Below are 56,971 nucleotides of genomic sequence, written 5' to 3' on the forward strand. Positions count from 1 at the left end.
GTGGCAGCGGCGTGGGAGACCGCCCCCTCCACCGCCGCCGCCCGCGCGGACGCCTTCTGACCGGAGCCTGTCATGATCTTTCGCCGCCTTTTGCCGGCCGTCCTCAGTCTCCCGCTGGTCGCCTTGCCCGTCCTGGCCCACGAGCCCGGCGCGGGGGCGAACGGCGGGGTGCGGGTGGATGCCGGCCATTACCACGCGGAGCTGGTGGCCGACGGCACGCCCAATGTCGCGCTTTATCTGAGCGACGGCGCCGACAAGCCGGTGGCGGCCGAGGGCTTCAAGGCCAACGCCATCCTCGTGGTGGACGGCAAGGCCCAGCGCTTTCCCCTCTCGCCCGCCGGCGGCAACCGGCTCGCCGGGACGGCGGCGGTTGCCATCCCAAAGGGCGTGAAGGGCGTGGTCCAGATCTCCGCGCCCGACGGCGCCTCCGCTCAGGCCAAATATTGAAGACCGCCCGAAACCCCTTCGCTTCGCCTCGTCTGCCCGGCGACGAGCCAAAGAGGCCGATCATGACCCGACCCGTGTTCCAATCCGCCCTCTCCCGCCGCGCCGTCCTGACCGGTGGCGCGGCGCTCGGCGCCCTCGCCTTCTCCAGCGGCTGGCAGCGCGCCCTTGCGGCTCCGCTTCTCACGGTGGAAAGCCTCACCCTCGACGTGAACGGCAAGGCGGCGAAGGTGTTCGCCGTTAAGGGCCCTTCCGGCGAGGGCCTCTTCGCCAAGGAGGGAGACCGGCTCACCGGCGCGGTGCTCAACGCCTCGCAGAGCCCTGCGGTGATGCACTGGCACGGCCAGATCTTCGCCCCGCCGGACCAGGACCTCGCCCGTCCCAATGGCGGCGAACTTGCCCCCGGGGGCATCGATCAGGTGGATTTCCGCCTTACCCCGGGCACCCACTGGATGCACTCCCACACCTTGAGCGAGCAGCAATTGCTCGCCGCGCCCCTCGTCACCCGGGAGGCGGACGCGGGCGATGTCCAGGACGTGGTGGTGATGCTGCACGACTTCTCCTTCCGCAGCCCGGAGGAGATCCTGGCCGAACTCGGCGGAGCGAACGCACACGGCGGCCACGGTGGTCACGGCATGGGCCAGCAGATGCAAGGCATGCCGGGAATGGCGATGCCGGGAATGGACCACTCCGGCCACGGCATGGGGGGAATGGGTGCCGGGCCGGGCGCTGGAATGGGCGCCGCGATGCAGGGGGGAGGTATGCAAGGCGGCGGCATGATGGTGCACGCCAACGATGTTGCCTACGACGCCTTCCTTGCCAACCGCCGCACCCTCGCCGATCCCGAGGTGGTGCAGGTGGAGAAGGGCGGTCGGGTGCGGCTCCGCATCATCAATGGCGGCACCGCCACCGCCTTCTTCATAACCGTGCCGGGCCTGAAGGCGACCTGCATCGCGGTCGATGGCACGCCTTGCGCCCCGCTGGTGGCGGATGCCTTTCCGCTCGCCCAGGGACAGCGCATCGACCTCCTCGTGGAGATCCCGGCAGGGGGCGGTGCCTTTCCGGTGCTGGCGCAGGTGGAGGCCTCGCCCCGTCGCACCGGCTTCGTGCTGGCGACGGCCGGTGCTGCCATCGCCCGCCTCGGGGAGACGGCCGACAGACCGCAGGGGCTTCTCGACCTCGCCTTCGAGGGGCGGCTTTCCGCCTTAAATCCTCTCCCGGCGCGGCGGGCGGACAAGGTCTTCCCCATCATGCTGGGCGAGGAGCCGGGCTATCGCTGGACCATCAACGGCCGCATCCACGGGGAGGACGTGCCCTTCAGCGTGCAGCAGGGCGAGCGGGTGGAGATGACCTTCCTGAACCCCACCGGCATGAGCCATCCCATGCACCTGCACGGCCACCATTTCCAGGTGGTGGGCATCGGCGGGCGCCGCTTTGCAGGCGCCCTGCGCGACACGGTGATGGTGCCGCCGCACACGCCCGTGACCATCGCCTTCGATGCCGGGCAGAGGGGCGAGTGGTTCCTGCACTGCCACCACCTCTATCACATGGCCACCGGGATGATGGCGGTGGTGAAGGTGGCTTGACGATCGAGGTGGACAGGAAGCAGCAGGAAGCCTGGCGGGAGGCTGCAGGTCCGCGCCCCGCCATCCCGAGGACCGTCTGGGCCCTCGGCTTCGTCAGCATGTTCATGGAAATCTCGTCCGAGATGATCCACGCGCTGCTGCCGCTCTTCCTCGCCGGCACCCTCGGTGCGAGCGTCGCCATGATGGGCATGATCGAGGGCGTGGGGGAATCCAGCGCGCAGATCGCGAAGGTCTTCTCGGGCTATTTGTCGGACCACTTCGGTCGGCGCAAGCCGCTGATCCTGCTCGGCTACGGGTTCGGCGCCGCATCCAAGCCGTTCTTTGCCCTGGCCGGCGCTCCGGCGATGGTGTTCGCCGCGCGCTTCGCCGACCGCGTCGGCAAGGGCATCCGGGGCGCGCCCTGCGATGCGCTTGCGGCCGACGTCACCCCGCCCGAGATCCGCGGACGCGCCTATGGCCTGCGCCAGGCCCTCGACACGGTGGGCGCCTTCGTCGGGCCGCTGCTTGCCGTCGCGCTGATGGCGCTGTTCGCCGACGACATGCGGGCCGTCTTCTGGGTCGCCCTCGTTCCCGGCGCTCTTGCCGTGCTCTGCGTCGTCCTCGGCGTCGAGGACAGGTCCGTGGGCACGGTTGGAACAGGCCGGCCTCCACCGGTGCGGATCGCGGATCTCAGGCGCCTCGAACGTCCCTTCCTTGTCGTCGTGGCCATCGGTGTCGTCTTCACGCTCGCGCGCTTCAGCGAGGCCTTCCTCGTCCTGAATGCCTACGACGAGGGACTGCCGCTGGCGCTCGCTCCGTTCGTGCTCGTCGCGATGAATGTCGTCTATTCCCTCGGCGCCTAACCCGCCGGCGCCTGGTCGGATCAGGCGCCGCCGGAGCGGCTTTTGCTCAGCGGCCTTGCCGTGCTGGTGGCGGCCGACCTCTCCCTCGCCTTCGTCCCGGGCCTGTGGGGGGCGTTCCTCGGCATCGGCTTGTGGGGCGCGCTCATGGCGCTCACCCAGGGCCTTCTCGCCAAGCTCGTGGCCCAGAACGCCCCGGCGGCGCTGCGCGGATCAGCCTTCGGCCTGTTCAACCTCGCCACTGGCCTCGCGACGCTGGCGGCGAGCCTTGCCGCCGGGCTGCTGTGGGACATCAGTGGCGCCCGGGCGACGTTCATCGTCGGCGCCGTCTTCGCCCTCCTCGCATCCGCGCTCGTGATCACCTTCGATCCCAGCCGGAAGTCCTGAGGCGGTCCCGCCGACCATCGTCGCGGGAGGCGCGCTGGTCCTGTCCGACAGGGGGCGGTGGACAGGCTTGGCCTGCCCACCCCTTTCGTCCCCGGGACGCACTCTCATCGGCCGAGATACTTGAGGAGCGCCGCGATCCCGAGGACGACCAGGACCAGGATCAGGAGGCCGAACAGCCACATCCCCCACATGCCGGAGCCCATCATTCCGTCGAAATTCAGCATGGTTCCCTCCCTGGAGCCGGATCCGTCTCTGCAGTCCAAGAACGAGGACGCCTTAGCCAAGCGGCGTGCGCCGCAGGCGCAGGGCATTGGCGATGACGCTGACCGATGACAGCGCCATGGCCGCGGCGGCGATGATGGGCGACAGCAGAAGCCCGAACAGGGGATAGAGCACGCCCGCCGCCACCGGTATGCCGGCCGCATTGTAGATGAAAGCGAAGAACAGGTTCTGGCGGATGTTGCTCATGGTGGCGTGGCTCAGCTGCCGGGCGCGGGCGATGCCCTGGAGATCGCCCTTCAGCAGCGTCACGCCGGCGCTCTCGATGGCGACGTCCGTCCCGGTACCCATGGCGACGCCGACGTCCGCCGCGGCGAGGGCGGGCGCATCGTTCACGCCGTCGCCGGCCATGGCGACGATCCGCCCTTCCTGGCGCAGCCGCGTCACCACCTGCGCCTTGTTCTCCGGCAGCACCTCTGCTTCCACCTCGTCGATGCCCAGGCGCCGGGCCACCGCCTCGGCGGTCGTCCGATTGTCGCCGGTGAGCATGACGACGCGGACCCCGGCGGCCCGGAGCGCCGCCAAGGCCACGGGGGTGGTCGCCTTGACCGGGTCGGCGATGGCGATGAGGCCGCCGATGCGCCCGTCCATTGCAACGAAGATCACGGTGGCACCATCGGCGCGTAGCGCCTCGGCCTCGGCCGACAGGGGGGAGAGGTCCACGCCTTCCTCGCCCATGATGCGGTGGCTGCCGATGACGAGCTTTTGGCCGTCCACCGTGCCAGTCACGCCCTTGCCCACCGGGCTGTCGAAATCCTGGGCCTCGCCGAGAGGCAGGGCGCGCTCCTCCGCCGCGGCGACGATGGCCGCCGCGAGCGGGTGCTCGCTCGCCCGCTCGAGCGTCGCCGCAAGCCGCAGGAGCGCGTCCTCTTCCAAGGCGCCGGCCGTCTTCAGCGCGACCACCTTCGGCTTGCCTTCCGTCAGGGTGCCGGTCTTGTCCACCACCAGCGTGTCCACCTTCTCGAACCGCTCCAGCGCCTCGGCATTCTTGATGAGCACGCCCATGGATGCGCCGCGACCGACGCCCACCATGATGGACATGGGCGTCGCCAGCCCGAGCGCACAGGGGCAGGCGATGATGAGCACCGCCACGGCGGCGATCAGCCCGTGGGCGAAGCGCGGCTCCGGCCCAAAGATGCCCCACGCCGCAAAGGCAAGGACCGCGATGGCGATCACCACCGGCACGAACCAGCCGGATACCTCGTCGGCGAGGCGCTGGATCGGCGCGCGCGAGCGTTGCGCCTCGGCCACCATGTGGACGATCTGCGCCAGCATGGTGTCCCGCCCCACCTTGCCGGCGCGCATGACGAAGCCGCCGCTCTGGTTGAGCGTGCCGCCGATGACCTTCGCGCCGACGTCCTTGGTGACTGGCATGGATTCGCCGGTGATCATGGATTCGTCCACCGAGGAGCGGCCCTCGACCAGCTTGCCATCCACCGGCACCTTCTCGCCTGGCCGCACGCGCAGGCGGTCGCCCACCACGACCGCCTCCAGCGCCACGTCCTCGTCGCTGCCGTCGTCACGCACGCGCCGGGCGCTCTTGGGGGCGAGGTCGAGCAAGGCGCGGATGGCGCCGCCGGTCTGCTCGCGGGCGCGCAGCTCCAGCACCTGGCCGAGCAGGACCAGCACTGTGATGACGGCAGCGGCCTCGAAATAGATGGCAACCGATCCGTCGGCGGCGCGGAAGGTCGCGGGGAAGATCTGCGGCGCGAAGGTCGCCACCACGCTGTAGGCCCACGCCACGCCCGTGCCCATGGCGATCAGCGTGAACATGTTGAGGCGGCGGGTGACCAGCGACTGCCAGGCGCGGGTGAAGAACGGCCATCCCGCCCACAGCACCACCGGTGTTGCCAACACGAGCTGGGTCCAGTTGGACGCTTGCGCGCCGAGCAGCATGTGGAGATTGGTGAGGTGCCCGCCCATCTCCAGGGCCAGCACCGGCAGCGCCAGCGCAAGGCCGATCCAGAAGCGGCGCGTCATGTCCACGAGCTCGGCGCTGGGACCGGTTTTGCCTGTCGCCACCTCGGGCTCCAGCGTCATGCCGCAGATGGGGCAGTTGCCCGGTCCCAGCTGACGGATCTGCGGGTGCATGGGGCAGGTGTAGATCACGCCTTGAGGCTGACCCTTCGCTGCGGGCGGCGTTTCCGCCGCACCGGCGGTATAGGCAGAAGGGTTTGCGTCGAATTTGTCGTGGCATTTTGCCGAGCAGAAGAAATAGCTCTTGCCGCCGTAGTCCGACCGGAACCCGGCGGTGGCCGGGTTCACCTCCATGCCGCAGACGGGATCCTTGACCATTTCCGTGGGCGCGATCCCGGCGCCTTCGGGCGGGTGAACTGCATGGTCGTGGTGGTGATGGTGGCCGGCGTGCGTGTCGTGCTCAGTCATGAGGGCGGTCTCCGGAGCGAGGGGCTGTCGCGGATGAAATTCCGATACGGGGAAAAAGGCGGGGACGCGGCTGGCATAATCATCCCACGTCGGCCCGAACTCAGTGCGGGCTGCGGCTTCTTCCTGCCGTGCGAGCCGCACATAGACCGAGACGAGAATGGGGAACATGGCGAGCGTGACCAGCGTCGGCCATTGCAGCAGGAAGCCGAACATGATGACGACGAAAGCGGCGTACTGGGGATGCCGCACGCGGGAATAGGGACCTTCGGTCGCGAGGCGGTGATCGCGCTGGGCCGCATAAAGCACGTTCCAGCTCGCGACGAGCAGCCAGAAGCCGCCGAAGATCAGAATATTGCTGAAGATGTGGAACGGCCCGAAATGGGGGTTCACGCGCCATCCGAACAGGGTCTCCAGCAGATGGCCGGCGTCGTGGGACCAGAAATCGACACCGGGAAACTGCCGGCCGAGCCATCCCGACAGGAGATAGATGGTCAGCGGAAAGCCGTACATCTCGGTGAACAGGGCAAGGATGAAGGCCGAGAACGCCCCGAGCGTGCGCCAGTCCCGCGGTGTCTGCAGCCGGGTGAAGCTTGCCGCAAACAGGATGAAGACCGCCGAGTTGATGATCACGAGGCCCCACAGGCCATAAGCGGAGGTCTCGGTCATCGGTTGCCCCCATCGGGACCCGGCGGCCGTTCGCCTGGCTGGTGTCCCGCATGATGGCCGTGGCCGTGATGCATGAACATGTGCATCAGCGGGCAGGCGAGCAGCAGGAGGAAGGGCAGATACCCCAGCGCATGGACGCGGTGCTCCGAGAACAAAAGAAAGGCCACCGCGAGAAGAAAGCCGATGGCGACGATGCCGCCGGGCGAGCGCCAGAAGCTTCGGTGCGGGGCGCGCGTGCCGGTGTCATTGCCGGGCCGCGGCATATGGCCGGTGTCGTCATGCAAGGACATTTGGTCCTCCTCCACCTGAGCGAAGCAGGCCGGCTGCGATCGCCGACCCGCCAGCGAGGTTCGACGCTCACATGGGGCCCATTCCACCCGGCATCATGAGCTGGTCCGCCGTGCGCTTCTGCGCTTCGTCGAACGACGCGTAGAGCGGCCCGAGCGCGGCCTTGAGGCGGCGCACCGCTTCGAGGCGGGCGACGAGCATGCGCTCGTGACCGTCGATCCGCTGCGGCAGGGTCGGCGCCGAGCCGCCCTGCGCGGCCATCATCATCTCCTGCATGTCACCCATCATGGCGCGATTGGCCTTGAGCGCTTCCGTGAATGCGCTCCACAGGGGCTGCTGCGCCTCAGTGATCTTCAGTTCGGCCTTCAGGAAGGCGATGCGCCCTGCGATGCGGTCGGGGTCCATCATCTGGCTCATCCCCATGCCGGCCCCTGCGTTTCCGCCGCCCATCATGCCCATGCCACCCTGGCCCATCATCCCCATCATGCCCGGCCCCATCATGCCTTGAGGGCCACCTGGCGTCGGCGTGGCCTGAGATGGCTGCGGTGCCGGCGCGGCAGCCTGGGGCGCAGCAGGCTGGGCCTCCGGCGGATGGTGCGCGTCCTCGGCGAAGCCCGGCGTCGAGAGCAGCAGCGCGCCGGCGAGCATCAGATTGCGAAACGTCGTCATAGTCAGTTCTCTCCTATCGCTGCGGTCCGGCTGATGCCGGCCGCCTGGAAATCCAAACCGCTCCGTGTATCCTGTGGCCCTGTGCCCTCACTCCTGTGCTGTGGGTCCGCACCGGCTGGGTGGGCACTGCCCACGCCGTCATAGAGACTGTCGAAGAGGCGCTCCCACAGGGCGTCCCGCAGGCGCCGGCCCTGCTCGATCCCCTCGGCGACGCGCGAGACGACGTGCTCCTCCTCGACCTTGAAGGGGTTGTCCGCTGCGGCCGGATGCCGGTCGGCGGCGACCTGCTCCGCGAGCCATCGGACATCGCGCATCCAGGGCATAAAGCCTTCCGACAACAGGTAGCGGCTGGTGCGCATTGGGTGCAGCGTCTCAAGCATCGCCGCCGACCAGGGCGTCGTCAGCGCCCGTACCCAGGGGCTGACGAACGTGCGGTAGAAGGCTTCGTTGCGCTCCGACAGGTCGCGCACGCGCTCGAAGGCAGGGTCCTGCCGGGCGAAGCGGATGTCGGACACCTCGCGCGCCTCGAAGCGGACCTGATAGGCGCCCTCACGGCAATCGGGATCGCCGGACGGATTGTCGATCTTCATCTCGTAGAGGCCGGGCGGGAGCGTCTCGATCCGCGGCAGGCTCTCGAGGATGGCCCGATGCTCCAGCCGCGCAACCTTTGCGGAAACGAAGATGCCGAGGTGACCCACATGGCGGTTGATGAGATAGACGATGCGCTGGCCCGCCGCCTTGAGATCTTCCGTATCCTGGTACACGATCGGTAACCAGCCGAGCGCCTGATGGGGCGGCGTGATGTTGTCGCCATAGGATGCGAAGATCACGAGCGGGTTGCGGATGCGCCTGAGATCCGCATGGCACCCTTCGCAGATCCGGACGCGGCCCTGCTCCAGCCTGTTGCCGACGAAGAAGTTCTCCACGATGGCGAGGATCTCCTCGCGGCTCAGGAAGTAATAGCCGCCCCACCAGCGCTCGAAGGCGAGGAACCGCTCCCGCTCAGTATCCATGTGGGCATAGAGGTTCGCGTACTTCTCCCATACCGCCTCGGGCTTCAGCCCCTCGAAGTTCTGCACCAGAAAGGCGCCGTCGAAGCGTCCGTCCCCGAGGTCGGCGAGAAGGTGTGTCAACCACGCCCCGCCCTCGAAGCCGGCGGCGATGCGCATGGGGTTGATGCCGGTCTCGCCGGCCCAGTAGGACAGAGGGGTCCCGTTCAGCACGGCCGGTCCGGCCAGCCCCGCGCAGTTCGCGGCGAGCAGCGTCACCGCCCAGCCGGCCTGGCAGTTCCCATAGAGCACAGGCGCGGCGCCGGAATGTCGCCATGACACCTCCTCGACGAACCGCCGCAGCACGTGAAGCACGTCGGCGAGCGTCTGCCCCGCGGCGGGCTCTGGATAGAAGGTGACGAAATAGACGGGGTGCCCCTGGTGCAGGGCGATGCCGACCTCGGAGTCCTGCTTGAAGCCACCGATGCCGGGGCCGTGGCCGGCGCGCGGGTCGAGGATCACCACGGGCGGCTTGGCCGCGTCCAGACAATCTTCCAGGCACTCGTCCCCCACGCGGGTCACGCGCAGGAGGGCATAGTTTGCCGGACGCTCGAGCCGGCGGGCATCGAGCAGGACCTCATAGTCGAAGTCGAGCAGAGCCGGCTTACCGGCGCGCTCGTGCGCCAGCATGTTGTCGGCCCGCTGGCGCAGCGTGTCCCAGAACAGGATCCAGCGCTCGGCCACGTCCCTGCCATAGGACAAGAAATCGCGAGCGAACGTTCCGGGATCGCTGGAGAAGGCGCTCCCTTGGGCATTTCGGGTTTGCCGCGGGGTTCCGGTGCCAGTCGGTCCGGATTGTCCAAGCGCAGCCGTGCCGGCCATAGGCTCGGCAAGCGTGTCGCGACCATACATGGAAAGGTCCTCGTTTCGCCATCGGCACGAGGCCGACGCTGATTTCGGGGGCATCTTGCGGCACGTCGACGCGCCGGCGCCCTCAACGGGCGCTGCTTCGCGCGTCCGCCTCACGCCTGAAATGCGTTGAGACCGGTATCAGCTCTGGAAACGCGGGGGATCGAGGCCGGGCAAGACCGCCAAGCCGTCCGCGGCCTGGTTGGCGAGATCAAAGGGCTCTCGAACAAAGGTCAGATCCAGAACGTGCAGGCTCGCGCCGTCGGCCACGGGCACATAGACACTGCAGGAGACGCTGCAGCACTTTCCGTGTTCAGCGGGTTGGGTCGGCTCGTCCGGATGATGATCTGCGGGATCAAGCGAGGCGATCTGGTACGGATGATCCGCCGCAGCTGCGTATGCCGAATCCTCGTCATGGCACGGCGCGGAATAGGCGCTCGCGATGGGTCCGAACAGCATGGCCATTGCCACCAGGATCGCTGGCAGCACCTTCACCCACCCCGCTGCCGACCTGAGCCTGATCATATGCCTCATCGCCTCACCGGCGAACTATGCCTCATCATAGGTGCGCATGAAAGGACCGCCTTGAGCAGGATCAACGCGGGCGCCGACGAGGTCACCTGTTGCACGTGCTGTTCGGCGAGATCATCACGCTGAACACGCTGGGACTGGGCCTGGAGGTGCCGATGTTGGCGTCGATCCGGCCAGCGTCCCTGATCCTCACCCTTGCCGCGCTCAACGCCGTGTTCCGCTTCCACCTCGGCGTGATGACGATTTTGGCAGGCTGTTCAGTGCTCGGACTGCTCTATGGGCTTGCGGGCGGTATCGGGTGAGCCATGAATAATGGCTCTGTTCGACTTGGCGCGTCGACGGACGGATGCCGAACGGGGATGATGGCGGCCTCCGCAACCTCACAGAAGACCGGCCCGATCCTCTTCGGCTTCACGTCCCCCGTTCCGGGCCGGCTCCGTGCACTTCCGCCGCGACGGGTAGGACCAGATAAGATAGCTCCCATCATGCGCTGGTCCGCGACCGACCACGTGGCGTCGTCTCGTCTCAAGTAATCGCGATCGACCGCCGCTTGGGCCTCTGCCACAATCCGGACGGCGCCACCGATCCGCATCCTCGGACAGCATGGATGGCAAGGCTCTTTCGGCTCCGGCCCTGCCGAATGACATGGAGCGTGCTCAGATCTGCGCAAGGTCCCAACTGGACGCGCTGGCCGCGACCCGCAACAGCGTCGTGACGCCGATGGCAATAGCGCCGATGATCGAGAAGACGATCTGCCACGTCTCGGACGGCATGGCGAGCTTCGCGATGCCATGCGTGGCGTGATAGCCGACGATGACGGCCGGGATGACGAAGGCGAGCGCAAAGAGGAGCCGCGCCCACATCGGACGAACGACCGCGAACAGAACCTGGCCGATGCCGAGCGTGATGCCCCCGGCGATCAGGCCAACGACGATCGCACCGAGCCAGCCCGCGCCGGTTTGGTGTGCCCAAGTGCCGGCGCTGACAGCGGCGAAGAACGGCAGCGCGAAGACCGCGAGCGTAAACAGCAGCCAGCAGAATAACGCGATGGCGGCGAGACCAAGCAGGATGCCGAGGAAAATCATGGTGGTATCTCCATAAGGAAAGCTCTGACGGTTGCGCCTTCCACCACCACCACCGCGGCGCGATCACCAGCATAGCAAGGGAAAAAGCCGCCGGAATCCCTGCAATGGGGATGCTCGGGACTTCCGCGCTCCCTCCGCTATCTGGCGAAGGGATCAATCTCCCAGACGATCTGGGAGGCATCGCCGTCGAATTCGTCGGCCGGCACGACCGAGAGGCTGCCGTCGCCGGCGCGAAAGATCACGATGACGACCATCAGGGTCTTGGCAAGGCTGAGGGCGAAGGCCTGCGCATCGGTAGAGGACATGGGGTCCGGCTCCTGCTCGAAGCGGAGGACCATCCCCCGCTGACAGGCGCCCGATTGGTCCGGCCGATGGCCGCAATCACCGCGACGGCGAAGCGGAGCGGCGGCACGCGGTGCGTAGCCGACCCCTTGCGGGTTGATGGCGTCAGGCCCTCGGCCGGACCAAGGATCAGCGCAAAAAAAGCGGGGGTGGATGGTCGCTCGAAGATCGGCAGGTGCGGCCGTCTCCCTGCATAAGCTGACTCTGGAGGCTTTGTTCAGCTACACGTCTGATGAGTACAGGTCCTGCTCGTCAGTCCGGTGAAAATCGATAATGGAGCCAGCACTTTCATGAGAAACGTTCAGGGCTCGTGAAATTCGATTCCGATGGTCGAGAAGGGGGCAGCGCTCATGCGCCGCCTGACCCGAACCGATAGACCGGGATGCCGAGCTTGCGGGCCTTGTCGGCGAGGTTGTCCTGGATGCCCGTGCCGGGGAAGATAATGACCCCGATGGGCATGACCGAGAGCATCTGGTCGTTGCGCTTGAAGGGGGCGGCCTTGGCGTGCCGTGTCCAGTCGGGCTTGAACGCGACCTGCGGCACCTTACGGGCATCGGCCCAGCAGGCGGCGATCCTCTCGGCACCCTTGGGCGAGCCACCGTGCAGCAGCACCATGTCAGGGTGCTTCGCGCGGACCTGATCGAGCTTCGCCCAGATGTGCGTGTGGTCCATCGTGTCGCCGCCGGAAAAGGCGATCTTCGGACCTGTGGGCATCATCACCTCGGTCTCAGCCCGCCTGCGGGCGGCGAGGAAATCGCGGCTGTCGATGAGGGCTGCGGTGAGGTGCCGATGGTTCACCAGGGATCCGGAGCGCGGGCGCCAGGCTGAGCCGGTGTGCCGTTCGAAGGCATCGGCAGCCTCGTCGCGCATCAGCTCGAAGGTGTTGCGGCGTTCCATGAGGCTCTGGCCCTCGGCGATGAGTCGCTCCAGCTCCGCCGAGCGCACCTCGCTGCCGTCCTGTTCCTGCTGGCTGCGGCGCTGGCCTTGCTCGTTGTCGTCAAGGGTGCCCGAGATACGGCCGGCGGCACGGTGGAAGAGATGGACGGTCGACCACAGGAGATCGGGAAGGTCCGGCTCGAGGCGAGTGTCTTGCAGCGTCGCGATGAGGGCATCGAAGATGTCGGCAATTGCGCCGGTGATGCGGTCGGCATCGGGAAGCGGCCGCGGATCCGTTTCGTCGTCCGAGGGACGGTAGCCATAGAGCTGAAGTTCCTGCAGCAGGTGATCGGTGGGAGAGGAAGCGTGGCGGGGTCCGTCGTGCTCGGTGCTCATGGGAGGCTCCGTCGGTTGGACCGCAGCCTTGCGGCCTTCATGGCGACGAAGCCGGCGGGCGGGACGGACCTGCACCCCGCGGGAAGCGCGGGGCCGGAGCGTGAGCGGAGGATGGCGAAGGCCGGGGATTTTGCTTCGCGATGGAACGCCGCGTGTCGGGGCCCTGCGACGCCTGCGTCGTGGGGAAACACCGGCGACGGAAAATCACCGGCCGGAGCCATTGCCGGTCCGGGACGACTGCCGGCCGATCGCCCTCTGGAAGGCCTGGCTGCGGGTTCTCTGTCGGCGGTGGGTATCAGAGCGTGGCGGAAGAGCATTCCCGCTCGCAGCCACTCCAGATCATGGGCTCGTCACGGACAAGCGGGCGACGTCCTCGGGAGCAAGCTGACATCGGAGTTGCGCCCGCAAGGCGTCAACGCCAAAGGCGCGCAGATCTTCGTTGAAGTCGCCAAGCGTCGGCGAGAGCACGATGGCCTCGATCCCGGTGGAGTTCGCTCGTGCAATGAGGCTGTCCCGTGCCCTGTTGCCGGCCGGATCGGTGTCGCGGGCGATGTAGAGCCGCCGTAGCCCGGGTGGAAAGGCGATGGCGGAAAGGTGGGCGGCCGAGAGCGCCGCTGCCGTCGGGAGGCTTGGCAACACGCCGCGGAGGGAAAGGATCGTCTCGATGCCCTCTCCGGCAGCCATCACGTCATCAACTCGGCCGAAGCGAACGGCATGCTCCAGCAGGTGACCTATGGCCCGCCGGGGCGTGGCGATTGCCGCCTTGTCCGATCCGTCCGGAGCGAGCCACGTCCGGTGGATGCCCATGATCCGTCCCCTGAGGTCGGTGACGGCAGCGATCATGGCCGGCAGGGGTTGAATGGGCCCGTGCGCAGCCGGGCGATAGAAGCAGCGAGGATGAAAGCGCAAGCTTCCGGTTTCGTGCAAAGCCGAGATGCCGCGGGTCCGCAGATACGCCTCTACGATTGTGCCCGAAATCGGCTCTGCAGCGGCGAACAGCCGTCGTGCCGAGATGACCGGATCACGTGAGGAACATTGCTTTCCGCCATGAGGAGCTTCCGCGTCTGGTGAGATTGGTGGAAGGCGCAGAAATGCTTGAGCCTCTGCGACCACATCGGTGAAGTTGAGCAGGCCCCGGCTTTCGCGGATCACGTCGAGGAGGTCGCCGTGCTCGCCCGTGGCAGCGTCGGTCCATTTTCCGGCTGGGCCCTTCGCGGTGTCCGTCAGCCGCACGAACATGGAGCGGCCGGGAGAGTTGCGAACATCGCCGACCTGCCAATAGTGCCCCTGCCGTCGGCCCGCGGAGAGATAATGGCGGCAGACTGCCTCCGCCTGCCGCCCCAACTGCCGGGCCAGATCATGGGTCACATCCGTCATGGGGACGCTCCAAGAAAATGGCCCGCCGTCCGGGCCACGCGATAGGGGGGATCGCGGAGCCACAGACGGCGGGCCAGGTTGCCCGGGGAGGATTATTCGGCAGCGATCGAGGAGGAGATCGCTTCGGGCTCCTCAGTGTCGGCGAGGTCTTCGCTGTCGGCCATGGCCGTTTCGCCGTCGGTCTCCGCCGTTTCCTCGCCGACGGTGTCCAAGGGCTGGGTCCGCAGCGCCTCCGGGAGCCAGCCGCTGTCGGCGAGGAGGGTCTCGGCCTCCCGGGCCATGTCGCCCTTCTTGAGGTGGGCGATCCGCTCGGCCGGGCGCTCCCCCTTGGCCTCGGTCACCGCCTGCAGGATGCGGGCCTTGGTGACCCTGCCGAGGAAGGTGTCCACCGTGGGCTTCCATCCGACGGCTGCCATGTCGAGCGACACCGCCTGCGCCAGCCTATCGGCATGGGCGAAGGCGCGGGGACGGCGGTTCCAGGCCTCATGCACCGCATTGACCGAGAGGCTCACCACATGGGCGAACAGTGCGGCCCGGCTGTCGTGGTCCCACCCGCTCAAGGTGTCCCAGAGCGTGCCCGGCTCCTTCGGCAGAGCCTTGGCCCAGCTCTCATGCCGGACACGAATGGACTCGGCGGAGACGCTGTCATTGAGGCCCGGCGCCTGGGCATTGAACGAGACGCTCTTGAGATCGAGCTCAAGGCAGCTGTCCGAGCCATAGGCGTAGAAAGCTTTCAGCGTCAGGGCATGGACCGCGGCAAGGAAGGCGACGTCAGGCTGCTCGCCCAGCGAATGGCGCAGGCCGAGGGTGCGGTGGGTGGTCAGCTCCGTGAGCAGCCGGTCGGAGATGGGGGTGAGGCCGTCCTCCTCCTCGGGCTCGCCAGGAGCATCGCCTGCTGCCGCCTCCTGCCGAGGGGATGAGGCCACGAGGTTGGCACCGTCGGTCTCGATGGAAGGGTCATGGTCCTCCTCGACCGGCACCTCGTCCTCCGGGCGGACGAAACCCCGTTCCACCCGGAGCTTTCCATCCTGTGCGATGCTGACGAAGGCGCCGGCCCGGGCGACCTCCGCCGGATCGAACGCGAGAGGACGCGCTTCGAAGGCCTCCAGCATCGCCTCGAGTGCCCCGAGCCGCGCGTCGACCTCTTCGGGAAGCTCGTCGACATCGGCATGTTCTTCGGACAGACGATCGTATTCCCCCTGGGCTGCCTCCCGCGCAGCCTCCTCCGCTTCGGTCAAATGCATGGGCTCGCCCCGCAATTGGCGTAGGCCATAGGTGTGGCCATAGGCGAAGTCCGGCGCGACCTCGATCCACTTCCAACCCTCGCTCCGGATCACGTCGGCCTCGGCGACGAGCTTCTCGGCCACCATCCGGTCGACGAGGGGCACATCCTGCAGCCAGCCACCGTCATCGCCCTGGAACAGGTCGCGCAGCACCGTGCCGCCGGCCATCTCGTAGGCCTCGATGCCGATGAAGCGGGCCCGCTTGTCGGATGCCCGCACCGCGCCCTCCGTCAGCATGCGCCGGATGACATAGGGCTGCTTGTCGTAAGCTTGGGCGAGACGCTCCAGCACCTGCTCCTGCCGTTCATGGTCGCCCGATACGGTGAAGGCCATGAGCTGGTCGAGGGTGAGGCCATCCTCGGCATAGGTGTCGAGGAGCGTCGGAGAGAGCGAGGCGAGCTTCAGCCGCTGCTTCACCACCGCGACCGAGACGAAGAAGGCGGCGGCGATCTCCTCCTCGGACTGGCCCTTCTCCCGCAGAGCGAGAAAGGCACGGAACTGGTCGAGGGGATGGAGCGGCGCGCGCTGGACATTCTCGGCGAGGGAATCCTCCTCGGCGATGCCGCCCTCACGGACAATGCATGGCACCGGGGCCGTCCTGGCGAGGCGCTTGCGCTTCACCAGCAGCTCCAGCGCCCGATAGCGCCGCCCGCCGGCCGGGATCTCATACATGCCGGTCTCGACGCCGTCGGGATCGACCACGGCTCGGACATTGAGGCCCTGGAGCAGGCCGCGCCGGGCGATGTCCTCGGCGAGTTCCTCGATGGAGACGCCCGCCTTCACCCGGCGGACGTTGGCCTGACTCAGCACCAGCTTGTTGAAAGGGATGTCGCGGGAGGACGAAAGGGTGATCTTCTGAACGGCCGTGGCCATGGGATATTTCTCCGCGACGGGCGGCCAGAGAACCTCTCTCTGGCCTCCAACCCGTCACGAAGGACGGCGCCGCCCTCTTCCTCTGAGGGCAGCGCCGCAGAACCGATGATCCGGAAATCCGGAACAACACGAAGCCGGAGACACGACATTCCGCATCTCCGGCTTCGCGGATCTCAGACGGCGCGGTCGAGGAGTTTCTTCGCCCGCGCCTCCAGATCGAGGCGGGCATCCTGGTGGGGCTTGTCCCGGGCCACGGCCGTGATGCCCTGCACGAAGTCGAAGATGCTCTCCGGCTTGCGACCTTCTTCGGCCAGCACGGTCTCGATCACCTTCTGCGTCTCCGCCTTGGAGAAGCCCTTGCGGCGCAGGAACTCGGTGCGGTCCTCGTCGGTGCGCGCCACGATGCGCTCGCGTGCCGCCTTGATGCCGTTGACGAAGGGCATGGGGGAGGAGTTAGCAAAGCGCTCCAAAGCCGGCGCCGCCTGATGGGCGAACCGAGATGCGGCATACTTGGAGTGCCGGATGGTGATCTCCTCGAAATCCTCGACGCCCCACAGGTTGCGGTTCTGGCAGACGGCCCGCAGGTAGAAGCTGGCGATCCCCAGCGTCTTGGCGCCCACCTCCGAGTTCCAGCAATAGAAGCCCCGAAAAAACAGGTCCGGAGAGCCGTCCGGCAGCCGGCCAGCCTCGATGGGATTGAGATCATCCACCAGGAACAGGAAGACGTCCCGATCCGAGGCGTAGAGCGTGGTGGTGTCCTTGGTGATGTCGACGCGGGGATTGTAGATGCCTGTCGACCAGTCGAGCACACCCGGCACCTTCCAGCGGGTGTCGCCGGTGCCATTGCCGGCGATGCGGCGCACGGCATCCACCAGCTCGTGGTCGTAGATGCGGCCGTAGTCGGGACCGGTCACGGCCCGTAGCTCGACGCGGCCGTCCTCCACCTCCAGCGTCTTCACCTGCTCAGCGCGGTGCGTCAGCAGGCCGTGCTGCAGATTGATGCCGGCGAGCGGAGCCGGGAGTTGCCGCAGGTAGGCCGCCGGCGCGCCGATGAGGCTTGCAAGCTGGCCGAAGCTCCAGTGGGTCGGCGCAACAGGAGCCTCCGTCCCCGGCAGCGCGAGCGTCAGCCGGTCCGGCGCCTCTCGGCTCGCTTTGACGCGGATAGCCGCGCTCTCCACCGTCCGGGTCCGGCTCCGGTCGGACCGGCCGCGCACCGCGCCATACAGCTCCGACAGGGACAGATAGCGTTCGTCCGCCGGCCGGGAGAACCACTCCGACGACACGCGGCCGACGCGCTCGCCGCGATTGACATCCACCTTATACCCGCCGCTCGGATCACCGCGGGCGTCCAGAACCTGTTCGTTCATGGGATCGTTCTCCATGACGGGCGCCGGCAGCCTCTCTCCCGGCAGTCAACCCGTCACGGAAAACCGGTCCACCCTCTGACTCTTGAGGGGCGTTGCGGGGGCTCCCCGCTCGATGGGGTCGGCCGAGACCTGGCTCGGCCGCAGGGGAAGGCTTTCCCCTAGCAGCGTCACATCAGAAGAGCCGGATTCATTCAGGCCGGCTCGGGAACAGGAGATAGATCCAGTCGGCGCAAGCCGCCAGGATCTTCAGCGCCATGCCGGGGGAATGAATTTCAGCGCTGCCGTGGGACAGACCATTACGTAATGCGATAAGCGCCTCGACAGGATCGGCCATCAGCATGCTGCCCTCGACCATTGGCGGCAACGCGCCCGTTTTGCGTGCTCGATCGACCAGATTGCGCAGCGTGCCGCGTGCGTCTCCACCATGCCCACTCAAACGAAATTTGAGCGCTAGCTCGAAAGCTCCGAATGCTTGGATTTCTCCCACCACGAAGAGATCGTAGTCAAAAAAGGCGTAAAGCATGATGCTACGCGCTCTGTCGAAGGCCTTTTGAACCTCTACGGGTGCCGCACCCTTCAAGCCGACATCAACTATTCCGGCATGATGGTCTCGAAGCGTCATTCGACGCGCGACATCTTGCTCAATAACATAGAGGTCAGCGAACCGGGGATCGGGCTCGAGAAGGGAGTCGAATGGCTTGAGAGACATGGGGCAGATGGCTCCTCTGAGCTATGCGCCCCAAGCGTCAATGATTTGGCGCAGAGGAAACGGAGCTCTTTCCTTCGACCATTCGTGGTACGGCGCTGCCGTCTGGCTATAGGGGCCAGGCTCCGGTCGATCGAACTGAACCCGCGCCGGGATATGGAACGCGCTTCCGAAAACGATCGCCTCGCCCGACGACAAAATCGTCACCTGATCGAGCAAACGCCGCGCCTGCATCGGGATGATGCGTCGGAAATGGTCGATGTCGTCCGGGTTCTGCAGACGATGGCTGATGAAGTTGGCACACTGGCTGATAATTGTCTGGCTGATCTCGCTCGGTCGCTGGCTGGCGATGATCAGTGAGAGGCCAAACTTCCGTCCCTCCTTGGCGATACGCTCATAGGCGAGACGTGCGAGGCGATGGCCGCGGTCTTCGTCCGATCGCGCCGGCCGCGCGTAGTTGTGCGCCTCCTCCAGGACGAGCACCCAAGGATGCTTATAGCGTGATGCCGCCGGCAATCGCTCCCTTGCCTCGAGGAGTACGCGCCCGATGACGGCGCAAGCATAAGGGAGAATCTCGTTTCCCAACATGGATAAGTCGAGCACCGACACCTTAGGCCCGCCCGCATTTCCGAGACCAAAACGGGAAAACCACGATGCCAGATCCGGGATGCTAGTTTCGGCGTTCTCATAATTGAGAAACGAATGCCAGCGTTTATCGTCGAGGCGCGTCTTCAACCTCAGTTTCAACGTCGTGAGGTGTGCATCGACCCTTATGGTATCTTCCTTGGACACCGCTCGATTGATCAGGGATGGATCTGTCAACGTCGAACGGGAGATGCGCAACGGTGAATCGGCTGTCCGAACGGCAGTCTCGGCGACATGGCTGCCGCCGATGATCTTTGCGCGGATTTCATCCTGGAGCTTTCGAGCCTCGGCTTCGATCTGAGCAGCATTCGCGAGGACCTCTTGATTGAAACCGGTGATCGCTTTGTGCGATGCGAACAGAGTTTCAAATGAGGCTGTATCGATGTCGGAATTCGCCAGATAGCCTACAATCAGATCGCAATATGAACCAGCCGACTTCCGTTGTATCTTTTGGAGATCGGAAAGCAGCTTTTCGATTGAGCTTAAAGCACTCTGGAATGTATTAAGATTCGAAACCTCATCAGCATTCCCGCCCTTCGCGATCGCCCACCAATCCTTCAGGACCGGCTCCTGCGTTTGTTCGGCAGCGCTCAACCAAGCGCAGATCTCTTCAGCATTGAGAAACCAGAGTGGAAGGCCGAATTCTTCACCGTTGAGGTAGATGCGATCGGGCAATCGTGTGACGGTCTTGCCTGTTGGGAATGCCTTTTCATACTCGCCATTAATGTCGAGGATAAAGACATGCGGCTCCTCGGCGGCACCATCGAGCGCCTTCATCGCCTTCTGGATCAGGCTGGAAACGGAAAAGGACTTGCCCGAGCCGGTGTTGCCGACGATCGCCAGAGGGCGCGAAAACAGATCGTTGTAGGAGGCGCGCACGACATTGCGCGTCTGGCCCGTTGGAAACCCGATTTTCAGGTCGTAGTCGAAGTCCTTGTCATCATAGCCTTCTGGCCTATTGCGCCGCGGCGGAAGCTCGAACACAGCGCGCAGCACGGCCGGCGATCCGATCTCAGCAGGGGTATCGAGGGTTGGCAGAACGGATATGCCCGGGCTGAAGGAGGCGTCGTCATCAATGTTCTCGATCGTGCCCAGCAACTGCACGCTGGCGATCCGGCGAGACTTCATCAACTCAAGGCTGAGGTCGTCGCCACTTGCAGGGTCGAAGCTCTCGCGCGCCTCGAGGTCGGTAATGATGCCGATGACGGTTTCGCCCGCCCCCAATGAAAATGTCAGGTAGGCGTTGATGGCGATCGCGACCTGGACGCCGTCAAGGGTCGCGCGAAGCGCCGAGCGGGTTTCGGGCAAAAGCTCGACTTTCACCCGAAACCCCTGAACAGCGACGATGTGGCCGACAAGTCTAGGATTATCCATGGTCAAGCCCCCGTATCGGGTTCGGCGGGCATTGCAGACGAGGCGATCTGCTTTTCAAAACGACGCAGACGCAAGAAATCGTCGAGCCATTGGACGTCGGGCATCGCTGACCGCGCAAAATCATCAAAGGTCGCGTGCTTGAACGTGGCAGCCGCAAAGGCTGCGTCGGTCGGGCACAACACGAAAGCGCGCTTGCCAAGGTCCTTGTACCGCCGGATGCGCTCGACGACCGGGCTCTCCGGATTGGGCTCCACCACCAGCATAACCAGCGACGGGTTGATCAAGGCACTCTCGATGATTCGGCTGACATGATCGTCGCCGAAGCCGTAGCCGAGGACGAGCAGGAACGTCTGAGGGATGCCGAGGCGCACTTGGAATGATCGGAAGAGATGCGCATACGGCATCGTCAGCGTCTGCGTGAACTTATTCGCGGTCGGCAGAATACCGATCGATGCGGTTCCCTCGGCAAGATCAACGAGTGCGGCTGCCTTCTCCTCCGGCTTCAAGTCCACATAGGCTCGGAACGGCGCGAGGTCGGGGTGCCGCGCCCGCATCTCGCCATCTTGCTCGAACCAGTGAATTGACCCATGCAGCTTGTAAAAATGCAGGAACTTGTCGAAGCGCCGGACTCGGCCTTCGGCGACTTCCCCCGGATAATAGACGTCAAGGCCGTAGACGGAGGGATCGAACCGCGCTGCGGCGCGGCCGGTGAACCCATCGAAATACTGGATGCCGAGCAACTCCAGCGCCTGCTCGAACAGGGTGTCGTAGTTCAACGTGAAAAGATGAGTTCGCCCGAGATTGCTATCTCGGGCGACGAGCTTGGAGAGAAATGCGAGCTGCGGCGGGGTCTCTCTTATCGACTTCGCCATGGCCTTATCGGGCAAGGACAGCGCGCATTCTGCGAAAATCGACATGCGCAGATGGTTTACGAACCACTGGAGATCGTCAAAGCTTGGTGCGGGTGTGCTCGGCCAGGTGACACCGGAGAATGGTGCGTCTTTCGACTGGCCAATGACCAAGGCGTTGGCGACGAAGGATAGCCAAGCTTCGAAACCTAGCGTCGGTTCATCGATAAAATTAGCCAGCCAGACGGCGTCCCTCCGCGCCTTGATGATGGGGCCGATTGAGGCAGGCACATCCGGGAGGGCCTCGATCGTTTCGAAGACAGCGGTTTCAAGATTCGCCATGGTCTTCCCGCCGGCTGAAACCGACGTACCGGAACCCGTCAAAACCACGAGGTTTTCCATGCGTAGCCATTCGGAGATCAGAGCTTGGAGGCGAACTCGCCCCTGTTTCTGGTCAAGCCCAAGCAGGAGATCTCCAGCATTGCCGTCTTCGGTCAGACCGATGAGCTGGTACTCGATGGGTACAGGCGGCGGCGCCATCTTCATTTTTCCCCCTCCAGGCCGCCACGCAACGGATTGATGATCTGGAGCCCGGCGAAGTCCTTCTCGTTGTCAGTCACCACGACGCATTCATTCGCACCGGCGACGGCGGCGATGATCATGTCGAGTCCGCTACGGGGACGACCCGCCACCTTGCCCTCCGCCATCAGCCGCGCCCAGATCAGGCCGGCCTTGGCGTCGAAGGATAAAATGCGGCCCGTGAACAGGGCCTGCGGCCCCTCCGGCCCGACAAACCAGGCGTCGAGCGCATCGCGTTTCTTGCCGCGGGGCTTTTCCAGAATGCCACGTCGAATTTCAGCGACGGTCAATGACGCAATAAACAGGTCCTCGTCGCGCTGTGTTGCCATCCAAGCCAGCAACGACGCCGACGGCTGCGGCTTGACGATATTGCTGATGATGTTGGTATCGAGGAGATAGCGCGTCACAGATCGACCTTACGCCCCTCTTCACGCGGGCGGGAAAGATCAAGCTCCGCGCCCACCAGCGGCGAGCGGCGTAAAGCGGTGAGGATGCCGCCGGGCTTGGGTGGTTCGCCAGCGACGACTGTCTTCACGGCCGCGCGAACCTGCTCCGCTTCCGGCCCTTCCTCAGCCAGACGACGGGCAAGAGCGCGTATCAGCTCGCGATCGGATTCGAGCGCCATGATCTCGAAGCGCGTGAAGCCGCGCTGCGTCAGACGGGCGCGGTAATTCTGGATCGCTCTCTTCTGTGCAGCATTGCCCATGGCCACCCTCCATGCTATATCTGGATATATAGCCCAGATTTGTTGTGCAGACAAGTGAGGACGCGATGGCGAAACGCGTTTCAGACAGGCTTGGCCAGAGAGCGGATCGCCGCGCCATCCGATGCCGGTATTTTCCGTCTGCTGTGATGCGCTTTTCTACGCCGGATGGCGCCAGCACCAGCAACAATATGCCGAATGCCGTCGAATACTCTCCGTTGATTTGCGTTGCTTATACTTCGATTCACAACAATCGTGAAGCCGATCAACTTGCAATCGCTATCGAACGGCGCAACGATGGACCAGGACAAACGCCAGCAGCAAAGGAGCGCGCTTCGGCTCGTCGAGCCGGAACTGTCGCTCGTGCGCCGCGGCGACGGTCCCGACCCGCGCCTGAGCGAGTTGGCTCGCCTGCTCGCCCGTCGTGCTGCGCGGGAGGTGTTCGAAGAGCAGATGAAGGAACGCAGCACGACGCGCTCCTGACACCTCAGGAGAGTGCGCTTTGAAAGTCGCGATCTACGCCCGCTATTCGTCCGACAATCAGCGCGACGCCTCCATCGCCGACCAGCTCCGCATCTGCCGCCTCCATGCCGAGAAGCAGGGTTGGCAGGTGGTCGAGGAATATACCGACCACGCCATTTCCGGCGCCTCCCTTCTTCGTCCCGGTATCCAAGCCCTGATCTCGGACGCAGCGCGCGGCCGTTTCCAGTACGTGCTGGCCGAGGCGATGGATCGTCTTTCGCGCGATCAGGAGGACATTGCCGGCCTCTACAAGCGCATGGCCTATGCGGACGTGAAGATCGTCACGCTCTCCGAGGGCGAAGTCACGCATCTGCATGTCGGTCTGAAGGGCACGATGAACGCCCTGTTCCTCAAGGATCTCGCCGACAAGACGCGCCGAGGCCAGCGCGGGCGCGTCGAGATGGGCAAGTCCGGCGGCGGCAACGCCTATGGCTATGATGTGGTGAAGAAGTTCGACGCCGGCGGCGAGCCCATACGCGGCGACCGGACCATCAACGAGTTTCAGGCGGGGGTCATCCGCCGCATCTTCCGTGACTATTCGGCCGGAAAGTCGGCGAAGCGAATTGCCTTCGAGCTGAACAAGGAGGGCATCTCCGCGCCGGGCGGTGGAGAATGGGGCTTCAGCACGATCAACGGCAATCCGAAGCGCGGCAACGGAATCCTCAACAACGAGATGTACGTTGGCAAGCTGGTCTGGAACCGTCAGCGCTTCATCAAAGACCCGGACACTGGCAAGCGCCAGGCGCGCATAAACCCGGAGGAGGACTGGATCACCCAGGATGTGCCCGAGTTGCGCATCCTTGACGACGAGCTGTGGCGGGCGGTCAAGGATCGCCAGAAAGCGGTCAAACTGAACCGTAGCGACAACGGCGAGACCGAGAACCACTTCCGGGAACGTCGGCGCCCCAAATACCTTTTCTCGGGCCTGACCAAGTGCGCCTGCTGTGGCGGTGGCTATTCGATGATCTCGGCTGACCTGGTTGGCTGCTCGACAGCCCGGAATAAGGGCACTTGCGACAATCGCAGGAACATCCGGCGCGATCAGTTCGAGGCGCGCGTCCTGAACGCGCTGCGCCATCACCTGATGGACCCAGCGCTGTTCAAAGAATTCTGCGAGGAATTCACCCGCGAGATGAATCGGCTGCGCATGGAAGGCCGAGCGTCGATCGATGCGGCCGAGGCCGAGATCAAGCGAATCGACCGGGAACTCGACAAGTTGATGAAGCTCATCCTCGCGTCCGACAGCGACGACGCCCCCACCCGGATGATGAAGCAGATGAAGGAGCTGGAGGCTCGCCAGAAGGAGCTAAAAGCGTTCCTGCAGGACGCCCAGGAGCCGCCGCCCCTCCTGCATCCAAACATGGCGCATCACTACCACGCCCAGGTGGATGAGCTGTATGCGGCGCTTCAGGAGGATTCGGAGGAAAAGCGGATGACGGCGGCCGACCTGATTCGCTCGCTGGTGAAGGAGATCATCCTGACGCCGGCAGGAGGCGAGCTTCGGGTCGACGTGCGAGGTGATCTGGCTGGAATTCTTGCGATTTCGCTCAAAAGCAAACGGCCCGCCAGAGGGGCGGGCCGATCGCAAGTCGAGATGGTTGCGGGGACCTGCTCTGATCAGAACTTGCGAACGCAAAAAAGCCGCCCGGTGGGGGCGGCTGATTTGCGCGATTTGGTATCGCAATTTGAGATGGTTGCGGGGGTAGGATTTGAACCTACGACCTTCAGGTTATGAGCCTGACGAGCTACCGGGCTGCTCCACCCCGCGTCAAATGTCGAGCCGGCGAACCGCCCGTCGACGAGGCGTATGTAGCAACCCTCGTTCCCGATTGAAAGGGCTGGCGCGGAAATAATGCCTGTGAGCGTACCGCCCTGTGGACGACGCGTCTTCCACCGACCCGGCCGCTCCCGCGCCAGCCCTTGCCAGTCCTCGGAAAACGCCCAGGATGGGCGGCAAGCAAAAGCGGGGGAGACGGCCGGTGGGAATTTCAGACATCGATGCGCTGCGCGCGATCCTCGCCGCAAGCCCGCGGCCCCAGACCCTCGCCGAGCGACGCGCGCGGATGGAAGAGGTCACCGCCATCGACCCCATCGATCCCGACATCGTGGTGACGCCCGTGGATGCGGGCGGCGTGCCGGGGGAATGGTCGCTGGCGCCGGGGGCGGATCCGGCGCGGGTGCTGCTGTTCCTGCATGGCGGCGGCTATTCCTCAGGCTCGCTGAAGAGCCATCGCACCATGGTGACGGGGGTGGGCCGGGCGGCCGGCATCCGCACTCTCGCCATCGCCTACCGCCTCGCGCCGGAGCATCCCTTTCCCGCCGCGCTGGACGATGCCGAGGCGGCCTATGGCTTCCTGCTGGCGCAGGGCTATGCGGCGCATCACATCGCCGTCGGCGGCGACAGCGCGGGCGGCGGGTTGACGCTGGCCCTGTTCCAGAGGCTGCGGGCGAAGGGCCTGGACTTGCCGGCGTGCGGCTGGCTAGTCTCGCCCTGGGTGGACCTTCACATGAGTGGGGCCAGCATCGATGCGAAGGATGCGGTGGATCCGCTCATCCACCGGGCCTATCTCGAAATGCTGGCTGAGGCCTATCTTTCGGGTGGTGGAAGCCGGACAGATCCCCTGGTCAGCCCGCTTCAGGCCGAATTTTCCGGCCTGCCGCCCATCCTCATCCAGGTGGGATCGGCGGAAACCCTGCTGGACGACGCGGTGCGCATGGCCGGGCGGCTCGGCGCCTGCGACGGGGAGGTGCGGCTCTCCATCTACCCGCACATGATCCACGCCTGGCCCATCTGGTACCACCGCCTCGCCGACGGGCGCCGCGCGCTGGCCGAGGCCGGCGCCTTCCTGGGCGAACGGCTCGGCGGCTGAGGCTCAGTCGCCCTCGTCCTCGCTCTCGGACGGCGCCGGCGGCGTCTTGCGTGCCGTCGCCTTGCGCGTCTTGTGGATGGCGGCCTCGGCGATGCGTATGGTCTTGCGCGCATCCCGTCCGGCGCGGCCTTCCTCCAGCGCGGTGATGGCGCCGTGCAGGGTGGCCAGGTCCTGCCGCGTCAGGCCGATGCGATGGAAGATGTTGCGCAGGTTGCGGATGGTGGAGGGCGCCTTTTCCGGCGAGCGGAAGAAGCCGGACTGCTCCAGCGCCCCCTCCAGATGATCGAAGAAGGCGAGGAGGTCGCCCTTGTCCGCCAGCGGCGAGCGGTCCGGCGGGGCGAAGGGCAGGGCGCCGCCGGTTTCCGCCTTGAACCACTCGTAGCCGGCCACCGCCACGCACATGGCAAGGTTCAGCGAGGCGAAGGCGGGATTCACCGGCAGGGTGAGGATGGAATCGCACAGCGACACCTCCTCCGTATAGAGGCCGGTGCGCTCGCGGCCGAACACGAGGGCCACGTCCTCGCCGCCGGCAAGGCGGGAGCGGGCCTCCTGCGCCACCGCGTCGGCGCCGAGCACGGGCTTGGCCATGCCGCGCTCCCGCGCGGTGGCGGCGAAGGCATAATTAACGCCGGCAAGGGCCGCGCGCAGGTCGGGATAGAGCGTTGCCTCGGCGAGGATGCGGTCGGCCCCGGCGGAGAAGATGCGCGCCGGCTCGCTGGGCCAGCCCTCGCGCGGGTTCACGATGCGCAGGCGCGAAAGGCCGAAATTGCCCATGGCACGCGCGGCCGAGCCGATATTCTGGCCCAGCTGCGGCTCCACCAGGATCACCACTGGCCCGCCGGCCACCCATGGTTTCGTGCTGTCGGTACCGGCACCCGGCATGTCGTCTCCCGTTTCGCGCTGTTTTGCACGGCACGGGCAGCCAAGTCGAGGGGTGAGGTCAGGCCGAGGTCGAGAGGTAAGGCCGCGCGGTATGCCGAGGCGTGGGAAATCATCTCACACCAAAGCCGGGGTTTGCGGCTGTTGCACTGCGCCACGCCGGTGCTATAGCGGCGACGCTGAAGGATTTCCCGCACGCGAGCGCAGGTCGTCCCTTCTCCGCTTTCCCTTTTGGCTCACAGAGCAGTCCTGAAAGGCCGTCCCATGGCGAAGATCAAGGTGGCAAATCCGGTCGTCGAGCTCGACGGCGACGAGATGACCCGGATCATCTGGCAGTACATCAAGGACAAGCTGATCCACCCCTATCTCGACATCGACCTGGAATATTATGATCTTTCGGTCGAGAACCGGGACGCCACCAGCGACAAGGTCACGGTTGATGCGGCCAATGCCATCAAGAAGCATGGCGTGGGCGTGAAGTGTGCCACCATCACCCCCGACGAGGCCCGCGTCGAGGAATTCAAGCTCAAGGAAATGTGGAAGTCGCCCAACGGCACCATCCGCAACATCCTTGGCGGCGTGATCTTCCGCGAGCCCATCATCTGCAAGAACGTGCCACGCCTGGTGCCGGGTTGGACCAAGCCCATCGTGGTGGGCCGCCATGCCTTCGGCGACCAGTATCGCGCCACCGATTTCAAGGTGCCGGGCAAGGGCACGCTGACCGTCACCTTCGTGGGTGAGGACGGCACGAAGATCGAGAAGGAAGTGTACAAGTTCCCGGGCGCCGGCGTCGCGCTCTCCATGTACAACCTCGACGAATCGATCCGCGAATTCGCCCGCGCCTCGCTGAACTACGGCCTGCTGCGCAACTATCCGGTCTATCTCTCCACGAAGAACACGATCCTGAAGGCCTATGACGGCCGCTTCAAGGACATCTTCCAGGAGGTCTACGAGGCCGAGTTCAAGGCCGAGTTCGACAAGCGCGGCCTCACCTACGAGCACCGCCTGATCGACGACATGGTGGCCTCGGCCCTCAAGTGGTCCGGCGGCTATGTGTGGGCCTGCAAGAACTACGACGGCGACGTGCAGTCGGACATCGTGGCCCAGGGCTTCGGCTCGCTCGGCCTCATGACGTCCGTGCTGATGACGCCGGACGGCCAGACCGTGGAGGCCGAGGCCGCCCACGGCACCGTGACCCGCCACTATCGCGAGCACCAGAAGGGCAAGGAGACCTCCACCAACTCCATCGCCTCCATCTTCGCCTGGACCCGCGGCCTGTCCCACCGCGCCAAGCTCGACGGCAACGACGAACTGGCCAAGTTCGCCGCGACCCTCGAGAAGGTGTGCGTGGACACGGTGGAAGAAGGCTACATGACGAAGGACCTCGCGCTCCTCGTCGGCGCCGACCAGAAGTGGCTCTCCACCACCGGCTTCCTCGACAAGATCGCCGAGAACCTCACCAAGGCCACGGCGGCCTGAGGTAAGGGGAGGGGGCGGCATCGCCCCTGATCGACTGTTCCGGAAGGGGCCGCAGCGCGGCCCCTTTCTTTTTGTCTGAACGGACCTGCCCTCACACCGTCTGGTCCGCCTCCCGGTCTCGCGCGGCGGCGGCGAGGCGGCCCATCACGGCGGGATGGCGCAGCGCCAGCATGTGCAGCTCGTTCTCCTCGATGGCGAGAATCTTGGTCTTGGCCAGGGCGCGCACCTGCAGCGGCTTCGTCTTGGCGTGGCCGGGCAACAGGCCGAACACGTCGCCGGGGCCGAGCCGGCGTATGCCCTCCTCGTCCTCCATCTCCAGCTGGCCCTGCAGCACCACGAACAGGTGGGCGGCGCTCTCGCCCCGGCGCACCACGTGGTGGCCCCGGTCGAAGCTGCGGGAATTGAGCAGGGGCAGGATGTCCCCCAGCACCGGCGCCTCCAGGTCCGAGAACGGCGGCAGCCGCGAGATCATGGAGAAGGTGACCACGAAATTGTGCTTGGAGATCACCTCCGAGAACGAGCTGGCGATGATGGCGATGGGCAGCGCCAGCATCATCAGGCCCGACACCATGGTGATGGCGCCCACCACGCGCCCCAGGTTGGTCACCGGCACCACGTCGCCATAGCCCACCGTGGTGAGGGTGGTGATGGCCCACCACATGGCCTCGGGAATGGAGCCGAACTTGTCCGGCTGCACGTCGCGCTCGATGAGATACATGGCGGTGGCCGCCATCAGCACGCCGGTCCACAGGATGATGAGGCAGGACAAAAGCGCGTAGCGCTCGCGCCGCACTGCGAGGTAGAGCGCGTTGAATCCCGAGGAATAGCGCGCAAGCTTCAGGAAGCGCAGCAGCCGGAGCACCAGCAGCGCGTGCACGTCGAACTCGGTGATGAGCGAGACGAACCAGGGCAGGATGGCGGCAAGATCGATCAGCGCCGGCGCCGTCACCGCATAGCGCGCCCGCGCCACGAGGGGCTTGAGCCGGCGCCGCAGCGGATGCTCCGGCGCCACCCACAGGCGCACGGCATATTCCACCGTGAAGATGACGAGGGCGGCGAACTCGCCCCAGTGGAACCACCATTTGTCCCGCAGTTGCAGGGACGGCACGGTGGCGAGCACCGCGCCGCCCACCGAGAGCAGCACGGTGATGATGAGGAAATAATGGACCGCGTCGGCCATATGGTCGCCGGGCAGGTCCCGCTCCAGGATGTCGAAGACGCGGCGGCGCAGCTTTCCCCACCTCATGCGGTCAGATCCCTTCCGCGCCGGTGCGCCGGTCGATGTCGTCGCGGATGCGCGCCCGCGTCTGCTCGGTGCGGGCGGTCACCGCCTCGTCGGCAAGCCCGAGCGAGGTGAGCAACTGCGCCATGAGCTGGAGGCTCGCCTCCGCCGCTTCCGGAATGACGCCGGCCACCCCGAGGGCGGCGAGGCGCCGGGCGTGCTCGGCATCCTTGGCGCGGGCGATCACCGCCGTGCCGGGCCAGTGCTGGCGCACCGCCGCCACCATGCGCTCGGCGGCGTTGGGCGCGTCGAGGGTTGCCACGAAGGCAAGCGCGCGGTCCGCCCCCAGCCGGTCAAGGATTTCCGCCCGCCCGGCATCGCCGAAGAACACCGGGCGGCCAGCCGCCCGCGCCTCCGCCACCCGCCGGGGATCGGCGTCCACCGCCACATAGGGCACGCCTTCCTCGTCCAGCGCGTCGGCGATGGTGCGGCCCACCCGGCCGAACCCGCCGATGATCACATGGTTGGCCGCCGTGCTGTCCACCGGCGCGAGGGCGTCGTGCAGCCGGGCGTCCAGCGTGCGCCCGAGCCGCGCCGCGATGCGGGCCAGCACCGGCGTCGCCGCAAGGCTGAGGCTGACCACGGCGACGAGGGTGGCCGCATCGTGCGCGCCCAGCACGCCCTTGGCGGCGAGCAGCCCCAGCACCACGAAGGCGAATTCCCCGGTCTGGGACAAAAGCAGGGCGGCCTCGGCGGCGGCGGGCGCGCTCACGCGCAGCAGCCGGGCCGCGCCATAGGTGCAGGCGGCCTTCACCGCGATCAGCGCGGCGACCCCCGCCAGCACCCACAGGGCGCGCGGCAGCACCGCCGCGAAATCAAGGCTCATGCCCACGGTGACGAAGAACACGCCCACCAGCAGGCCCTTGAATGGCTCGAGGTCCACCTCGATCTGGTGGCGATAGGCGGTCTCCGACAGTGCCATGCCGGCGAGGAACGCGCCGAGCGCGCTGGACAGCCCGGCGGCATGGGTCACCGCCGCCGAGCCCACCACCACCACGAGGGTGATGGCCATGATCAGCTCGCGCGAGCGGGTGGAGGCGGCCACCGCCACCAGCGGCGCCAGCACGAACCGCCCGGCCACCAGGATGAGTGCCACCGCGCCCGTGGCCTTGGCCAGCGCCATGGCTGCGAGGGTGAGGACATCGGTGGCCGGCCCGCTCAGCAGCTCGGCTGCGAGCAGGATGGGCACCACCATCAGGTCCTGGAACAGCAGCACGGCGATGACCAGCTGGCCCAGCGGCGCGAGGGAGCGGTGCTGGTCGATGAGCAGCTGGCTGACCAGCGCCGTGGACGACAGGGCGAGGGCGAAACCCAGCACTAGCGCCACCTCAGGCCCCGGCGCCGCCACCAGCGCCAGCCCGAGGGCCAGCGGGACGCCGCAGAACAGCACCTGCAGGGTGCCGACGCCGAACACCTCGCGCCGCAGCTTCCACAGGCGCGGGGCCGAGAATTCCAGGCCCAGCAGGAACAGCAGGAACACCACCCCCAGCTCGCCGAAGGGGGCCGCGCGCTCTGGGCTGGAAATGGTGATGAAGCGCACCAGCGGCAGGCTGTCCGCCAGCCGGCCGAGGCCGTGAGGGCCTATGAGCGCGCCAGCGGCGATGAAACCCACCACGGCGCCGATTCGGGCGCGGTGAAACAGCGGAACGAGGATTCCGGCGGCGAGGAGATAGACGAACGCGTCCTTGAGGAAAGCGTCACTCACCTTCTTCGTCCCCGACCCGGCATCCTTAAGTCCCGCCCGCACGCTTCACCCGGCCGCGCTTCGGCCTGCGATGGTCGCGGGAGATGACCACGCGGAACGGTCGGCGCCAAGCGCCAAGATCACGCACCGGGCAGGAGGATAGCCGAGCGAAGGACCCCCGTTCCCGTTCAGGCCGTCGGAGCGAGCCGGGCGAGGGCGTCGGCGGCGAGCTTGCGGGTCAGGTCGGCGGCCGGGAGGCGGGGGGCGAGGCGCGCGGCTTGCCCGGCCCACAGGTTGGTGAAATCGTCGTGGCCCTCGGCTTCCGCCGCCGCGCGCAGCGGGGCAAGGGCGCCGCCGGCAAGCGGGAAGGCGGGGGCATCGGCGGAGAGGGGACCCACCTCCCGCATCACCCGGTTCATGATGCCGCGCGCCGGACGGCCGGTGAACAGGTTGGTGAGGGCGGTGCTGTCGTCCCCCGCCGCCTCCAGCGCGGCGCGATGCACGGCGGGGATCTTCGCTTCCGGGCAAAGCAGGAAGGCGGTGCCCACCTGCACTGCGGAAGCGCCCAGCGCCAGCGCCGCGACGATGCCCCGCGCGTCGGCGATGCCGCCGGCGGCGATCACCGGCACGCCCACCGCGTCCGCCACCTGCGGCACCAGGGCGAAGGTGCCCACCTGCCGGCTCATGTCGCCGGCCATGTCGCCCGCGACATCGTCGCCGAGGAAAGTGGCGCGATGGCCGCCCGCCTCCAGCCCCATGGCGATGATGGCGTCGCAGCCGCGCGCTTCCAGCCATCGGGCTTCGGCCACGGTGGAGGCGGAAGAGATCACCTTGGCCCCCGTCGCCTTCACCCGTGACAGCAGCGCCGGGTCGGGCAGGCCGAAATGGAAGCTCACCACCTCCGGCCGCAATTCCTCCACCAGGGCGCAGAAGGTGGCGTCGAAGGGCGCGCGCCCGCCGGCCGGCGGCGTCGCCTGCGGGTCGAGGCCGTGCTCCACATAATAGGGCGCGAGCCGGGTCCGCCACCGCATGGCCCGCACCGGATCGGGCGCGGGCGGGGTGTGGCAGAAGAAGTTGACGTTGAGCGGCCGGCCGGGGAGGCCGGCGCGCACCGCCTCGATGGCCGCGCGCAGCTCGTCCGGCTGGTACATGGCGCCGGGCAGGGCGGCGAGGCCGCCCGCCTCGCCCACCGCGATGGCGAGCTTCGGCGTGCCCGCGCCCGCCATGGGCCCCAGCAGGATCGGGTGCGCGATGCCGAACAGGTCGAGGATGCGGCGGTCGGGCCAGCGCGCGGTCTGCGGGATGGCGTCCGGCGGGTGGGTCGCGTGGGTCATGGGCGGGCCTCCTTACGCTCTTTTGCCCATTATGGCCCATGCCAGTTTCATTGAAATTGAAACATTCTGATATTATTGTTCACTTCTGATGATGGATATCCGCGACATCCAGTTCCTCCAGGCGGTGGCCGAGACCGGCAGCATCACCCGCGCGGCGGAGCGGCTTGGCTGCGTGCAGTCCAATGTCACCGCGCGCCTGAAGAAGCTGGAGGACCGCCTCGGCCAGAAGCTGGTGGCGCGCATGGACGGGCGCATGGTGCCCACCGCCGCCGGCAGCCTCGCCCTCGACTATGGCGCGCGCATCGTCAGCCTCTCCACCGAGGCGGAGGCGCGCCTGAAGGCCTCGGCGCAGGAGTGGCCGCCGTTGCGCCTCGGCACCATGGAGACCACCGCCGCCGTCCGCCTGCCGCGGGTGCTGAAGCGCATCCGCGACACCCTCTCCCCCCTGCGCCTGACCCTGAAGACCGGCACCAGCGGCGAGCTGATGGCGGGCCTGCGGCGCGGCGCCTTCGACCTGGTCTTCGTCGCCGAGGATTTGGCGGACGATCGCTTCGCCTCGCAACCGCTCTGGAGCGAGCGGCTGGTGGAGGTGCTGCCCAAGGTGCTGCCCAACGGAGCGCCGCCGGAAAGCGCGGCCATCGTGTTCCGTGAAGGTTGCTGCTACCGGGAACGCTGCCGCGCGGTGCTGGGCGACCTGCCCATGCTGGAACTCGGCACGCTGGACGGCATCATCGGCTGCGTGGCGGCCGGGCTCGGGCGTACTTTGCTGCCGGAAGCGGCGGTGGAGCGCTGGCGTGCCCTGGGCGAGATCGAGACCCGCCCCGTCGCAGGCCCGGACGTACGCACCCTGGCGGTCTGGCACGCCGCGAGCCCGTCCCTGCGCTCCATTGCGGCCGTGGTGGCGCTCGCCGCTACCTGAAGCTTGTCCTCGCGGGATCGTGTTCGGCCGGATGTCACCGCCGGTGCCAATCAAACGGAAATGAACCGTAGAACCAACAGGTGCCCGCCGGCGTTACAGCCTTGGACGCGTGCCGCCCGCAAAGCCGCCCGCCGGCGAGGTGAAATGACGATCCATCACAAGATGCGCGACGATTGCGTGCCGCGCAGCGCCTGGCTGGGCCGGTTCCAGAAGGTGCGGGCGCTGAGCGAGAGCTTGGCGCGCGACCTTCACCCCGAGGACCAGACCGTCCAGTCCATGCCGGACGCGAGCCCCACCAAGTGGCACCTCGCCCATGTCTCGTGGTTTTTCGAGACCTTCGTGCTGGTGCCGCACCTCCCCGGCTACACGGTGGCCCATTCCCAGTTCGCCTATCTGTTCAATTCCTATTACGAGGCCGCCGGCGCCCGCCACGCCCGCTTCGCGCGGGGCCTCATCACTCGGCCCACCGTGGACGAGGTGGCCGCCTATCGGGCGCGGGTGACCGACGCCATGGGCGAGCTGATCGCGACGGCGGGGGAGGCGGCCTTTGCCGCCATCGCGCCGCTGCTGGAGATCGGTATCAACCATGAGCAGCAGCATCAGGAACTGATCCTGATGGACATCCTGAACCTGTTCGCCGCCAACCCGCTGCGCCCGGCCTACCGGCCTTGCGCGAGCGTCCCGGCGGGGACCGCGCCGGACCTGTCCTTCTTCGATTATCCCGGCGGCATCTTCGAGATCGGGCATGACGGCACCGGCTTCGCCTATGACAACGAAGGGCCGCGCCACCAAGTGCTGCTGCGCCCCTTTCGCCTCGCCAGCCGCGCGGTGACCAATGGCGAGTGGATCGCCTTCATGGAGGACGGCGGCTATAGCCGTCCCGACCTGTGGCTTTCGGACGGCTGGGCGCGGGTGCAGGCGGGCGAATATTCGGCGCCGCTCTATTGGGAGAAGGCCGGCGCCGGCTGGGAGGCCATGACGCTTTGCGGCCAGCATCCCGTGGATCCGGCCGCCCCGGTGGTCCATGTGAGCTATTACGAGGCCGATGCCTATGCCCGCTGGGCCGGGCGGCGCCTGCCCACCGAGGCCGAATGGGAGGTGGCGGCGCGTGACATGCCCGTCTCCGGCAATTTCCTGGAGGCCGGCGCGTTGCGCCCTCTGCCCGCCATGCCGGCGGCGGCAGGCCATCCCGCCCAGCTCTATGGCGACGTGTGGGAATGGACCCAGAGCCCCTATGTCGCCTATCCCGGCTACCGGCCGGCGCCGGGGGCGCTCGGGGAATACAACGGCAAGTTCATGTCGTCGCAGATGGTGCTGCGGGGCGGCTGCTGCGCCACGCCGGACGGGCATGCCCGCGCCACCTACCGCAACTTTTTCTACCCCCACCAGCGCTGGCCTTTCGCCGGCCTGAGATTAGCGGAGGATGCCTGATGGAGCCCTTCTCCCTCGCCACGCCCCATGGGGGCGCGCTCGCCACATCCCTCGCCCAATCCCTCCATATGGCCGAGCAACGCCCGGCAGACGAGGCCACCGCCTTGTTCCGCGCGGATGTGCTTTTCGGCCTGTCCCAGTCGCAGAAGGCGGTGCCGCCCAAATATTTCTACGACGAGGCCGGCTCGCTGCTGTTCGATCTCATCTGCCGGCTGCCGGAATATTATCCGACGCGCTGCGAGCTTGCGATCCTCAAGGCCCGCGCCGGCGAGATCGGCGCGCTCGTTGGACCCGGGGCGAGCTTGGTGGAGTTCGGCTCGGGATCGAGCATCAAGGTGCGCCTGCTGCTCGATGCCATGGCAGAGCCCGCGGCTTACGTGCCCATCGACATCTCCGGCCCGCACATGCGCGCGGCGGTGGCGCGGCTGGCCGAGGCCTATCCGGCGGTCGCCATGGTGCCGGTGGAGGCGGACTTCACCCAGGCCGTCCGCCTGCCGCCGCTCGGAGACGGGCGGCGGGTCGGCTTCTTCCCCGGCTCCACCATCGGCAATTTCACGCCGGACGCGGCGACGGCCTTCCTCGCCCATGTGGGCGAGGTTCTGGGCGCGGGGTCCTCCCTCGTCATCGGCTTCGATCTCGCCAAGGACTGGTCGGTGCTGGAAGCCGCCTATGACGACCGGCAGGGCATCACCGCCGCCTTCAACCTCAACCTGCTGGCCCGCATCAACCGGGAGGTGGGCGCGGATTTCGATTCCAGCGCCTTCCGGCACAAGGCCTTCTTCAATGCGGGTGAAAGCCGCATCGAGATGCATCTCGAAAGCGTGAGGGAGCAGGAGGTACGTATAGGCCGCCACCATTTCGCCTTCGCGCGGGGCGAAACTATCCACACGGAGAATTCCTACAAGTTCTCCGCTGACGCGTTCCTCGCCCTGGCCAGGCATGCCGGGTGGCGGATGCGCCGGATGTGGACCGATCCCAAGGGCTGGTTTGCCGTGGCGGCGCTGGAGCGGGACCGGGAGGGGAATTGACACAGGCCGGTGGGCGGGACCCGTCGGCGAGGGACGGATGCTCTGGATGCGGCGCTGCGCGATGCCGCCCAGCCCGATCGTCTCTCTTCAAGGTGTTGCAGCGAGCCGCAAGGCCGGGTCGCTGCAGAGATGTTGGGGGGCCAGGCGGAAGAAGTGTCCGGACGAACCGGAGGCTTCTTCCATGTGATTGAAGGTCACCATGGCGCGACATTGGCAAACCCCGCTCACCCGGCCCATCTGGCTTCCCGATGGCGATGAGCTTTCGACCCTGGCCGATTGCGGCCGCCTGCTGACGCAGCGGTTCGCAGCCGGGGAAGGCGGCCCCGGCCTTGATGCCGCCTTCCAGGCGCTCATCGGCGCCGCCGAGGCGGGCAGGCCGGAGGATGTGGCGTTTGCGGAGCGCAAGGTGCGCCGGTTCTTCCATGTCCGGGCGCTTCTTTGAGCGCCCGGCGGTCACCGCCATCATACCACCGTGATTTGGGGGCTGTTACGTCGGATGATGATCTGCGCCGAATGCGGCCGCTGCGGGCGGCGGTCCATCCTGTCCCAACGCTCTGATACCAGCGAAACCCAGCTTACATCGAGCGAACCGGCCGAGCCGGTCACACTGCGCTGCGACCTGTGCGGCAGCAGGCGGGTGCAGGTGGTTCAGTTCGATTCGCCGTACCTGGCCATGGCCTTCATCGCCAAGCGCGGATCAGGGCGCTGAGGGCGAGGCTTCGCTGCGGCCTGCGGCAATGGCGCCATCCAGCTCGGGCCGGAACCCGGCGCTGAGCGAACCCATGCAGAAGATCGGGCTGCCGGCGACGCAACGGCCGGTCGCGTCGAGCGGGTAGACCCCCGACCACACGCATCGGGTACAATCTTCCGTTGCCATGGCGACGGCCAGATCGCGGTCAAAGCAGATCGTCTCGCTCTCAAGAACGAGACTCCCCCGCGAACGCACCATCGACATGACGAGATACGCTGCGGGAATGCCGGTTAACGACATTTCCTGAACCTTTCCGCCCCCGGATCGGCTTACGGTCCACATCGCAGACGGCCTGACCTCGCGACCGCGACGATCAGAAGCTTACGCCTTCGGCTTCACAGACGCTACTGTTGCGTCTCAATCGCGAAGGGCGGGCGGGTTGGCCCGGCATGTGATGAGTTCCGTCTTCGTTTCCAATCTTGTCCTTCTTGTGGTTGCCGCCCTGGTGGTGGTCGGCACCCTGTCGAGCCTGCTTGCGGCGCGGTTCGGTGCGCCCATCCTTCTGGTGTTCCTCGTCGTCGGCGTCGCGGCGGGGGCGGGCGGCCCCGGTGGCATCCATTTCAACGACTATTGGGCCACCTACATGGTGGGCTCCGCGGCGCTGGCGGTGATCCTGTTCGACGGCGGCCTGCGCATGCGGCTTGCCAGCATGCGCGGCGCCATCATTCCTGCCGTCGGCCTGTCCACCATCGGCGTGGTGATGACGGGGGCGCTGGTGGCGCTGGTGGCGGGGCCGCTGCTCGGCCTCGGCCCGCTGGAGAGCCTGCTGGTGGGCGCCATCGTCGCCTCCACCGACGCTGCGGCGGTGCTGTTCCTGGTGCGGGCGCAGGGCCTTCATCTCGGCCGGCGGGTGGGCTCGGTGATCGAGATCGAATCGGCCACCAACGATCCGGCGGCGGTGTTCCTTACCGTGCTACTGGTGGAATTGCTCACCACCAACATGGGCAATCCCGGCCTCGCCATGGTGTTCGGCGTGCTGCGGGAAATGGCGGTGGGCGCGGTGCTGGGGGTGGCCGGCGGCTATGCCATCGTGGCGCTGCTCAACCGGGTGGACCTGCCCGGCGGGCTGCATCCGGTGATGGTGATGGGCATCGCGGTACTGCTGTTCGCGGTCACCTCGCTGCTGCACGGCTCGGGCTTCCTTGCGGTCTATCTCGCCGGCCTGGTGGTGGGAAACCGGCCGGTGCGGGCCATCGCCTCCATCACCTCGTTCCTCGATACCGTGACCTGGCTGTGCCAGATCGTCATGTTCGTGATGCTGGGCCTCCTGGTCTCGCCCGAGAAAATCCTGCACTACGCGCTGCCCGCGCTGGGGGTCGCCGCCTTCCTCATCCTGGTGGGGCGGCCGGCGGCGGTGTTTTTGTGCCTCGCGCCGTTCCGCTTCTCGCTCAAGGAGAAGCTGTTCATCTCCTGGGCCGGGTTGCGCGGCGCGGTGTCCATCTTCCTCGCCACCATCCCCATGCTGGCGCATTTGCCGCAGGCGGAGGTCTATTTCAACGTGGCCTTCGCGGTGGTGCTGGTCTCGCTCATCCTCCACGGCTGGACCATGGCGACGGTGGCGCGGCGGCTCGACGTGACCTTGTCCGATCCCGCGCCTGCCATCCGCCGCTTCGAGATCGACCTGCCGGGGCAGACCGACATGGAGTTGGTCGCCTATCCGGTGGTGGCCGGCACGCCCGCCACCGGGCAGGCCGCGCTGCCCACCTGGGCCCGGCTGATGATGGTGGTGCGCGCCGGCCAGACCCTGACCCCGGAGGCTGCCGGCGAGCTGAAGGTCGGCGACTATGGCTACGTGCTGGCGCCGCCCAAGCGGGTGCACCAGCTCGACCGCCTGTTCCGTCCGCAGGAGGCGACGCCCATGGACGACGGCGCCGCCTTCCCCTTCGTGGGCGAGGTGCGGCTCGGCGACCTCATGAGCTTCTACGGCCTGGTGGTGCCGGACTCCGAACTCGGCCTCACCATCGCCGAGGCCTTCGCCGACCGCTCGGACGACCATCCCGCGCGGGGCATGCGCATCAAGTACGGGCACGCGGTGATCGAGGTGCGCGAGGTGGTGGACGGCCGCGTCACCTGGGCCGTGCTGCGGCTGGAGGCGGGCCGGCTCAAGCGCTCCATCGCGAAGGTGCGGCGGCTGTTCGGCCTCCAGCCCGAGGGGGAGGACGACGAGGAGTGAAGCGCCGTCATGTTTGCGCCGCGAGGACGGTTCAAAACCCGCGGCAAGATCCATCAGGCAAGATCCATCGAGGAGGCGGGGATGAGGCTGTTCATGCGCCGTCGCGGGGAGGCGGGGCCCGCGCGCGATGCCGCCCGCGCTTTGGCGGACCTCGTGCGCGATACCCTGAAGCTCGATGCCGACGCGACGGTGTCCGTCTCCGAGATCTCCTGCGGCGATCCCGCCTGCGGCGGCTCCGAGACGGTGGTGCTGGTGATGCGGCCCGGCACGCGCACCCAGGCCGCAAAAGTGCTCATGCCCATGGGGCAGGTGACGCCCGAAGCGCTGGTGGCCGCCCTGAAGCCGCTGATGGCCGGGGAGGCCGCGGTCTCCACCGGACTTTCGCCCCACGGCGAGAAGGTCTAAACGGCCGGAGCCTTTTCCCTTTGCCGTGACCGTTCCATGTCCCTTCCTTCCGCCTCCTCCCGCCCCGCGCGGTCGCTCAATCCCCTCTATGCGGAGCTGCCCACCACCATCTTCGAGGTGATGTCGCAGCTGGCCCGCACCCATGAGGCGGTCAATCTCGGCCAGGGCTTCCCGGACGATCCCGGCCCGGAGGACGTGCGGCGCAAGGCGGCCGACGCGGTGGTGAACGGCTGGAACCAGTATCCGCCCATGATGGGCCTGCCCGAGCTGCGCGCCGCCGCCGCCACTCATTATCGCCACTGGCAGGGGCTGGAGCTTGATCCCGACGCCGAGGTGATGGTGACCTCCGGTGCCACCGAGGCGCTGGCCGGCGCGCTCCTCGCTCTCATCGAACCCGGCGACGAGGTGGTGCTGTTCCAGCCGCTGTATGATGCCTACCTGCCGCTGGTGAAGCGGGCCGGCGGCATCCCCAGGCTGGTGCGGCTCGAGCCTCCGTCGTGGGGCATCACGCGGGAGAAGCTGGCGGCCGCCTTCTCCGAGCGCACCAAGCTGATGCTGTTCAACAATCCGCAGAACCCCACCGGCGTCGTCTACAGCCGAGAGGATCTCGCCTTGCTCGCCGAGTTCTGCGTGGCGTTCGACGCCTATGCGGTGTGTGACGAGGTGTGGGAGCACGTGATCTTCGACGGCGTCGCCTTCACCTCGCTCATGGCCCTGCCCGGCATGCGCGAGCGGACGGTGAAGATCTCCTCCGCCGGCAAGATCTTCGGCATGACCGGGTGGAAGGTGGGCCTCGTCTTTGCCGCCCCGCCCCTGATGAAGGTTTTGTCCAAGGCGCACCAGTTCCTCACCTTCACCACGCCGCCCAATTTGCAGGTGGCGGTGGCCTATGGCCTCGGCAAGGCGGACGATTATTTCACCGGCATGCGGGCCGACCTCCAGCGCTCCCGCGACCGGCTGGCGCAGGGGCTCGCCGGCCTCGGCTTCTGCGTGCTGCCCTCGGCGGGCACCTATTTCCTCTCCATTGACCTTGCCGCCCACACCAACGCGGCGGACGACGAGGCTTTCTGCCTCGATCTGGTGCGCACCCATGGGGTCGCGACCATCCCGGTCTCGGCCTTCTATGCGCAGGACGCGGTGAGGAGCGTGGTTCGCTTCTGCTTCGCCAAGCGCGACGAGACCATCGACCGCGCGCTGGAGCGGCTGGCCAAGGTGCCGCTGCTGCGCTGAAGCCGGGGCTTGCATCACGACTGCGTCATGGGGCCATGCCATGCGGAGTGCGGACCTGACCAATCCTTAATTGGACCAAACGATCGATTTAGTGTTGCATCGCGGCGAGAGAGGCCGGGGTCAGGCACCCAGTCCGTTCGGATTGTGTCCCAATCGGAGTGGAAAGACGGTTTCGGGAAGGCGGGGGCGGGCGCGCCGATCGGGTCGAGCGACCCTGATGGCCTCCGGCTTCGGCGTTGGGTCGATCGAGGTTTGCATGTCCGCCGAAACGGGATCGCGTAAACGACGGATTCTAGTGGCTGTCCTGTGTCTTGCCGCGCTCGGCGCGGGCGCCTGGGCGTGGGAGAGGAAGCCGTGGGCCAGCGCCGCGGCGCCAAAGCCGCAGGGCGCGCCGAGCCGCATCGTCGCCGTGCTCGCCGCCAAGGCCGAGCGCACGGAACTTCCGGTGCGGGTGGAGGCGCTGGGCACAGTGGAATCCATGGTCACCGTGCCCATCCGCTCGCGGGTGGCGGCGGCGGTGGAAAAGGTCGGCTTTGCCGACGGCGCCTTCGTGAAGGAGGGGGACCTTCTCTTCGCCCTCGATTCCCGCGTCATCGACGCCGAGATCCGCCAGTCCGAGGCGACGCTGGCCCGCGACAAGGTGCAACTGGAGAAGACCCGGCGCGACGTGGAGCGCTATACCGGCCTTGCCGCGCGCAACGCGGTCTCGCAGGTGCAGGTGGACGACGCCAAGACCACCGCCGACGTGCAGAAGGCCACCGTGGCGCAGGACGAGGCCAACCTGCAGTCCCTCAAGGTCCAGCGCGGCTATTACGACATCCGCTCCCCCGCTTCCGGGCGCATCGGCGTCTCGTCGGCCCGGCCCGGCGCGGTGATCCGCGTGGACGATACCCTGGCCACCGTGCGCCAGCTGAAGCCCATCTATGTCGCCTTCGGCCTTCCTGAACGCTACATCGCCGACCTGCGCGCAGCGCAGGACGCCAAGGTCTCCATCACGCTCCAGGGTTCGGGGGAGACCATTTCCGACGGCAAGGTGGCGGTGATCGACAATACGGTGGACCCGCAGACCGGGACCCTCACCGCCCGCGCCATCTTCGCCAATGCGGACGAGCGGCTGTGGCCGGGAACGCTCGGCGCCGTCACCGTGACGCTCCGGGTGGAGAGCGACATCGTCGCCGTGCCCAGCGAGGCGGTGCAGAACGGGCAGGACGGCACCTTCGTCTTCGTGGTGGAGGACGGCATCGCCAAGGTGCGGCCGGTCACCACCACGCGCACGGTGGAGGGACGCTCCGTCATCACCAAGGGGCTCTCCGGCGGCGAGACGGTGGTCACCGACGGCCAGCTCTCCCTGCGCAACGGCAGCCGCGTGAATGTGCGCGCTCCCGCGCAGCCCGCGGCCGGGAGCTGATCCGCCATGTTCGCCGAGCTGTGCATCCGCCGCCCTGTCATGACGACGCTGATGATGCTGTCGCTGATCGTGGCGGGCCTGTTCGCCTATCGCCAGTTGCCGGTAGCTGCGCTGCCGCGGGTGGATTTTCCCACCATCACCATCACCGCGACCCTGCCCGGCGCCAGCCCCGAGACCATGGCGACGGCGGTGGCGACGCCCATCGAGCGCCAATTGGCCACCATCGCCGGCATCTCCTCGCTCACCTCGTCAAGTACGCAGGGCTCAAGTTCCATCACCGTGCAGTTCGACCTGAACCGCAACATCGACGCCGCCGCCCTCGACGTGCAGTCGGCCCTCTCGGTAGCGCAGCGCCAATTGCCGCAAGAGATGACCACCCCGCCAAGCTTCCGCAAGGTCAATCCGGCCGACGCGCCGGTGCTGCTGCTGGTGATCTCGTCCGATACCCTGCCGCTGTCGGCGGTGAATGAATATGCCGACACCCTCATCGGCCAGCAGATCTCCCAGCTGCCCGGCGTGGCGCAGGTGCAGATCTACGGTACCCAGAAATACGCGGTGCGCATCCGCGTCGATCCCGCCGCCGCTGGCGCGCGCAACATCTCGGCGGACGACATCCAGGGCGCGGTTTCGGCCGCCGCCTCCAACACGCCGCTGGGCATCATCTCCGGCCCCAAGCAGTCGCAGACCATCGACATGGGCTCCACCAAGGCGGATGCGGCCCAGTTCCGGCGCATCGTGGTGGCCTGGCGCAACGGCGCGCCGGTGCGGCTGGAGGAGATCGCCACCATTTCCGACGGTGTCGAGAACGAGCGGGTGGCGAGCTGGTTCAACGACACCCGCGCCATCATCCTCGCCGTGGTGCGCCAGCCCGACGCGAACACCGTGAGCGTGGTGGACGAGGTGCGCGCGCGCCTGCCGTCGTTCCGCGCCCAGCTGCCGGCCTCGGTGAATATCGACACCTTCATGGACCGCTCGGTCTCCATCCGCGATGCGGTGGCCGACGTGCAGAAGACCCTGTTCGAGGCCATCGTCCTGGTGGTGCTGGTGATCTTCCTGTTCCTGCGCAACGTGCGCGCCACCATCATCCCCTCGCTGGCGCTGCCCATCTCCATCGTCTCCACCTTCGCGGTGATGTGGGTGCTGGGCTTCTCCATCAACAACATGACGCTGCTGGCGCTCACGCTCTGCGTGGGCTTCGTGGTGGATGATGCCATCGTGGTGCTGGAGAACATCTACCGCCATGTGGAGAATGGCGAGAAGCCGTTCCGCGCCGCCATCCGCGGCTCGCGGGAAATCGGCTTCACCATCATCTCCATGACCCTGTCGCTGGTGGCGGTGTTCATCCCGGTGCTGTTCATGGGCGGGGTGGTGGGCCGGGTGTTCCGGGAGTTCGCGGTCACCATCTCCGTCGCCATCCTGGTCTCCGGCTTCGTCTCGCTGACGCTGACACCCATGCTGTGCGCCCGCGTGATGAAGGCGCCGAACCATTCTAGGAAGCCGTCGCTCTTCTTCCGTGTCACCGAGCGCATGTTCGACGCCTGGCTCGGCGCCTACCGGGTGAGCCTCGATTTCGTGCTGCGGCACCGCCCGTTCATGCTGGTGGTGACGCTCGCCACCGTGGTGCTCTCGGTCTACCTCTACATCATCATCCCCAAGGGCTTCTTCCCGCAGGAGGACAACGGCTTCATCACCGGCACGGTGGAGGCCGCCACCGACTCATCCTTCGACGCCATGGTGGTGCGGCAGAAGGAGGTGGCCGCCGCCGTGCGCGCCGACCCGGACGTGGACTATGTGGTGGTCACCGCCGGCGCCACCGGGGCAAGCCGCACCACCAATACCGGCCGCCTGTTCATCGCCCTGAAGTCGCGCGACACCCGCCTCGTCTCCGCCGACGGGGTGATCCAGAACCTGCGGCGACGGGTGGCCCAGGTGCCGGGCGTGAACGTGTTCTTCCAGCCGGTGCAGAACATCTCGGTGGGCGGCGTCGTCTCCAAGAGCCAGTTCCAGTACACGCTGCAGAGCGCGGACACCCAGACCCTCTTCACCGTCGCCAAGGACATGGAGCAGCGCCTCGCCGCCCTGCCGGGCCTGCGCGACGTGACCTCCGATCTTCAGATCACCAATCCTCAGCTCACCATCGTCCTCGACAAGGACCGGGCGGCGGCCCTCGGCATTACCGAGCAGCAATTGCGCGACGCGCTCTATACCCAGTTCGGCACCCGCCAGATCGCGACGCTCTACACCCCCACCAACCAGTTCGCCATCATCGCCGAGGTGCAGCCGCGCTTCCAGCGCGAGCCCGGCGACATCGGCCGGGTCTATCTGCGCACCTCATCGGGCGCCGTGGTGCCGCTGGAGACGGTGGCGAACATCACCCGCACGGTGGGGCCGCTTTCCATCCAGCACCAGCAGCAGCAGCCGGCGGTGACCATCTCGTTCAACCTCGCCCCCGGCACGGCGCTGGGCCAGGCGGTGGAGCAGATCGACGCCGCGGCGGTCGAGGCCGCCATGCCGGCCAGCATCACCACCGGCTTTGCCGGCAACGCCCAGGTGTTCCAGGATTCGCTCTCCAACCAGCCGCTGCTCATCCTCGCGGCGGTGGTGGTGATCTATATCGTGCTGGGTGTGCTCTATGAGAGCTTCATCCACCCCATCACCATCCTGTCGGGTCTGCCCTCGGCGGGCATCGGGGCGCTCATCACCCTGATGGTGGCCGGCATGGAATTGTCGGTGATCGCCATCATCGGCATCATCATGCTGGTGGGCATCGTGAAGAAGAACGCCATCATGATGATCGACGTGGCGCTGGAGCGCCGGCGCGCCGGGGCGCTGGCGCAGGATGCCATCCGCGAGGCGGCGCTGCTGCGCTTCCGCCCCATCATGATGACCACGCTCGCCGCCATCTTCGGCGTGCTGCCCATCGCGCTCGGGGCTGGGGCGGGCTCGGAGCTGCGCCAGCCCTTGGGCGTGGCGGTAGTGGGCGGGCTGCTGCTGTCGCAGCTTTTGACGCTCTACATCACGCCGGTGATCTATCTCTATCTCGACCGGCTCGACGGGATCGTGCACCACGCCATCTCCGGCCGCCATGCCGAGCCGGTGGCCAAGCCGGTTCCGGACCGGATCGCGGCGGAGTAGGGGGCGGGCGCTCCCGCTTCCCCTCAGGTCACCGAGCGGGCGGCGCGGCGTTCGCGCAGGGCGAACTGCAGGTTGCGGATATAGATGAAGGTGGACAGCGCCTGCCCGGCGATGAACACCGGATCGCGCCGGTAAAGCGCGTAGACCAGCAGCAGCGTGCCGCCGCCGAGCGAAAAGGTCCAGAAGGCGAACGGGATCACCGAGCGCTGCGCCTTCTCGCTGGCGATCCACTGCACCACGAAGCGCATGGTGAACATGATCTGGGCCACGAGGCCCAGCACCACCCACCAGTCGAACTGGTCGATGAAGACGTCGTGCAGGTAATCGCCGATCTGGCTGAGGTAATAGATCATCAGCCGCGCTCCACCACATGCGGGACCCGCCGCCGCTGCACCAGCCACCACACCCCGCACAGATCCAGGATCCCGACGCCGAAGCGGTTCCAGAAGCCGTACTTGGACACGCCCGACCAGCGCTCGCGGTCCACCACCTTCACGGTGCGGGTCTCGTAGCCCTCGCGCCGCACCAGCGCTGCCATGAAGCGGTGCTGGCCGTCGAACACCGGCAGGCGCAGGTGCAGGTCGCGCCGCACCGCCTTCAGGCCGCATCCGGTATCGCGCGAACCGTCGTTCAGCAGGCCGGCGCGGATGCGGTTGGCGAGGCGCGACTGGTAGCGCTTGAAGCGGGTGTCCTTGCGGCCTTGCCGCTCGCCCTGCACCAGACCGACGCGCGGGCCGCCCTCGTCCATGGCGCGCACCATCTCGGGCAGGTAGGCCGGGTTGTTCTGCCCGTCGCCGTCGAGGAGCAGCAGGATGTCGCCCCGCGCCGCGTGGGCGCCGGTGTCCACGCCCGCGGTCTTGCCGCAGGATGTTTCGTGCACCAGCAGGCGCAGGTAGGGCCGCGTGGCCGCCGCCTTGCGCAAATTGGCGAGGGTGGTGTCGGTGGAGCCGTCGTCCACGAAGATCAGCTCGAACGGCTCGGCGGCGAGGGCGCGGTCGATCTCGTCGATCAGCGGCAGGACGTTGTCCGCCTCGTCTTTCACGGAAATGATCACCGACAGCCGGGGGGCTGCGGACGCATTGGCAATGGGGGAGGTCACGGTCTCGCCTCTTCGACTGGGACGGCGGAGCTGAAAGTGGTGCGGGGCAGAAAGCGGCCGAGCCGACGTGCCGATGGCCCCGCCATGGGCGCGATGGCGCCCGTGCCGTCAACCTTGAACACCAGCCGGCGCGCCGCGAACACGCGGATCATCCACAGGGCGAAGGCGGTGCCGATGGCGGCGCCGGCGATCACGTCGCTGGGGAAATGGGAGCCGAGCACGATGCGGGTCCCCGCCACCGGCAGCGCCAGGGCGATGAGCCACATGCGGGCGCGGGGAAACAGCGCGGCAAAGGCCACCGCCGCCGCGAACGTGGTGGTGGCATGGCCCGAGGGGAAGGACGCGAAGCTCGACTTGAAGGCGAGCAGGTGCAGGCTCTGCTCGGGATTGGGGCCGGGCAGGGCCAGCGCAGCATGGGGCCGCGCCCGGCCGAGCACGTGCTTGAACAGGGAGACCCCCAGCCCCACCGGCGCGATGGCAAGGAACAGGAAGCCGACCCGCGCGGCAAGGCTCGCGGCCATGCGGCGTGTCATGGCACCTGTCATGGCATCGCCCGCATGGGTCAGCAGCAGCGCATAGGCGAGGGCGAGCCCGAGCGGCCACAGCACCACGCCGCTGAAGCCGAGATCGGTGAGGCGTTCGGACACGGTGATAAGCCCGGCCGGCAGCTTCTGGCGCAGGCCCAGCACCAGCGGATCGAGGAGAACCAGCGCCGCCGCCGTCAGCCCCGCCGCGAGCAGGGCGAGGGCGAGCATTTCCCATCGTCCCAGGAAGCCAATGCGGGGCAGGGGGCTGCCGATCCGGCGCCGACCCACATAGGACAGCGCCTGCCCGATGGAGACGAGCAGCAGCCGCACGCCCTCTGCCGCCTGCCGGATGAAGGCGGAACCTGCGGTACCGGGACGGGACGGGGGCACGCCGGGCGCGGCCTCAGCCGTCACGGGGCGGCCTCGTCGGAACGGTAGACGGTGATCGCCACCTGCCGCCCGCCATTGTAGGTGAAGCCGGAAAGGGTGGCGACGGCATGATATTTCAGGCCGATCTCGCTGGCCTTGGTCTCGAACCAGATGTTGAAGCGGGTGTCGATGAAGGCGAGGGCGCAGCCGCCCTGCTTCAGCAGCACCGCCGCCGCGTCGGGCAAGATGTAGTTGATCTTGGTGCCCACCAGGAAGACGAGGCTGGGTTCCTGATAGGGGAAGGAGGCGATCTTCTCCGCCGGGCAGCCTTCCTCCCGCGCCACCTGGGCAAGGCGCTCGGAGATCCACAGCGCCCGCATCTGCGGCAGCATCACCTGATAGACGGCGAAGAACAGCACCAGAGCACCAACCAGCGCGGTGAGGAAGGCGCCCTCCACACCCACTCGCGGCAAGGCCCGCGCCGCGCTCCACAGCAGCACGATGGCGATGGCGAGCAGCGGCCATGCGGCAAGGCCGAAGCCGCTGCCGAACCACAGATAGGCGGCCCCGAGCCCCAGCGACAGCACGATGGCGAGCACCGGCCAGATCCACACCAGGCCGGCGAGCCGGCTGCCCGCCTTGGCCATGGCGCCGCGCTCCATCGCCAGCGCGGTCAGGATGGCGAGGGCCGGATAGAGCGGCAGTACGTAGTGCGGAAGCTTGGTGACGGCGATCTCGAACACCAGCCAGGTGGGCACCAGCCAGCACAGCAGGAAGCGCACCTTCTCCTCGCGCCGGGCGCGCCAGGCAAAGGGCGCGGCCATGGCCACCAGCACCACCGACGGCCAGAAGGTGCCCCATGCGGCGAGGAAATAGGTGCCGGGCGGCCCCCAGTGACCCTCGGCCCCGTCAGCCACCTTGCCCAGCATGTCCACGCCCACGGCGTGCTGGTAGAAGGCGCCGTTGGTGATGAAATAGATGGCGACGAACCACGGCAGCACCAGCAGGAGGCACCAGGCGAGGCCCAGCAGCGGTTTCAGCGGCTTCAGGAAGCCGCCCGAGCGCTCCACGATCGCCAGCGCCAGGATCGGGAGCCCCACGAACAGGGGCGCCATGGGCCCCTTGATCAGGATACCGGCGGCGAGCCCTGTCCAGAAGATGGCGGCAAGCTTCAGGTCGCCCGCGCGCTCCGTCGCCGGGCGCATGTAGGCCCGCGCCAGCGCGCCGAAGGAGGCGATGACGGTGAAGAGCAGCACCGCGTCGGTCTTGGCGAGGCGCGCCTCCACCCCCAGCAGCACGCAACCGGCCATCATAAGGCCGGCGAGCAGCGCGCCGCGGCGGGTGACGAAGGCGAGCGCCGTCCAATAGGTGAGCAGCACCGCGCCGATGGCGGCGAACAAAGACGGCAGGCGATAGAGCCAGATGGAATAGAGCGCGGAGGGGCCGATGACCGCCTCGCCGGCCCTGACCGTCGCGGCCTGGAGCCAGTAGATGCCCACCGGCTTCTTGTGGCGCGCCTGGGTGTGGAAGCGGATGTCCACGTAATTGCCGCTCTCCAGCATCTGCTTGGTGGCCTGCGCGAAGCGGGCCTCGTCGCGATCGATGGGCGAGAGCTGGAAGAAGCCGGGCAGGAAGGCGAGCAGCGCCACGGCCACGAGCATCAGGCTGGCGCGGCCATGGCTCGCGCAGGCACCGTCCAGGAGGCGCACGAGGCGCCGGGGCAGGTCGAGGTCGAACGCCCGGCGCGTGTTGGACGCGGGCTCTGAGATGGCCATGCTTCTGTCTGGATCCGCTGAAATCGGCGCGGACAATAGCAGAAACGCCCGTGCCGAAAAGGGCCGGACGATCGGCGCGCAGCGCGCCTTTCCCCGGGGGCGGCCCTGATGCAGGCCAAACGCGGCAAAGGAAAGGCACGCGCCTTATTCCTATGGCCGCGGTCCTCGACCGGCACGCAGCGGGCGTCGCCGAGGCGCCCGCGCGTTGCTCACGCGGCCTTGCCGTCCCGCCGGGCAGGCCGGCTATTTGGTGAGGATCAGCTTGTTCTGGGCCGTGAGGCGCAACTGGTAGGTATGCTCCCCATGGGTAATGGTGATGAGGCGGCCCGCGGCGAACAGATCGCGGCTGTCGAGCTGCGCATCGGTCATGGGAATGGTGCGACAGGACCCCCGCGCGCCCCGCAAGGCGCCGTCGTCTCCCATCGTCACGCCGAAGACGCCGGCGTTCGCGTGTTCATGCCTGCTCATTTTTGAATCGCTCCAGATCAGCAGGTGCGCCCCTCAGCACAATTGGAACATCGGGGCCAGTTTAGAAGTATTCAATACTCGAATACCACTCCATAGTGCTTGAGTAATACATTGGCGGTGGAAGATCAACTCCCCGCGCGTGTTCAAGCCACCCGTCATGGCCGGGCTGGTCCCACGCGTCGGCTGTTGCCGATTTCGGCCCTCCACGCCCCGCGGCCAGGCGCCCCATGTGGGGTGTCGCGCCGGCTGCACGGCGTGGATACCCGGCACGAGGGTGGGCATGACGGCAGGGTGTGGGAGCAGGGGTGGGGGGAGCGGGAAGGAAGGTTGGCGTGAAGACCTTCCGGCTCGAGCCGCCAGTCATGGCCGGGCTGGTCCCGGGCGTCGGCTGTGGCCGATTTCGGTTTTATGAGCGAAGCCCGGACACGTGCGGGTTCCGGTCATCCACGCCCCGCGGCCGGGTGCCCCCATGGGGGCGTCGCGCCGGCGGCACGGCGTGGGTGCCCGGCACAAGGCCGGGCATGACGGCAGGGCAAGATGGAAGGGCAGGTCGGCCGGGCGTGGTGTCCATAGCCGTTCGGGCACCGCACGGCCGGGAAAACCCCGCCCCGCTCCTCAGTGCAGGATCTGGCTGAGGAACAGCTTGGTGCGCTCGTGCTGCGGGTTGGAGAAGAAGGCGTTGGGCTCGTTCATCTCGATGATCTGGCCGGCGTCCATGAAGATCACCCGGTTGGCCACCTGCCGGGCGAAGCCCATCTCGTGGGTCACGCACAGCATGGTCATGCCGTCCTGGGCGAGGCTCACCATGGTGTCCAGCACCTCCTTCACCATTTCCGGGTCGAGGGCGGAGGTGGGCTCGTCGAACAGCATGATGCGCGGGCGCATGCACAGGGCGCGGGCGATGGCCACGCGCTGCTGCTGGCCGCCGGAGAGCTGGCCGGGATATTTGTGGGCCTGGTGGGGGATCTTCACCTTCTCGAGGAAGTGCATGGCCAGGTCCTCGGCCTCCTTCTTCGGCATCTTGCGCACCCACATGGGGGCGAGCGTGCAATTCTCGAGGATGGTGAGGTGCGGGAACAGGTTGAAGTGCTGGAAGCACATGCCCACCTCGCGGCGCACCTCGTCGATGCGCTTGAGGTCGTCGGTCAGCTCGATGCCGTCCACCACGATGCGGCCTTTCTGGTGCTCCTCCAGCCGGTTGATGCAGCGGATGAGGGTGGACTTGCCCGAGCCCGAGGGCCCGCAGATGACCAGCCGCTCGCCGCGCTCCACCGTGAGGTTCACATCGCGCAGCACGTGGAAATCCCCGTACCACTTGTTCACGCCGGTCATCTCGACGGCGATCTTCGGGGCGGCGGCCTCGGTGGCCGCGATGATGGGATCTGCGCTCATGGGTCGCCCTTTCAATCAGTGCCGCTGGGCCCGGTCGAGGCGCTTTTCCAGCGCCATCGAGTACCGGGACATGCCGAAGCAGAAGACGAAGTAGATGATGCCGGCGAAGCCGAAACCGGTGAACAGGGTGGTGGGGGAGGCCCAGTTGGGATCGGTGAAGGCCGCGCGCATGGAGCCGAGCAGGTCGAAGATCGAGACGATCAGCACCAGCGTCGTATCCTTGAACAGGCCGATGAAGTTGTTGACGATGCCCGGGATCACCAGCTTCAGCGCCTGCGGCAGCACCACGAGCCGCAGCATGAGGGAGGAGGGCAGGCCCACCGCCATGGCGCCCTCATACTGGCCCTTGGGAATGGCCTGCAGGCCGCCGCGCACCACCTCCGCCATATAGGCCGAGGCGAACAGGGCAACACCCACCAAAGCGCGCAGCAGCCCGTCGATGGTGAGGCGCCCGGGCAGGAACAAAGGCAGCATGTAGGTGGCGAAGAACAGCACCGTGATGAGCGGCACGCCGCGCCAGAACTCGATGAAGATGATGGACAGCGCCTTCACCAGCGGCAGCTTGGAGCGCCGTCCCAGCGCCAGCAGGATGCCGAAGGGCAGGGACACGGTGATGCCGGTGACCGCGATGACGAGGGTGACCAGCAGGCCGCCCCACAGCCGGGTTTCCACCTGCGGCAGGCCCACGTCGATATCCATGGCGAAGATGACGAGGCCGAGCAGGACGAACACGGAGAGGGTGGTCTTCGCCGCCCCCGGTGCCGCCTCCGGCCCCGCGACGATGCGCGAGACCAGATAGGCGATGCCGGTGACGATGGCGGTGGACAGGACGAAGTCGATCCAGAAGCTGATGCGCATCCCCTGCACGGTGCCGGCGCCGGCGAACAGGTCGCTGCCGCTGAACGAGCCGATCAGGAAGCGCTGCATCTCCAGATTGCCGCCGGTGAGCAGCACAAAGGCCACCACCGGGTAGACGCCGAAGAACAAAATCGCGTTGAGCCGTTTGCCCGGAAGCTTCTGGATCAGCAGGGGCAACAGCAGGATGGCGCCCAGCGCATAGACCAGGTTCACGCGCCAGCGCTCGCTGGCGGGATAGAAGCCGTAGATGAGCTGGTCCAGCTTGGCCCAGACGAAGGGCCAGCAGGCACCCACCGTCCGGCCCACCTTCTCGGGCAGGCAGGCCTCGCGGTTGGTGCCGGTCCACACCGCGTCGATCAGGAAGAATTTGATCATCGGCGGCACGGTCACATAGACCAGCCAGATGCCGAACAGGGTCAACAGCACCTGCGGCACCGAGCCGACGAGGTGTTTGCGCACCCACAGCACGGGGCCGCGGGTGGCGACGGGGGCGGGCTCCGGCTCGCGCAGGATCGGGGAGACATAGGCCTGCGCGGGGGAGACCCGCGGGGCGGAGAGGGGCACGGTGGTGTCGCTCATCTCACCGCTCCACCAGCGCGACGCGCTTGTTGTACCAGCCCATGATCGCCGACGTGAGGATGGAGATGGTGAGGTAGACCGCCATGGTCACCGCGATGATCTCGATGGCCTGTCCGGTCTGGTTCAGCGTGGTGCCGGCGAAGATGGCGAACAGGTCCGGATAGCCCACCGCCACGCCCAAAGACGAGTTCTTGGTGAGGTTGAGATACTGGCTGGTGAGCGGCGGCACGATCACCCGCATGGCCTGCGGGATGATGACGAGGCGTAGGGTCGGCCCGTTCCTGAGGCCGAGGGAGTGCGCCGCCTCGCTCTGGCCCTTGGAGACGGCGAGGATGCCCGAGCGCACGATCTCGGCGATGAAGCCGCCGGTGTAGATGGCAAGAGCCAGCAGCAGCGCGACGAATTCGGGGATGACCTTGAGCCCGCCGACGAAGTTGAAGCCGCGCAGCTCGGGGGTCTCGATGGTGACGGGATTGCCCACGGCGTAGGAGGCCGCCAGCGGCAGGGCGATGAGGAGGGCGAGCCCCGCCCAGAACGACGGGAACGGCTTGCCCGTGGCCTCGCGCCGCTTCTTGGCCCACCGGCCGAGCACAAAGCTCACCACCACCGCCGCGATCAGGGCGTAGAGGATGGCCATGGAGCCGTCTTCGAACACCGGACGCGGCAGCACGAGGCCGCGATTGTTCACGAACACGGACGGCGCCGAAAGGCTGGCCGCGAAGTTCGATATGGGCGTGCCGAGGAAGCCCAGCCCGATGCCCGAGAGCCCGGAGCCGATGGCGCCGAACAGGGGCTGGAGGCCGAAGCCCCAGCTCTGCCGCGGCCCCGGCAGGGTGGAGAGCACCGCCAGATACCAGAACATGATCTGGAACAGGGGCGGCAGGTTGCGGGTGATTTCCACGTAGGCGGAGGCCAGCGCCTTGATCACCACATTCTTCGAGAGGCGCGCGACGCCCATCACGAAGCCGATGAGGGTGGCGAGCACCACGCCGAGGAAGGCCACCAGCAGGGTGTTGAGCAGGCCCACCACGAAGGCGCGGCCGTAGCTCATGGATTCGTTGTAGGGGATGAGCGTCTGGCTGATGGCGAAGCCGGCGCGATTGTCGAGGAAGCCGAAGCCGGAGGCGATGCCGAGGCGGGAGAGGTTGGCCTGCGCATTGGCATAGAAGGACCAGACCAGCCACACCATGATGAGCGCCAGGACGATCTGGATCACCGAGGAGCGCAGCTTGGGATCCGTCCACGACCAGCGACGGCGCGACGCCGCCGGTGGCCCCGAAAGGCGAACATCCGACATGGTACCCCCGAAAGTACGGGCTTTTGAGCCCTTTATCTTTGGTGGTGGCGGGCGCCGCCCCAGGCGTCCGCCACCTTCAGCTTAAGTGTGCAGGCAGAGCTGCGTCAGCGCACGGGCATGCCGTACTGGATGCCGCCCTTCGTCCACAGGTTGTTGAGACCGCGCTCGATGCCGAGCGGGGTGGCGGGGCCGACATTGCGGTCGTAGATCTCGCCGTAATTGCCGGTGGCCTTGATGATGCGCACCGCCCAGTCGGCGGTGAGGCCGATGCCCTCGCCATACTTGCCGTCCGTGCCCAAGAGGCGCTTCACGTCCGGGTTCTGGGAGTTGACCTGCTCGTCCACGTTCTTCTGGGTGATGCCCAGTTCCTCGGCGTTGAGCAGGGCGAAATAGACCCACCGCACCAGATCGCTCCACTGGTCGTCGCCATGGCGCACCAGCGGGCCGAGCGGCTCCTTGGAGATGGTCTCGGGCAGGATCACGTGGTCGGCGGCATTGGTCAGCTTGAGGCGCACGGCGGCGAGCTGGGAGCGGTCGGCGGTGAACACGTCGCAGCGGCCCGATTCATAGGCCTTCACCGTCTCGTCGATGGTGCCGAACGCGATCACCTCGCCGTTCTTCATGTTGTTGGCCCGAAAGAAGTCGGACACGTTGAGCTCGTTGGAGGTGCCGGTCTGCACGCAGATCGAGGCGCCCTGCAGCTCCTTCGCCGACTTCAGGCCCAGCGCCTTGCGCACGAGGAAGCCCTGGCCGTCATAATAGATCACGCCGGCGAAGTTGAACCCCAGCGTGGTGTCGCGCGACATGGTCCAGGTGGTGTTGCGCGACAGAACGTCGATGGCGCCGGAGGTCAGCGCCGTGAAGCGGTCCTTGGCGGAGAGCGGGCTGAACTTCACTTTCGCGGGATCGTTGAAGATCGCCGCCGCGATGGCGCGGCAGAAGTCCACGTCCAGGCCGCCCCACTCGTTCTTGTCGTTCGGGCTCGAGAAGCCCGGCAGGCCCTGCGACACGCCGCAGTTGACCGAGCCGCGCGCCTTGACCTCGTCGAGCGTGGCGGCATTGACGGCACCGGCCAGAGACAAAAGCCCAACTGCTGCGAAGAGGATGCGTTTCACGGAAGGTTCCTTCTCTGAGATGACGCCTCCGTCTCCCTGCCGTCCGGTCGAACCGCCAGGGCGGCGGGTCAGGCTCGACGGGGCGACACAAGACGTCTATCCCGCCCATCACAGCCCCTCGGCGCGGGCGGGTCAATAGTAGGGGCCATGCACCAGCCGACCATCGGCACAGGAGAATTGCATGTCGCATGGGCACGATGATGGAACAGGCAGCGGCAACGGCCTGAGGCCTGCGACGAAAGTCGTACACTCCGGCCGCGATCCCAAGCGTTTCGATGGTTTCGTGAATACGCCCGTGGTGCGCGGATCGACCGTTCTTTCGGCAACCTATGACGATCTCATCCACCATCGCGGCCGCTACAGCTACGGCCGGCGGGGCAATCCCACCACCGAAAGCTTCGAGACGGCGCTGAAGGCGCTGGAGGGCGGCGATGGAATCGCCCTCACCCCGTCCGGGCTTTCGGCCTGCTCCATTTCCCTGCTGTCCGTGCTCGGCGCCGGCGACCACCTGCTGATGGTGGACACCGCCTATCGCCCCACGCGCACCTTCTGCGACCAGGTGCTCAAGCGCCTCGGGGTGGAGACCACCTATTACGATCCGCTGGTGGGCGCCGGCATCGCGCAGCTCATCCGCGACAACACCCGTGCCATCTTCCTCGAATCGCCGGGCTCGCAGAGCTTCGAGATGCAGGACGTGCCTGCAATTACGGCAGTGGCACGGGCGCGGGGCATCACCACGCTGATCGACAACACCTGGGCGACGCCGCTCTTCTTCAAGCCCCATGCCTTCGGGGTCGACATTTCCATCCAGGCCGGCACGAAGTACATCGGCGGCCATGCGGACCTGAACCTGGGCACCATCTCCGCCGTTGGAGCGGCCTGGAAGAAGGTGATCGCCACCCACGGCACCCTTGGCATCACCATCAGCCCGGATGACGCGGCGCTCGGCGCGCGCGGCCTGCGCACCCTCGCGGTGCGGCTGGCGCAGCACCAGCGCTCGGGGCTGGAGATGGCGCAATGGCTGCAGGATCGGCCGGAGGTGTCGCGGGTGCTGCATCCCGCCCTGCCCACCGATCCCGGCTACGAAATCTGGAAGCGCGACTTCACCGGCGCCACCGGCCTGTTCAGCCTGATCCTGAACGAGGTGCCGGAGCGTGCCGTCGCCGCCTTCTTCGATGCGCTGGCCCTGTTCGGCATGGGTTATTCGTGGGGCGGCTACGAGAGCCTCGCCATTCCCTTCGATTGCCGCGACTATCGCACGGCGACCGTATGGGACGTGGAAGGCCCCGGCGTGCGCCTGCACATCGGCCTCGAGGACGTGGCCGACCTGAAGGCCGATCTCGACCAGGCCTTCGCCAGGATGCGGGCGGCGGCCTGACACCATCGCGACATCCGGGACGACATCTCGCAAGACAAGGGAGCGCTTGATCCTTCAGAGTGCCGGCCAACCTGATGGGAGCGTGCACCAGCCATGATCGTGCGGCCGCGACCGGGACTGCTCCGGCTGTTCTTCATCCTGCGGGGATCGGTGCTCCAGCGCATCTTCCCGCAGGTGGTGGTGGTGATGGCGCTGTCGGGCGCCGTTGTGCTGGCCCATCGCACCGATCCCGGCCGCATCCCGAGCTTCGACGGGGCGCCGTTCGCGCTGCTCGGCATCGCCCTGTCGGTGTTTCTCGGCTTCTCCAACAACGCCTGCTACGACCGCTGGTGGGAGGCCCGCAAGGCCTGGGGCCAGCTCATCGCCATGGCGCGGGACCTACTGCGCCAGAGCCTGATTCTGGAGCATCGCGGGCCTGAGGCGGTGGCGGGCCGGCGGCGGCTGGTGGATCTCGCCATCGCCTTCCCCCACGCCCTGGTCGTGCATCTGCGCGAGGGGGCCGCGACGGCCGACCTTTTGCGCGTCCTGCCGGCGGGCCTGTCGCACACGCCGCCGGGCGTGTCGGACCGGTTTCTGCCCGATCGCATCCTGCGCGAGATGGGCGCCGTGCTGGCAACGCTGCGGCAGGCGGGCCACCTCTCCGACAACGAGTTCGTCATGCTCGACGGGGTGCTCAGCCGCACGACTGAGGCGCTCACCACCTGCGAGCGCATCAAGACCACGCCGGTGCCCTTCGGCTACACCCTGCTGCTCCACCGCACGGCGTACCTGTTCTGCTTCCTGCTGCCGTTCGGCTTCGCCGACGTGCTGGGCTGGGGCACGCCGCTGGCGGCGGCATTGGTGGCCTATACCTTCTTCGGCCTGGATGCCCTGGGCAGCGAGCTGGAGGAACCCTTCGGCACGCTGCCCAACGACCTGCCCATCGCGGCGCTGGCTACCGGCATCGAGATCATCCTGAGGGAAGGCATGGGCGAGGGCGATCTGCCGGCGGCGCCGGTACCGGAAGCCTATCTGTTGCTGTAGGTGAAACCGCCGCGCGGGCCGGGCGTTCTTCTCTGGCGGAGGCTGGGCCGCAAGGAGGGCGTCATGCAGAACCCCACCGGAACCGAGGAGGAGCGCGGATTTCGCGATCCCGACGCGCACACGCCGGACGGCGCG

General features: G+C 67.1%; 50 protein-coding genes, 1 tRNA gene and 2 pseudogenes (1 of these 53 cut by a window edge). 21 read left to right on the top strand and 32 right to left on the bottom strand.

Going from position 1 to position 56,971, the window contains the following annotated elements:
- Positions 1-72: 72 nt before the first annotated feature.
- From FZ033_RS16760 to FZ033_RS16770, 3 genes and pseudogenes are all read left to right on the top strand, one after another.
- The gene (locus FZ033_RS16760; RefSeq protein ID WP_149577254.1) at positions 73-447 is read left to right on the top strand and encodes a hypothetical protein; all 375 of its coding nucleotides are present in this window, start codon (positions 73-75) and stop codon (positions 445-447) included.
- A gap of 62 nt (positions 448-509) precedes the next feature.
- On the top strand, positions 510-2,030 hold the full coding sequence (locus FZ033_RS16765) for a multicopper oxidase family protein (protein ID WP_149577255.1): 1,521 nt from the start codon (positions 510-512) through the stop codon (positions 2,028-2,030).
- A gap of 98 nt (positions 2,031-2,128) precedes the next feature.
- Positions 2,129-3,256: pseudogene (locus FZ033_RS16770) on the top strand (MFS transporter).
- A gap of 276 nt (positions 3,257-3,532) precedes the next feature.
- Here the strand turns inward: FZ033_RS16770 and FZ033_RS16775 are convergent.
- From FZ033_RS16775 to FZ033_RS16795, 6 genes and pseudogenes are all read right to left on the bottom strand, one after another.
- Positions 3,533-5,920: a heavy metal translocating P-type ATPase gene (locus tag FZ033_RS16775; protein WP_232847551.1), complete on the bottom strand. Its 2,388-nt coding sequence runs from the start codon at positions 5,918-5,920 to the stop codon at positions 3,533-3,535.
- 153 nt (positions 5,921-6,073) lie between these two features.
- Positions 6,074-6,586: pseudogene (locus tag FZ033_RS24380) on the bottom strand (methyltransferase family protein); the annotation flags it as partial.
- Entirely contained in the window at positions 6,583-6,876 is a 294-nt protein-coding gene (locus FZ033_RS16780) for a DUF2933 domain-containing protein (RefSeq protein WP_188079545.1), read from the bottom strand. The gene FZ033_RS16780 and the pseudogene FZ033_RS24380, both read right to left, overlap by 4 nt.
- A gap of 67 nt (positions 6,877-6,943) precedes the next feature.
- Positions 6,944-7,543: a Spy/CpxP family protein refolding chaperone gene (locus FZ033_RS16785; RefSeq protein ID WP_149577257.1), complete on the bottom strand. Its 600-nt coding sequence runs from the start codon at positions 7,541-7,543 to the stop codon at positions 6,944-6,946.
- Positions 7,544-7,545: 2 nt separating this feature from the next.
- Positions 7,546-9,444 carry a DUF3141 domain-containing protein gene (locus FZ033_RS16790; RefSeq protein WP_149577258.1) on the bottom strand — a complete coding sequence of 633 codons (1,899 nt, stop codon included), beginning with the start codon at positions 9,442-9,444 and terminating at the stop codon, positions 7,546-7,548.
- Positions 9,445-9,582: 138 nt separating this feature from the next.
- Entirely contained in the window at positions 9,583-9,936 is a 354-nt protein-coding gene (locus FZ033_RS16795; RefSeq protein WP_232847539.1) for a hypothetical protein, read from the bottom strand.
- 128 nt (positions 9,937-10,064) lie between these two features.
- On the opposite strand from FZ033_RS16795, the gene FZ033_RS16800 reads away from it, so the two are divergent.
- Positions 10,065-10,274: a hypothetical protein gene (locus FZ033_RS16800; protein WP_012116555.1), complete on the top strand. Its 210-nt coding sequence runs from the start codon at positions 10,065-10,067 to the stop codon at positions 10,272-10,274.
- Positions 10,275-10,628: 354 nt separating this feature from the next.
- Here FZ033_RS16800 and FZ033_RS16805 read toward each other — a convergent pair whose 3' ends face one another.
- From FZ033_RS16805 to FZ033_RS16850, 11 genes are all read right to left on the bottom strand, one after another.
- Positions 10,629-11,057 carry a hypothetical protein gene (locus FZ033_RS16805; RefSeq protein ID WP_012116554.1) on the bottom strand — a complete coding sequence of 143 codons (429 nt, stop codon included), beginning with the start codon at positions 11,055-11,057 and terminating at the stop codon, positions 10,629-10,631.
- Between the two features lie 137 nt (positions 11,058-11,194).
- Positions 11,195-11,362 carry a hypothetical protein gene (locus FZ033_RS24085; RefSeq protein ID WP_188079546.1) on the bottom strand — a complete coding sequence of 56 codons (168 nt, stop codon included), beginning with the start codon at positions 11,360-11,362 and terminating at the stop codon, positions 11,195-11,197.
- A gap of 385 nt (positions 11,363-11,747) precedes the next feature.
- Positions 11,748-12,671 carry a DUF2493 domain-containing protein gene (locus tag FZ033_RS16810; protein WP_012116552.1) on the bottom strand — a complete coding sequence of 308 codons (924 nt, stop codon included), beginning with the start codon at positions 12,669-12,671 and terminating at the stop codon, positions 11,748-11,750.
- A 339-nt stretch (positions 12,672-13,010) separates the two neighbouring features.
- The gene (locus FZ033_RS16815) at positions 13,011-14,048 is read right to left on the bottom strand and encodes a DUF7146 domain-containing protein (protein WP_149577259.1); all 1,038 of its coding nucleotides are present in this window, start codon (positions 14,046-14,048) and stop codon (positions 13,011-13,013) included.
- 92 nt (positions 14,049-14,140) lie between these two features.
- Positions 14,141-16,204: a ParB/RepB/Spo0J family partition protein gene (locus FZ033_RS16820; RefSeq protein WP_012116550.1), complete on the bottom strand. Its 2,064-nt coding sequence runs from the start codon at positions 16,202-16,204 to the stop codon at positions 14,141-14,143.
- 173 nt (positions 16,205-16,377) lie between these two features.
- Positions 16,378-17,571 (bottom strand): hypothetical protein, encoded by a 1,194-nt coding sequence (locus FZ033_RS16825; protein ID WP_012116549.1) that lies wholly within the window; start codon positions 17,569-17,571, stop codon positions 16,378-16,380.
- A 187-nt stretch (positions 17,572-17,758) separates the two neighbouring features.
- Positions 17,759-18,280 (bottom strand): hypothetical protein, encoded by a 522-nt coding sequence (locus FZ033_RS16830; protein WP_012116548.1) that lies wholly within the window; start codon positions 18,278-18,280, stop codon positions 17,759-17,761.
- A gap of 21 nt (positions 18,281-18,301) precedes the next feature.
- Positions 18,302-20,296, bottom strand: coding sequence for an ATP-binding protein (locus tag FZ033_RS16835; protein WP_012116547.1), 1,995 nt, complete (start codon positions 20,294-20,296; stop codon positions 18,302-18,304).
- A 2-nt stretch (positions 20,297-20,298) separates the two neighbouring features.
- On the bottom strand, positions 20,299-21,690 hold the full coding sequence (locus FZ033_RS16840) for an SIR2 family protein (RefSeq protein ID WP_188079547.1): 1,392 nt from the start codon (positions 21,688-21,690) through the stop codon (positions 20,299-20,301).
- Positions 21,687-22,130: a type II toxin-antitoxin system VapC family toxin gene (locus tag FZ033_RS16845; protein ID WP_012116545.1), complete on the bottom strand. Its 444-nt coding sequence runs from the start codon at positions 22,128-22,130 to the stop codon at positions 21,687-21,689. The genes FZ033_RS16840 and FZ033_RS16845 overlap by 4 nt, the downstream gene beginning before the upstream one ends.
- Positions 22,127-22,429 (bottom strand): hypothetical protein, encoded by a 303-nt coding sequence (locus FZ033_RS16850; protein ID WP_012116544.1) that lies wholly within the window; start codon positions 22,427-22,429, stop codon positions 22,127-22,129. The genes FZ033_RS16845 and FZ033_RS16850 overlap by 4 nt, the downstream gene beginning before the upstream one ends.
- Before the next feature lie 252 nt (positions 22,430-22,681).
- Here FZ033_RS16850 and FZ033_RS16855 point away from each other — a divergent pair, with 252 nt between their 5' ends.
- Together FZ033_RS16855 and FZ033_RS16860 are read left to right on the top strand one after the other, a co-directional pair.
- Positions 22,682-22,909, top strand: a complete 228-nt coding sequence (locus FZ033_RS16855; RefSeq protein ID WP_229644185.1) for a hypothetical protein — start codon at positions 22,682-22,684, stop codon at positions 22,907-22,909.
- A gap of 19 nt (positions 22,910-22,928) precedes the next feature.
- Positions 22,929-24,683 carry a recombinase family protein gene (locus FZ033_RS16860; RefSeq protein ID WP_149577467.1) on the top strand — a complete coding sequence of 585 codons (1,755 nt, stop codon included), beginning with the start codon at positions 22,929-22,931 and terminating at the stop codon, positions 24,681-24,683.
- On the opposite strand, the gene FZ033_RS16865 is transcribed toward FZ033_RS16860, so the two are convergent.
- Positions 24,640-24,716, bottom strand: a tRNA-Met gene (locus FZ033_RS16865). The two genes, FZ033_RS16860 and FZ033_RS16865, sit on opposite strands and share 44 nt — an antisense overlap.
- A 211-nt stretch (positions 24,717-24,927) precedes the next feature.
- Here FZ033_RS16865 and FZ033_RS16870 point away from each other — a divergent pair.
- Positions 24,928-25,818 carry an alpha/beta hydrolase gene (locus tag FZ033_RS16870; protein ID WP_149577260.1) on the top strand — a complete coding sequence of 297 codons (891 nt, stop codon included), beginning with the start codon at positions 24,928-24,930 and terminating at the stop codon, positions 25,816-25,818.
- A gap of 3 nt (positions 25,819-25,821) precedes the next feature.
- Here the strand turns inward: FZ033_RS16870 and FZ033_RS16875 are convergent, their stop codons facing one another.
- Positions 25,822-26,700, bottom strand: a complete 879-nt coding sequence (locus FZ033_RS16875) for an RNA methyltransferase (protein WP_149577261.1) — start codon at positions 26,698-26,700, stop codon at positions 25,822-25,824.
- Positions 26,701-26,961: 261 nt separating this feature from the next.
- On the opposite strand from FZ033_RS16875, the gene FZ033_RS16880 reads away from it, so the two are divergent.
- Positions 26,962-28,176 carry an NADP-dependent isocitrate dehydrogenase gene (locus FZ033_RS16880; RefSeq protein ID WP_149577262.1) on the top strand — a complete coding sequence of 405 codons (1,215 nt, stop codon included), beginning with the start codon at positions 26,962-26,964 and terminating at the stop codon, positions 28,174-28,176.
- Between the two features lie 91 nt (positions 28,177-28,267).
- Here FZ033_RS16880 and FZ033_RS16885 read toward each other — a convergent pair whose 3' ends face one another.
- The 3 genes from FZ033_RS16885 to FZ033_RS16895 all read right to left on the bottom strand — a co-directional run bounded on the left by FZ033_RS16885 (position 28,268) and on the right by FZ033_RS16895 (position 32,476).
- Positions 28,268-29,422, bottom strand: a complete 1,155-nt coding sequence (locus FZ033_RS16885) for a cyclic nucleotide-gated ion channel (protein ID WP_149577263.1) — start codon at positions 29,420-29,422, stop codon at positions 28,268-28,270.
- A gap of 4 nt (positions 29,423-29,426) precedes the next feature.
- A complete protein-coding gene (locus FZ033_RS16890; RefSeq protein ID WP_188079548.1) occupies positions 29,427-31,163 on the bottom strand; it encodes a cation:proton antiporter domain-containing protein in 1,737 nt (578 codons plus the stop codon).
- Positions 31,164-31,330: 167 nt separating this feature from the next.
- Positions 31,331-32,476: an NAD(P)H-dependent flavin oxidoreductase gene (locus tag FZ033_RS16895; protein ID WP_149577265.1), complete on the bottom strand. Its 1,146-nt coding sequence runs from the start codon at positions 32,474-32,476 to the stop codon at positions 31,331-31,333.
- An 88-nt stretch (positions 32,477-32,564) separates the two neighbouring features.
- On the opposite strand from FZ033_RS16895, the gene FZ033_RS16900 reads away from it, so the two are divergent.
- From FZ033_RS16900 to FZ033_RS16920, 5 genes are all read left to right on the top strand, one after another.
- Complete coding sequence (locus FZ033_RS16900; protein ID WP_149577266.1) at positions 32,565-33,395, top strand: LysR family transcriptional regulator; 831 nt, start codon at positions 32,565-32,567, stop codon at positions 33,393-33,395.
- Positions 33,396-33,539: 144 nt separating this feature from the next.
- Positions 33,540-34,826 carry an ergothioneine biosynthesis protein EgtB gene (gene egtB, locus FZ033_RS16905; RefSeq protein WP_149577267.1) on the top strand — a complete coding sequence of 429 codons (1,287 nt, stop codon included), beginning with the start codon at positions 33,540-33,542 and terminating at the stop codon, positions 34,824-34,826.
- Complete coding sequence (egtD, locus tag FZ033_RS16910) at positions 34,826-35,854, top strand: L-histidine N(alpha)-methyltransferase (RefSeq protein WP_149577268.1); 1,029 nt, start codon at positions 34,826-34,828, stop codon at positions 35,852-35,854. The genes egtB and egtD overlap by 1 nt, the downstream gene beginning before the upstream one ends.
- 199 nt (positions 35,855-36,053) lie before the next feature.
- Positions 36,054-36,296, top strand: coding sequence for a hypothetical protein (locus FZ033_RS16915; protein WP_149577269.1), 243 nt, complete (start codon positions 36,054-36,056; stop codon positions 36,294-36,296).
- Positions 36,297-36,350: 54 nt separating this feature from the next.
- Positions 36,351-36,563: a hypothetical protein gene (locus FZ033_RS16920; RefSeq protein WP_149577270.1), complete on the top strand. Its 213-nt coding sequence runs from the start codon at positions 36,351-36,353 to the stop codon at positions 36,561-36,563.
- Here the strand turns inward: FZ033_RS16920 and FZ033_RS16925 are convergent.
- Entirely contained in the window at positions 36,552-36,845 is a 294-nt protein-coding gene (locus tag FZ033_RS16925) for a hypothetical protein (protein WP_149577271.1), read from the bottom strand. The two genes, FZ033_RS16920 and FZ033_RS16925, sit on opposite strands and share 12 nt — an antisense overlap.
- Before the next feature lie 154 nt (positions 36,846-36,999).
- On the opposite strand from FZ033_RS16925, the gene FZ033_RS16930 reads away from it, so the two are divergent.
- From FZ033_RS16930 to FZ033_RS16950, 5 genes are all read left to right on the top strand, one after another.
- A complete protein-coding gene (locus tag FZ033_RS16930) occupies positions 37,000-38,778 on the top strand; it encodes a potassium/proton antiporter (RefSeq protein ID WP_149577272.1) in 1,779 nt (592 codons plus the stop codon).
- Between the two features lie 81 nt (positions 38,779-38,859).
- Positions 38,860-39,183 (top strand): hypothetical protein, encoded by a 324-nt coding sequence (locus FZ033_RS16935; protein ID WP_149577273.1) that lies wholly within the window; start codon positions 38,860-38,862, stop codon positions 39,181-39,183.
- Positions 39,184-39,219: 36 nt separating this feature from the next.
- Entirely contained in the window at positions 39,220-40,413 is a 1,194-nt protein-coding gene (locus FZ033_RS16940; RefSeq protein WP_149577274.1) for an aminotransferase, read from the top strand.
- A gap of 295 nt (positions 40,414-40,708) precedes the next feature.
- The gene (locus FZ033_RS16945) at positions 40,709-41,821 is read left to right on the top strand and encodes an efflux RND transporter periplasmic adaptor subunit (RefSeq protein WP_188079549.1); all 1,113 of its coding nucleotides are present in this window, start codon (positions 40,709-40,711) and stop codon (positions 41,819-41,821) included.
- 6 nt (positions 41,822-41,827) lie between these two features.
- Entirely contained in the window at positions 41,828-44,956 is a 3,129-nt protein-coding gene (locus FZ033_RS16950) for an efflux RND transporter permease subunit (protein WP_149577276.1), read from the top strand.
- 23 nt (positions 44,957-44,979) lie between these two features.
- Here the strand turns inward: FZ033_RS16950 and FZ033_RS16955 are convergent, their stop codons facing one another.
- From FZ033_RS16955 to FZ033_RS16995, 9 genes are all read right to left on the bottom strand, one after another.
- Positions 44,980-45,309, bottom strand: a complete 330-nt coding sequence (locus tag FZ033_RS16955) for a lipid-A-disaccharide synthase N-terminal domain-containing protein (protein ID WP_149577277.1) — start codon at positions 45,307-45,309, stop codon at positions 44,980-44,982.
- The gene (locus FZ033_RS16960; protein WP_149577278.1) at positions 45,309-46,055 is read right to left on the bottom strand and encodes a glycosyltransferase; all 747 of its coding nucleotides are present in this window, start codon (positions 46,053-46,055) and stop codon (positions 45,309-45,311) included. The genes FZ033_RS16955 and FZ033_RS16960 overlap by 1 nt, the downstream gene beginning before the upstream one ends.
- Positions 46,052-46,996, bottom strand: a complete 945-nt coding sequence (locus tag FZ033_RS16965) for a phosphatase PAP2 family protein (protein ID WP_149577279.1) — start codon at positions 46,994-46,996, stop codon at positions 46,052-46,054. The genes FZ033_RS16960 and FZ033_RS16965 overlap by 4 nt, the downstream gene beginning before the upstream one ends.
- Positions 46,993-48,726: an ArnT family glycosyltransferase gene (locus FZ033_RS16970; RefSeq protein WP_149577280.1), complete on the bottom strand. Its 1,734-nt coding sequence runs from the start codon at positions 48,724-48,726 to the stop codon at positions 46,993-46,995. Before FZ033_RS16970 ends, FZ033_RS16965 begins: the two co-directional genes overlap by 4 nt.
- A 243-nt stretch (positions 48,727-48,969) precedes the next feature.
- Entirely contained in the window at positions 48,970-49,194 is a 225-nt protein-coding gene (locus tag FZ033_RS16975) for a hemin uptake protein HemP (RefSeq protein ID WP_408068492.1), read from the bottom strand.
- 615 nt (positions 49,195-49,809) lie between these two features.
- Positions 49,810-50,586, bottom strand: coding sequence for an amino acid ABC transporter ATP-binding protein (locus FZ033_RS16980; protein WP_269149875.1), 777 nt, complete (start codon positions 50,584-50,586; stop codon positions 49,810-49,812).
- A 15-nt stretch (positions 50,587-50,601) separates the two neighbouring features.
- Entirely contained in the window at positions 50,602-52,023 is a 1,422-nt protein-coding gene (locus tag FZ033_RS16985; RefSeq protein WP_232847540.1) for an amino acid ABC transporter permease, read from the bottom strand.
- A gap of 1 nt (position 52,024) precedes the next feature.
- Positions 52,025-53,320, bottom strand: coding sequence for an amino acid ABC transporter permease (locus tag FZ033_RS16990; RefSeq protein WP_149577281.1), 1,296 nt, complete (start codon positions 53,318-53,320; stop codon positions 52,025-52,027).
- Between the two features lie 104 nt (positions 53,321-53,424).
- On the bottom strand, positions 53,425-54,435 hold the full coding sequence (locus FZ033_RS16995; RefSeq protein WP_149577282.1) for an amino acid ABC transporter substrate-binding protein: 1,011 nt from the start codon (positions 54,433-54,435) through the stop codon (positions 53,425-53,427).
- Positions 54,436-54,616: 181 nt separating this feature from the next.
- Between FZ033_RS16995 and metC the strand changes: the two genes are divergently transcribed.
- The 3 genes from metC to FZ033_RS17010 form a co-directional block, all read left to right on the top strand.
- Positions 54,617-55,813, top strand: coding sequence for a cystathionine beta-lyase (metC, locus tag FZ033_RS17000; protein ID WP_149577283.1), 1,197 nt, complete (start codon positions 54,617-54,619; stop codon positions 55,811-55,813).
- Between the two features lie 93 nt (positions 55,814-55,906).
- Complete coding sequence (locus FZ033_RS17005; RefSeq protein ID WP_149577284.1) at positions 55,907-56,836, top strand: bestrophin family protein; 930 nt, start codon at positions 55,907-55,909, stop codon at positions 56,834-56,836.
- Between the two features lie 63 nt (positions 56,837-56,899).
- Positions 56,900-56,971, top strand: partial view of a hypothetical protein gene (locus FZ033_RS17010; protein ID WP_149577285.1) — the start only. Its footprint extends 123 nt past the window's final position; the window shows 72 of its 195 coding nt (coding positions 1-72); its start codon is at positions 56,900-56,902; its stop codon lies off the right edge, out of view.

The organism is Xanthobacter oligotrophicus (assembly GCF_008364685.1).
GTDB classification, from domain to species: Bacteria; Pseudomonadota; Alphaproteobacteria; order Rhizobiales; family Xanthobacteraceae; genus Xanthobacter; species Xanthobacter oligotrophicus.

Excerpts from the sequence above, each read along its gene's own strand:
- FZ033_RS16760 (WP_149577254.1), top strand. The coding sequence starts at position 73 with ATGATCTTTCGCCGCCTTTTGCCGGCCGTCCTCAGTCTCCCGCTGGTC.
- FZ033_RS16765 (WP_149577255.1), top strand. The coding sequence starts at position 510 with ATGACCCGACCCGTGTTCCAATCCGCCCTCTCCCGCCGCGCCGTCCTG.
- FZ033_RS16775 (WP_232847551.1), bottom strand. The coding sequence starts at position 5,920 with ATGACTGAGCACGACACGCACGCCGGCCACCATCACCACCACGACCAT.
- FZ033_RS16780 (WP_188079545.1), bottom strand. The coding sequence starts at position 6,876 with ATGTCCTTGCATGACGACACCGGCCATATGCCGCGGCCCGGCAATGAC.
- FZ033_RS16785 (WP_149577257.1), bottom strand. The coding sequence starts at position 7,543 with ATGACGACGTTTCGCAATCTGATGCTCGCCGGCGCGCTGCTGCTCTCG.
- FZ033_RS16790 (WP_149577258.1), bottom strand. The coding sequence starts at position 9,444 with ATGTATGGTCGCGACACGCTTGCCGAGCCTATGGCCGGCACGGCTGCG.
- FZ033_RS16805 (WP_012116554.1), bottom strand. The coding sequence starts at position 11,057 with ATGATTTTCCTCGGCATCCTGCTTGGTCTCGCCGCCATCGCGTTATTC.
- FZ033_RS24085 (WP_188079546.1), bottom strand. The coding sequence starts at position 11,362 with ATGTCCTCTACCGATGCGCAGGCCTTCGCCCTCAGCCTTGCCAAGACC.
- FZ033_RS16810 (WP_012116552.1), bottom strand. The coding sequence starts at position 12,671 with ATGAGCACCGAGCACGACGGACCCCGCCACGCTTCCTCTCCCACCGAT.
- FZ033_RS16815 (WP_149577259.1), bottom strand. The coding sequence starts at position 14,048 with ATGACGGATGTGACCCATGATCTGGCCCGGCAGTTGGGGCGGCAGGCG.
- FZ033_RS16820 (WP_012116550.1), bottom strand. The coding sequence starts at position 16,204 with ATGGCCACGGCCGTTCAGAAGATCACCCTTTCGTCCTCCCGCGACATC.
- FZ033_RS16825 (WP_012116549.1), bottom strand. The coding sequence starts at position 17,571 with ATGAACGAACAGGTTCTGGACGCCCGCGGTGATCCGAGCGGCGGGTAT.
- FZ033_RS16830 (WP_012116548.1), bottom strand. The coding sequence starts at position 18,280 with ATGTCTCTCAAGCCATTCGACTCCCTTCTCGAGCCCGATCCCCGGTTC.
- FZ033_RS16835 (WP_012116547.1), bottom strand. The coding sequence starts at position 20,296 with ATGGATAATCCTAGACTTGTCGGCCACATCGTCGCTGTTCAGGGGTTT.
- FZ033_RS16840 (WP_188079547.1), bottom strand. The coding sequence starts at position 21,690 with ATGAAGATGGCGCCGCCGCCTGTACCCATCGAGTACCAGCTCATCGGT.
- FZ033_RS16850 (WP_012116544.1), bottom strand. The coding sequence starts at position 22,429 with ATGGGCAATGCTGCACAGAAGAGAGCGATCCAGAATTACCGCGCCCGT.
- FZ033_RS16875 (WP_149577261.1), bottom strand. The coding sequence starts at position 26,700 with ATGCCGGGTGCCGGTACCGACAGCACGAAACCATGGGTGGCCGGCGGG.
- FZ033_RS16880 (WP_149577262.1), top strand. The coding sequence starts at position 26,962 with ATGGCGAAGATCAAGGTGGCAAATCCGGTCGTCGAGCTCGACGGCGAC.
- FZ033_RS16885 (WP_149577263.1), bottom strand. The coding sequence starts at position 29,422 with ATGAGGTGGGGAAAGCTGCGCCGCCGCGTCTTCGACATCCTGGAGCGG.
- FZ033_RS16895 (WP_149577265.1), bottom strand. The coding sequence starts at position 32,476 with ATGACCCACGCGACCCACCCGCCGGACGCCATCCCGCAGACCGCGCGC.
- FZ033_RS16900 (WP_149577266.1), top strand. The coding sequence starts at position 32,565 with ATGATGGATATCCGCGACATCCAGTTCCTCCAGGCGGTGGCCGAGACC.
- egtB (WP_149577267.1), top strand. The coding sequence starts at position 33,540 with ATGACGATCCATCACAAGATGCGCGACGATTGCGTGCCGCGCAGCGCC.
- egtD (WP_149577268.1), top strand. The coding sequence starts at position 34,826 with ATGGAGCCCTTCTCCCTCGCCACGCCCCATGGGGGCGCGCTCGCCACA.
- FZ033_RS16915 (WP_149577269.1), top strand. The coding sequence starts at position 36,054 with ATGGCGCGACATTGGCAAACCCCGCTCACCCGGCCCATCTGGCTTCCC.
- FZ033_RS16920 (WP_149577270.1), top strand. The coding sequence starts at position 36,351 with ATGATGATCTGCGCCGAATGCGGCCGCTGCGGGCGGCGGTCCATCCTG.
- FZ033_RS16925 (WP_149577271.1), bottom strand. The coding sequence starts at position 36,845 with ATGTCGTTAACCGGCATTCCCGCAGCGTATCTCGTCATGTCGATGGTG.
- FZ033_RS16930 (WP_149577272.1), top strand. The coding sequence starts at position 37,000 with ATGAGTTCCGTCTTCGTTTCCAATCTTGTCCTTCTTGTGGTTGCCGCC.
- FZ033_RS16935 (WP_149577273.1), top strand. The coding sequence starts at position 38,860 with ATGAGGCTGTTCATGCGCCGTCGCGGGGAGGCGGGGCCCGCGCGCGAT.
- FZ033_RS16940 (WP_149577274.1), top strand. The coding sequence starts at position 39,220 with ATGTCCCTTCCTTCCGCCTCCTCCCGCCCCGCGCGGTCGCTCAATCCC.
- FZ033_RS16950 (WP_149577276.1), top strand. The coding sequence starts at position 41,828 with ATGTTCGCCGAGCTGTGCATCCGCCGCCCTGTCATGACGACGCTGATG.
- FZ033_RS16955 (WP_149577277.1), bottom strand. The coding sequence starts at position 45,309 with ATGATCTATTACCTCAGCCAGATCGGCGATTACCTGCACGACGTCTTC.
- FZ033_RS16970 (WP_149577280.1), bottom strand. The coding sequence starts at position 48,726 with ATGGCCATCTCAGAGCCCGCGTCCAACACGCGCCGGGCGTTCGACCTC.
- FZ033_RS16975 (WP_408068492.1), bottom strand. The coding sequence starts at position 49,194 with ATGAGCAGGCATGAACACGCGAACGCCGGCGTCTTCGGCGTGACGATG.
- FZ033_RS16980 (WP_269149875.1), bottom strand. The coding sequence starts at position 50,586 with ATGAGCGCAGATCCCATCATCGCGGCCACCGAGGCCGCCGCCCCGAAG.
- FZ033_RS16985 (WP_232847540.1), bottom strand. The coding sequence starts at position 52,023 with ATGAGCGACACCACCGTGCCCCTCTCCGCCCCGCGGGTCTCCCCCGCG.
- FZ033_RS16990 (WP_149577281.1), bottom strand. The coding sequence starts at position 53,320 with ATGTCGGATGTTCGCCTTTCGGGGCCACCGGCGGCGTCGCGCCGTCGC.
- metC (WP_149577283.1), top strand. The coding sequence starts at position 54,617 with ATGTCGCATGGGCACGATGATGGAACAGGCAGCGGCAACGGCCTGAGG.
- FZ033_RS17005 (WP_149577284.1), top strand. The coding sequence starts at position 55,907 with ATGATCGTGCGGCCGCGACCGGGACTGCTCCGGCTGTTCTTCATCCTG.